General features: G+C 68.2%; 53 protein-coding genes and 6 pseudogenes. 34 read left to right on the top strand and 25 right to left on the bottom strand.

Annotated features, from left to right (window positions below; all coding sequences use genetic code 11):
- Positions 1-8: 8 nt before the first annotated feature.
- The 5 genes from ACZ4VK_RS28890 to ACZ4VK_RS28870 form a co-directional block, all read right to left on the bottom strand.
- On the bottom strand, positions 9-1049 hold the full coding sequence (locus ACZ4VK_RS28890; RefSeq protein WP_468358188.1) for a vWA domain-containing protein: 1041 nt from the start codon (positions 1047-1049) through the stop codon (positions 9-11).
- 172 nt (positions 1050-1221) lie between these two features.
- Positions 1222-2121: an NAD-dependent protein deacetylase gene (locus tag ACZ4VK_RS28885; protein WP_468358185.1), complete on the bottom strand. Its 900-nt coding sequence runs from the start codon at positions 2119-2121 to the stop codon at positions 1222-1224.
- 191 nt (positions 2122-2312) lie between these two features.
- Positions 2313-4430 carry a xanthine dehydrogenase family protein molybdopterin-binding subunit gene (locus ACZ4VK_RS28880; protein WP_468358182.1) on the bottom strand — a complete coding sequence of 706 codons (2118 nt, stop codon included), beginning with the start codon at positions 4428-4430 and terminating at the stop codon, positions 2313-2315.
- 10 nt (positions 4431-4440) lie between these two features.
- Positions 4441-5424 (bottom strand): FAD binding domain-containing protein, encoded by a 984-nt coding sequence (locus ACZ4VK_RS28875; RefSeq protein WP_468358179.1) that lies wholly within the window; start codon positions 5422-5424, stop codon positions 4441-4443.
- Entirely contained in the window at positions 5421-6002 is a 582-nt protein-coding gene (locus ACZ4VK_RS28870) for a 2Fe-2S iron-sulfur cluster-binding protein (RefSeq protein ID WP_468358176.1), read from the bottom strand. The genes ACZ4VK_RS28875 and ACZ4VK_RS28870 overlap by 4 nt, the downstream gene beginning before the upstream one ends.
- 198 nt (positions 6003-6200) lie before the next feature.
- On the opposite strand from ACZ4VK_RS28870, the gene gvpO reads away from it, so the two are divergent.
- From gvpO to ACZ4VK_RS28820, 10 genes are all read left to right on the top strand, one after another.
- Positions 6201-6515: a gas vesicle protein GvpO gene (gene gvpO, locus ACZ4VK_RS28865; protein WP_468358173.1), complete on the top strand. Its 315-nt coding sequence runs from the start codon at positions 6201-6203 to the stop codon at positions 6513-6515.
- Between the two features lie 61 nt (positions 6516-6576).
- The gene (locus ACZ4VK_RS28860; RefSeq protein ID WP_468358170.1) at positions 6577-7011 is read left to right on the top strand and encodes a gas vesicle structural protein GvpA; all 435 of its coding nucleotides are present in this window, start codon (positions 6577-6579) and stop codon (positions 7009-7011) included.
- On the top strand, positions 7008-7727 hold the full coding sequence (locus ACZ4VK_RS28855) for a GvpL/GvpF family gas vesicle protein (RefSeq protein WP_468358167.1): 720 nt from the start codon (positions 7008-7010) through the stop codon (positions 7725-7727). Before ACZ4VK_RS28860 ends, ACZ4VK_RS28855 begins: the two co-directional genes overlap by 4 nt.
- Before the next feature lie 4 nt (positions 7728-7731).
- Positions 7732-7971, top strand: a complete 240-nt coding sequence (locus ACZ4VK_RS28850; protein WP_468358164.1) for a gas vesicle protein GvpG — start codon at positions 7732-7734, stop codon at positions 7969-7971.
- Positions 7972-8005: 34 nt separating this feature from the next.
- Complete coding sequence (locus ACZ4VK_RS28845; RefSeq protein ID WP_389681570.1) at positions 8006-8317, top strand: gas vesicle protein; 312 nt, start codon at positions 8006-8008, stop codon at positions 8315-8317.
- On the top strand, positions 8314-9168 hold the full coding sequence (locus tag ACZ4VK_RS28840) for a GvpL/GvpF family gas vesicle protein (protein WP_468358160.1): 855 nt from the start codon (positions 8314-8316) through the stop codon (positions 9166-9168). Before ACZ4VK_RS28845 ends, ACZ4VK_RS28840 begins: the two co-directional genes overlap by 4 nt.
- Positions 9165-9350 carry a gas vesicle protein gene (locus tag ACZ4VK_RS28835; RefSeq protein WP_468358157.1) on the top strand — a complete coding sequence of 62 codons (186 nt, stop codon included), beginning with the start codon at positions 9165-9167 and terminating at the stop codon, positions 9348-9350. Before ACZ4VK_RS28840 ends, ACZ4VK_RS28835 begins: the two co-directional genes overlap by 4 nt.
- A complete protein-coding gene (locus tag ACZ4VK_RS28830) occupies positions 9347-9622 on the top strand; it encodes a gas vesicle protein K (protein WP_468358154.1) in 276 nt (91 codons plus the stop codon). Before ACZ4VK_RS28835 ends, ACZ4VK_RS28830 begins: the two co-directional genes overlap by 4 nt.
- Before the next feature lie 175 nt (positions 9623-9797).
- Positions 9798-10055: a hypothetical protein gene (locus ACZ4VK_RS28825; protein ID WP_468358151.1), complete on the top strand. Its 258-nt coding sequence runs from the start codon at positions 9798-9800 to the stop codon at positions 10053-10055.
- A 127-nt stretch (positions 10056-10182) separates the two neighbouring features.
- Positions 10183-10344 carry a DUF5670 family protein gene (locus ACZ4VK_RS28820; protein ID WP_158984609.1) on the top strand — a complete coding sequence of 54 codons (162 nt, stop codon included), beginning with the start codon at positions 10183-10185 and terminating at the stop codon, positions 10342-10344.
- 79 nt (positions 10345-10423) lie between these two features.
- Here ACZ4VK_RS28820 and ACZ4VK_RS28815 read toward each other — a convergent pair whose 3' ends face one another.
- Positions 10424-10651, bottom strand: coding sequence for a DUF5133 domain-containing protein (locus ACZ4VK_RS28815; protein WP_468358146.1), 228 nt, complete (start codon positions 10649-10651; stop codon positions 10424-10426).
- 198 nt (positions 10652-10849) lie between these two features.
- On the opposite strand from ACZ4VK_RS28815, the gene ACZ4VK_RS28810 reads away from it, so the two are divergent.
- Positions 10850-11302 carry an ATP-binding protein gene (locus tag ACZ4VK_RS28810; protein WP_468358144.1) on the top strand — a complete coding sequence of 151 codons (453 nt, stop codon included), beginning with the start codon at positions 10850-10852 and terminating at the stop codon, positions 11300-11302.
- A gap of 201 nt (positions 11303-11503) precedes the next feature.
- Positions 11504-12319, top strand: a complete 816-nt coding sequence (locus tag ACZ4VK_RS28805) for an RNA polymerase sigma factor SigF (RefSeq protein ID WP_468358805.1) — start codon at positions 11504-11506, stop codon at positions 12317-12319.
- Positions 12320-12402: 83 nt separating this feature from the next.
- Here ACZ4VK_RS28805 and ACZ4VK_RS28800 read toward each other — a convergent pair whose 3' ends face one another.
- Both ACZ4VK_RS28800 and ACZ4VK_RS28795 read right to left on the bottom strand, forming a co-directional pair.
- Positions 12403-12672, bottom strand: coding sequence for a WhiB family transcriptional regulator (locus tag ACZ4VK_RS28800; RefSeq protein WP_468358141.1), 270 nt, complete (start codon positions 12670-12672; stop codon positions 12403-12405).
- 101 nt (positions 12673-12773) lie between these two features.
- A pseudogene (locus tag ACZ4VK_RS28795) lies at positions 12774-14044 on the bottom strand (MFS transporter).
- Positions 14045-14177: 133 nt separating this feature from the next.
- On the opposite strand from ACZ4VK_RS28795, the gene ACZ4VK_RS28790 reads away from it, so the two are divergent.
- The 5 genes from ACZ4VK_RS28790 to ACZ4VK_RS28770 all read left to right on the top strand — a co-directional run bounded on the left by ACZ4VK_RS28790 (position 14178) and on the right by ACZ4VK_RS28770 (position 18257).
- Positions 14178-15113, top strand: coding sequence for a LysR family transcriptional regulator (locus ACZ4VK_RS28790; protein ID WP_468358138.1), 936 nt, complete (start codon positions 14178-14180; stop codon positions 15111-15113).
- Between the two features lie 194 nt (positions 15114-15307).
- The gene (locus ACZ4VK_RS28785; protein WP_468358135.1) at positions 15308-15991 is read left to right on the top strand and encodes an esterase/lipase family protein; all 684 of its coding nucleotides are present in this window, start codon (positions 15308-15310) and stop codon (positions 15989-15991) included.
- Positions 15992-16182: 191 nt separating this feature from the next.
- Complete coding sequence (locus ACZ4VK_RS28780; protein WP_468358132.1) at positions 16183-16725, top strand: GNAT family N-acetyltransferase; 543 nt, start codon at positions 16183-16185, stop codon at positions 16723-16725.
- 171 nt (positions 16726-16896) lie between these two features.
- Positions 16897-17343 carry a hypothetical protein gene (locus ACZ4VK_RS28775; RefSeq protein ID WP_468358129.1) on the top strand — a complete coding sequence of 149 codons (447 nt, stop codon included), beginning with the start codon at positions 16897-16899 and terminating at the stop codon, positions 17341-17343.
- Positions 17344-17681: 338 nt separating this feature from the next.
- Positions 17682-18257, top strand: a complete 576-nt coding sequence (locus tag ACZ4VK_RS28770) for a hypothetical protein (RefSeq protein WP_468358126.1) — start codon at positions 17682-17684, stop codon at positions 18255-18257.
- Between the two features lie 375 nt (positions 18258-18632).
- Here ACZ4VK_RS28770 and ACZ4VK_RS28765 read toward each other — a convergent pair.
- Positions 18633-19580 (bottom strand): annotated as a pseudogene (locus tag ACZ4VK_RS28765) (phytoene/squalene synthase family protein); the annotation flags it as partial.
- 504 nt (positions 19581-20084) lie between these two features.
- Between ACZ4VK_RS28765 and ACZ4VK_RS28760 the strand changes: the two are divergent.
- Positions 20085-20346, top strand: a pseudogene (locus ACZ4VK_RS28760) (IS5/IS1182 family transposase); the annotation flags it as partial.
- A gap of 16 nt (positions 20347-20362) precedes the next feature.
- Here the strand turns inward: ACZ4VK_RS28760 and ACZ4VK_RS28755 are convergent.
- Both ACZ4VK_RS28755 and ACZ4VK_RS28750 read right to left on the bottom strand, forming a co-directional pair.
- Positions 20363-20926: a hypothetical protein gene (locus tag ACZ4VK_RS28755; RefSeq protein WP_468358123.1), complete on the bottom strand. Its 564-nt coding sequence runs from the start codon at positions 20924-20926 to the stop codon at positions 20363-20365.
- Positions 20923-21186, bottom strand: a complete 264-nt coding sequence (locus ACZ4VK_RS28750) for a hypothetical protein (protein WP_468358120.1) — start codon at positions 21184-21186, stop codon at positions 20923-20925. The genes ACZ4VK_RS28755 and ACZ4VK_RS28750 overlap by 4 nt, the downstream gene beginning before the upstream one ends.
- Before the next feature lie 349 nt (positions 21187-21535).
- Here ACZ4VK_RS28750 and ACZ4VK_RS28745 point away from each other — a divergent pair.
- Positions 21536-21793, top strand: a pseudogene (locus tag ACZ4VK_RS28745) (IS5 family transposase); the annotation flags it as partial.
- On the opposite strand, the gene ACZ4VK_RS28740 reads toward ACZ4VK_RS28745, so the two are convergent.
- Together ACZ4VK_RS28740 and ACZ4VK_RS28735 are read right to left on the bottom strand one after the other, a co-directional pair.
- The gene (locus tag ACZ4VK_RS28740) at positions 21788-22120 is read right to left on the bottom strand and encodes a hypothetical protein (RefSeq protein ID WP_468358117.1); all 333 of its coding nucleotides are present in this window, start codon (positions 22118-22120) and stop codon (positions 21788-21790) included. The pseudogene ACZ4VK_RS28745 and the gene ACZ4VK_RS28740 overlap by 6 nt on opposite strands.
- A 201-nt stretch (positions 22121-22321) precedes the next feature.
- A protein-coding gene (locus ACZ4VK_RS28735) for an IS5 family transposase (RefSeq protein WP_468358114.1) occupies positions 22322-23139 on the bottom strand; the annotation gives its coding sequence in 2 pieces (ribosomal slippage) (positions 22322-22797 and positions 22797-23139; 819 coding nt in all).
- A gap of 115 nt (positions 23140-23254) precedes the next feature.
- On the opposite strand from ACZ4VK_RS28735, the gene ACZ4VK_RS28730 reads away from it, so the two are divergent.
- The 3 genes and pseudogenes from ACZ4VK_RS28730 to ACZ4VK_RS28720 all read left to right on the top strand — a co-directional run.
- A complete protein-coding gene (locus tag ACZ4VK_RS28730) occupies positions 23255-24157 on the top strand; it encodes a UvrD-helicase domain-containing protein (RefSeq protein ID WP_468358111.1) in 903 nt (300 codons plus the stop codon).
- Positions 24158-24171: 14 nt separating this feature from the next.
- Complete coding sequence (locus ACZ4VK_RS28725; RefSeq protein WP_468358108.1) at positions 24172-24774, top strand: 3'-5' exonuclease; 603 nt, start codon at positions 24172-24174, stop codon at positions 24772-24774.
- Between the two features lie 48 nt (positions 24775-24822).
- Positions 24823-25008 (top strand): annotated as a pseudogene (locus ACZ4VK_RS28720) (ISL3 family transposase); the annotation flags it as partial.
- Between the two features lie 228 nt (positions 25009-25236).
- Here the strand turns inward: ACZ4VK_RS28720 and ACZ4VK_RS28715 are convergent.
- Positions 25237-25827, bottom strand: coding sequence for a hypothetical protein (locus tag ACZ4VK_RS28715; protein ID WP_468358105.1), 591 nt, complete (start codon positions 25825-25827; stop codon positions 25237-25239).
- Between the two features lie 92 nt (positions 25828-25919).
- Here ACZ4VK_RS28715 and ACZ4VK_RS28710 point away from each other — a divergent pair, with 92 nt between their 5' ends.
- Positions 25920-26690, top strand: a complete 771-nt coding sequence (locus ACZ4VK_RS28710) for a transposase (protein WP_468358102.1) — start codon at positions 25920-25922, stop codon at positions 26688-26690.
- 63 nt (positions 26691-26753) lie between these two features.
- On the opposite strand, the gene ACZ4VK_RS28705 is transcribed toward ACZ4VK_RS28710, so the two are convergent.
- Entirely contained in the window at positions 26754-29999 is a 3246-nt protein-coding gene (locus tag ACZ4VK_RS28705; protein WP_468358099.1) for a DNRLRE domain-containing protein, read from the bottom strand.
- A 371-nt stretch (positions 30000-30370) separates the two neighbouring features.
- Here ACZ4VK_RS28705 and ACZ4VK_RS28700 point away from each other — a divergent pair, with 371 nt between their 5' ends.
- The gene (locus ACZ4VK_RS28700; RefSeq protein WP_468358096.1) at positions 30371-37645 is read left to right on the top strand and encodes a polymorphic toxin-type HINT domain-containing protein; all 7275 of its coding nucleotides are present in this window, start codon (positions 30371-30373) and stop codon (positions 37643-37645) included.
- Positions 37642-38013 (top strand): hypothetical protein, encoded by a 372-nt coding sequence (locus ACZ4VK_RS28695; protein ID WP_468358093.1) that lies wholly within the window; start codon positions 37642-37644, stop codon positions 38011-38013. The genes ACZ4VK_RS28700 and ACZ4VK_RS28695 overlap by 4 nt, the downstream gene beginning before the upstream one ends.
- 146 nt (positions 38014-38159) lie before the next feature.
- Here ACZ4VK_RS28695 and ACZ4VK_RS28690 read toward each other — a convergent pair whose 3' ends face one another.
- Positions 38160-38378 carry an SUKH-4 family immunity protein gene (locus ACZ4VK_RS28690; RefSeq protein ID WP_468358090.1) on the bottom strand — a complete coding sequence of 73 codons (219 nt, stop codon included), beginning with the start codon at positions 38376-38378 and terminating at the stop codon, positions 38160-38162.
- Here ACZ4VK_RS28690 and ACZ4VK_RS28685 point away from each other — a divergent pair.
- The gene (locus ACZ4VK_RS28685; RefSeq protein WP_468358087.1) at positions 38373-38669 is read left to right on the top strand and encodes a hypothetical protein; all 297 of its coding nucleotides are present in this window, start codon (positions 38373-38375) and stop codon (positions 38667-38669) included. The genes ACZ4VK_RS28690 and ACZ4VK_RS28685 overlap by 6 nt on opposite strands.
- Before the next feature lie 230 nt (positions 38670-38899).
- On the opposite strand, the gene ACZ4VK_RS28680 is transcribed toward ACZ4VK_RS28685, so the two are convergent.
- Positions 38900-39154 (bottom strand): hypothetical protein, encoded by a 255-nt coding sequence (locus ACZ4VK_RS28680; protein ID WP_468358084.1) that lies wholly within the window; start codon positions 39152-39154, stop codon positions 38900-38902.
- A 115-nt stretch (positions 39155-39269) separates the two neighbouring features.
- On the opposite strand from ACZ4VK_RS28680, the gene ACZ4VK_RS28675 reads away from it, so the two are divergent.
- From ACZ4VK_RS28675 to ACZ4VK_RS28665, 3 genes are all read left to right on the top strand, one after another.
- Positions 39270-39785 carry a hypothetical protein gene (locus tag ACZ4VK_RS28675; protein ID WP_468358081.1) on the top strand — a complete coding sequence of 172 codons (516 nt, stop codon included), beginning with the start codon at positions 39270-39272 and terminating at the stop codon, positions 39783-39785.
- A gap of 296 nt (positions 39786-40081) precedes the next feature.
- The gene (locus tag ACZ4VK_RS28670; RefSeq protein ID WP_468358078.1) at positions 40082-40510 is read left to right on the top strand and encodes a hypothetical protein; all 429 of its coding nucleotides are present in this window, start codon (positions 40082-40084) and stop codon (positions 40508-40510) included.
- Positions 40511-40598: 88 nt separating this feature from the next.
- Positions 40599-40796 carry a hypothetical protein gene (locus tag ACZ4VK_RS28665; protein ID WP_468358075.1) on the top strand — a complete coding sequence of 66 codons (198 nt, stop codon included), beginning with the start codon at positions 40599-40601 and terminating at the stop codon, positions 40794-40796.
- Between the two features lie 30 nt (positions 40797-40826).
- Here ACZ4VK_RS28665 and ACZ4VK_RS28660 read toward each other — a convergent pair whose 3' ends face one another.
- Both ACZ4VK_RS28660 and ACZ4VK_RS28655 read right to left on the bottom strand, forming a co-directional pair.
- Positions 40827-41123: a hypothetical protein gene (locus ACZ4VK_RS28660; RefSeq protein WP_468358072.1), complete on the bottom strand. Its 297-nt coding sequence runs from the start codon at positions 41121-41123 to the stop codon at positions 40827-40829.
- A 209-nt stretch (positions 41124-41332) separates the two neighbouring features.
- Positions 41333-41530: a hypothetical protein gene (locus tag ACZ4VK_RS28655; protein ID WP_468358069.1), complete on the bottom strand. Its 198-nt coding sequence runs from the start codon at positions 41528-41530 to the stop codon at positions 41333-41335.
- Positions 41531-41698: 168 nt separating this feature from the next.
- Between ACZ4VK_RS28655 and mobF the strand changes: the two genes are divergently transcribed.
- The 3 genes from mobF to ACZ4VK_RS28640 all read left to right on the top strand — a co-directional run bounded on the left by mobF (position 41699) and on the right by ACZ4VK_RS28640 (position 45467).
- Entirely contained in the window at positions 41699-44041 is a 2343-nt protein-coding gene (mobF, locus tag ACZ4VK_RS28650) for a MobF family relaxase (protein ID WP_468358066.1), read from the top strand.
- A 93-nt stretch (positions 44042-44134) separates the two neighbouring features.
- On the top strand, positions 44135-44590 hold the full coding sequence (locus ACZ4VK_RS28645; RefSeq protein WP_468358063.1) for a hypothetical protein: 456 nt from the start codon (positions 44135-44137) through the stop codon (positions 44588-44590).
- Between the two features lie 280 nt (positions 44591-44870).
- A complete protein-coding gene (locus ACZ4VK_RS28640) occupies positions 44871-45467 on the top strand; it encodes a transposase family protein (RefSeq protein ID WP_468358802.1) in 597 nt (198 codons plus the stop codon).
- Here the strand turns inward: ACZ4VK_RS28640 and ACZ4VK_RS28635 are convergent.
- Positions 45425-46285 (bottom strand): ETEC_3214 domain-containing protein, encoded by an 861-nt coding sequence (locus ACZ4VK_RS28635; RefSeq protein ID WP_468358060.1) that lies wholly within the window; start codon positions 46283-46285, stop codon positions 45425-45427. The two genes, ACZ4VK_RS28640 and ACZ4VK_RS28635, sit on opposite strands and share 43 nt — an antisense overlap.
- Before the next feature lie 212 nt (positions 46286-46497).
- A pseudogene (locus tag ACZ4VK_RS28630) lies at positions 46498-46806 on the bottom strand (2-phosphosulfolactate phosphatase); the annotation flags it as partial.
- Between the two features lie 837 nt (positions 46807-47643).
- Here ACZ4VK_RS28630 and ACZ4VK_RS28625 point away from each other — a divergent pair.
- Positions 47644-48384: a nucleotidyltransferase family protein gene (locus tag ACZ4VK_RS28625; protein WP_468358057.1), complete on the top strand. Its 741-nt coding sequence runs from the start codon at positions 47644-47646 to the stop codon at positions 48382-48384.
- 986 nt (positions 48385-49370) lie between these two features.
- Here ACZ4VK_RS28625 and ACZ4VK_RS28620 read toward each other — a convergent pair.
- Positions 49371-50018: a hypothetical protein gene (locus ACZ4VK_RS28620; RefSeq protein WP_468358054.1), complete on the bottom strand. Its 648-nt coding sequence runs from the start codon at positions 50016-50018 to the stop codon at positions 49371-49373.
- 26 nt (positions 50019-50044) lie between these two features.
- Complete coding sequence (locus ACZ4VK_RS28615) at positions 50045-50803, bottom strand: TnsA-like heteromeric transposase endonuclease subunit (RefSeq protein WP_468358051.1); 759 nt, start codon at positions 50801-50803, stop codon at positions 50045-50047.
- Positions 50804-51032: 229 nt separating this feature from the next.
- Between ACZ4VK_RS28615 and tap the strand changes: the two genes are divergently transcribed.
- Positions 51033-53105: a telomere-associated protein Tap gene (tap, locus tag ACZ4VK_RS28610; protein WP_468358048.1), complete on the top strand. Its 2073-nt coding sequence runs from the start codon at positions 51033-51035 to the stop codon at positions 53103-53105.
- Here tap and ACZ4VK_RS28605 read toward each other — a convergent pair.
- Entirely contained in the window at positions 53087-54190 is a 1104-nt protein-coding gene (locus ACZ4VK_RS28605; RefSeq protein ID WP_468358045.1) for a TniQ family protein, read from the bottom strand. The genes tap and ACZ4VK_RS28605 overlap by 19 nt on opposite strands.
- 848 nt (positions 54191-55038) lie before the next feature.
- Positions 55039-56331 carry a hypothetical protein gene (locus tag ACZ4VK_RS28600; protein WP_468358042.1) on the bottom strand — a complete coding sequence of 431 codons (1293 nt, stop codon included), beginning with the start codon at positions 56329-56331 and terminating at the stop codon, positions 55039-55041.
- Positions 56332-56614: the final 283 nt, after the last annotated feature.

The raw sequence follows: 56614 nt of genomic DNA, 5'->3' as shown, positions 1-56614 counted from the left end.
CCAGGGCGTCAGAGCATCAGCAGCAGTCGCGTGTTCGGTACGAGCTTGCGGTTCACGCTGGTGCTCTGCACGAAGATCGTGAAGTCGTCGTTGTGGTCCGGCTTGACCCGGACCTCCACGTCCGGCAGTCCGAGCAGGGCCCGGGCCTGGGGACCCGTGTACACCCGGTCCGTCTTCTTCTCCAGCACCGCGATCTGCTTCCGCGCCTGGATCTTCTCCGACTTGCTCAACTGATAGAACGCACCACCGGTGCGGTACGTGTGGCCGGATTCGACGATCCATTCCCGTATCGCGGCATCACGGGCCACCGGAATCAGCTGGTATTCGGACTGATTCACCGGCGTGAGCCCGGCGGCTTCGATGGTCTTCTTGTTGACCGCCTCGGCCCCCGCCGAGAACACCGAACGCGATCCACGGATTCCCTTGGTGCGACCCACCATGAATTTCTCGGTGGCCTCCTGGATGACCTGCCCGGCCTCTTCCAGACCCTGCGTGCTCGTGGCGTCCCAGATGGCGATGTTGTCCTTCGGGAAGCCGTACTGCATGGCCTCGCGCTTGCCCATCTGGTCCGGCACCAGAACGGCCAGCGTCCAGTTGTCCTCCTGCGTCTCGATCATCTTGGCGACGGCCTCGACCAGTTGACGCGGATCGCGGGCGGGGGCGTCCGAGCAGCGGTGACTCACGTTCTCCTGCCCGTCGGTCAGCACGAACGTCAGGAAGCTGTGGTCGCCGTACAGTTGCGCCGTCTGCGCCAGCTCGCGCTGCGACTTCAGCGCGGCCGCGAGCAGAGCCGTCATTCCCCCGACCCGGTACAGCTGCTTGAGGGACGGCATGCGCAGCACGTCCTTGTCGTAGATGACGCACTCCACCTTGTCGGCGAAGACGTACACCGTGACACGCGTTTCCTGATCCAGTTCCCGCGAGCGGCGGGCGAGATAGGCGATCTGCTGGTCGGCGACTTCGACGACCTTGCCGCTCAGCCGCGACATGGAAGAACTGGCATCCAGGACAAGAGCAACATGGTTGATGTAGTTCTGCGTTCGGGTCATGGTGACTCCCCCTCTTTCCGACTGGATGCTCCTACCTTCTCACCCACCACTGACAATCGGCCCTGGCTCCCGAACCCCTGCAGGGCACTCGCGAAGCGTGACACCGCGGAGGGTCCGGCCGGACCGCCCCCGACGTTCCGGCCGGCCCGAAACCCTTCGCCCAGGACGTCGATCAGGACGGTTCCTGACCGTCGACGGAGACGCCCAGGCGGGCCGCCACGGTGGTGAGCGCCGCTCCCAGGGGGAGCGCGACCCGGGCGAGGGCATGCCGGTCCCCGCGCGTGGGGTCCTGGTTGACGATGAGGACGGGCGTTCCGGCCTCGGCTGCCTGGCGGACGAACCGGAGCCCCGACATCACCGTGAGGGAGGAGCCCAGGACAAGCAGCGAGGTCGCGCCCCGGACCAGCTCCCGGCAGTGCTCGACCCTCCGCGGAGGGACGGCCTCGCCGAAGAACACCACGTCCGGCTTGAGGACGCCGCCGCAGACTCCGCACGGCACCACATGGAAGTCGCCGACCTGCTCGTCGGTGAGGTCGGCGTCGCCGTCTGGGTTGATTCCGGCCGCCACCGGCTCGAAGCCCGCGTTCGCCTCGTCGAGGCGCCGGGCGACCTCGCCGCGCGCGGTGACGGCGCCGCAGGAGAGGCAGACGACCCGGGCCAGGCTTCCGTGCAGCTCCACGGCGTCCTCGCTGCCGGCGGCCTGGTGCAGCCCGTCGACGTTCTGGGTGATCACCCCCGAGAGCAGGCCGTGGCGCCCGAGGGCTGCCACGGCCCGGTGCCCCGCGTTGGGGCGGGCACGCCCGAAGGTGCGCCAGCCGAGGTGGCTGCGCGCCCAGTACCGGCGCCGCGCCTGAGCATCGGCGGTGAACTCCTGGTACGTCATCGGGGTGTGCCGGCTGAGGCTCCCGCCCTCGCCCCGGTAGTCGGGGATGCCCGACTCCGTGGAGAGGCCGGCCCCGCTGAGGACCAGCACACCGCCGGCGCCCAGCGCGTCGGCGACCGGTCCCAGGTCCGTGGTGCCCGGCGGCAGGTCCTCGGCAGGTGTCCAGCTCAGAGTGGGACGCATACGCATGCCGCCAGGGTACGAAACGAGATCGCCGCCGGCCCTTCGACCGGTCCGCGCGCGGCGGAGGCCCGTACCGGCGAGGGCGTCGCCCACCGCTCACCCCGCAGATCGCGGCTCGGCCCCCGCGGCCGCAGCCCACCCCCGCGCGCCGCGCCTCAGCCCCTGCGCGCCGCGCCCCAGGACCCGAAGGCCGCGCCTCAGCCCCCTAGATGCGGCAGGAGCCGGTCCGGGGTCAGCGGCAGGTCCCGCAGCCGTACGCCCACCGCGTGATGCACGGCGTTCGCGATCGCGGCCGCCGTCCCCACGATGCCGATCTCCCCGATCCCCTTGCTGCCCATCGGATTGAGATGAGGATCCTCCTCGTCCAGCCAGCGCGCCTCCACCGCGGGCACGTCGGCGCAGACGGGCACGTGGTACGAGGCCAGATCGCGTTCCGCGAAGTCACCGAACGCGGGATCCAGGGTGCTGCCCTCGGTGAGCGCCATGCCGAGACCCATCGTCATGCCGCCGATGAACTGGGAGCGGGCGGTACGAGGGCTGAGCACCCGGCCCGCGGCGAACACGCCGAGCAGCCGGCGGACCCGTACCTCACCCGTCACGGTGTCCACCTCGACCTCCGCGAACTGGGCGCCGAACGCGTGACGCGCGTACGGGGATTCCCGCCCGGCCTCCTCCGTGGTGTCCGCCCACGCGGTGAGGCCCTCGGGCGGGAGCGGACCGGCGTGCGCGCGCAGCATGCCGGCCAGGGACGTGCAGGCCTTGTGGACCGCCCACCCCCACGAGGAGGTTCCCGAGGAACCGCCCGCGAGCGGGGCGGTCGGCAGCGCGCTGCTGCCGACCTCCACGCGCACCGAGGCCGGCGGGGCGCCGAGCGCTTCGGCGGCGATCCGCGCGAGGACGGTCCGCGCCCCGGTGCCGATGTCGGTGGCGTTGAGCCGTACGACGTGGCTGCCGTCCGGCGCCGCGTGCGCGGACGCCGTGGAGGGCTCGATGAGATACGGGTACGTGGACGAGGCCACTCCGGTGCCGGTCAGCCGGTCGCCGCTCCGCCGCACCCCTGGCCGGGGGTCGCGGTCCGCCCAGCCGAAGAGCCGGGCGCCCTGCCGCAGGCATTCCGCGACGTTCCTGCTGCTGAACGGTCTGCCGGTGTCGGGTTCCGTGGCGGGTTCGTTGCGCAGCCGGAGCTCGACCGGGTCGACGCCGGTGGCGAAGGCGAGCTCGTCCATGGCCGCTTCGAGGGCGTACATGCCGGATGCCTCGCCCGGTGCCCGCATCCACGAGGGGCTGGGCACGTCGAGGGCCACCACGTGGTGACTCGTGCGACTGTGCGGCGAGGTGTACATGACGCGGGCGGGGACGGCCGCCTGCTCGACGAACTCCCTGACCGTCGACGTCTGGGTGACGACCTCGTGGGCGAGGGCGCCGATCACGCCGTCGGCGTCCGCGCCGATGCGGACGCGCTGGACGGTGGGGGCGCGATGGCCGACGACGGCGGCCAGCTCACGGCGGGGGAGGACCACTCTGACGGGCCGCCCGACGTGCCGTGAGGCCATCGCGGCGAGGACGACCTGCGGCCGCGGGGTGCCCTTGGAACCGAAGCCGCCGCCGACGTACGCGGAGACGACCGTGACACGGTCCTCGGGCACCTTGAGCAGCTGCGCGAGGACGTCCCGTACGGTCGTCGACCCCTGGCTTGAGTCGTACACGGTCAGCTCACCGTCCTCCCACCACGCGGTGGAGGCGTGCGGCTCCATCGGGTGGTTGTGCTGGGCGGTCATGGTGAACGTCGCGTCGACGCGCACCGCCGACCCGGCGAAGGCCGCGTCGAAGTCGCCGCGTTCCCGCAGGCCCGGCTGGCCGCCGTTGGCCTCCTCCGGGACGCGGAGACCGGGATGACCGACGGGTGGACCCGGGTCGTGGTCCTCTTCGGCGTACTCGATCCGCAGGTCGTCGGCGGCCGCGCGCGCGTTCTCCGGGGTGTCGGCGACCACGAGCGCGACGTACCAGCCCCGGTGCGGGACGCGGTCGTCCTGGAGCAGGGCGAGGGTCCCGTCCTCGGCCTCGCCGAGCCGGGGCGCGTTCTCGTGGCTGAGGACCGCGAGGACGCCCGGCCGCCGAAGGATCTCCTCGGCGTGGACGGCGGTGACCCTGCCGCGCGCGACGGTGGCGGGCACGGCGACGGCGTGGACGCGGCCCGGCGGAGCGTGCTCGGCGGCGTAGCGCGCCGTGCCGGTCACCTTCTGACGGGCGTCACGGCGGACGGCGTCGGCGTCGGCGACATCGGACGGGGCGAGGGGCGGGGGAGCCGGGTTCATGACGGCCTCCTCAGGCGCGGGACGCGAGATCGGTGAGCACGCGGACGGCGAGATTGCGGGCGAGCGGCACCTTGAAGCCGTTGTCGCGGAGCGGCTCGGCCGCGGCCAGTTCGGCGTCGGCGGCCCGCGCGTACGTCTCCTCCGTGGCGGGCGCTCCGCGCAGCACCTCCTCGGCCGCGTGGGCACGCCACGGCTTGTGGGCGAGCCCGCCGAAGGCGAGGGCGGCATGGCGGACGACACCGTCCTCCACGGTGAGCACGGCGGCGACGGAGGCGAGCGCGAAGGCGTACGAGGCACGGTCACGGGCCTTGCGGTAGGCGCTGGCGGCCCCGGCGGGCGGGGGGAGCGTCACACCGGTGACGAGCTCGCCGGGACGGACGACGGTGTCCTGCTCCGGCCGGTCACCGGGCAGCCGGTGGAAGTCGGTGACCGGCACGACGCGTTCCCCGTCGGGACCGAGCAGATGCACCCGCGCGTCGAGGGCGGCGAGCGCGACCGCCATGTCCGACGGGTGCGTGGCGACGCACCGCGCGGAATGGCCGAGCACCGCGAGATCGCGGTGGACTCCTTCGCGGGCGGGGCAGCCCGTACCCGGTTCGCGCTTGTTGCACGGCTTGGAGGTGTCCTGGAAGTACAGGCAGCGGGTGCGCTGGAGGAGGTTGCCGCCCGTGGTGGCGGCGTTGCGCAGCTGCGCGGACGCGCCGGAGAGGAGCGCCTGCGACAGCGCGGTGTACCGGGTCCGTACGAGCGGATGGACGGCCAGGTCGCTGTTGCGGACGGTCGCCCCGACACGCAGGCCACCGTCCGGCGTCTCCTCGACGCCGTCCAGCGGCAGCCGGCTGATGTCGACGAGGAACGGAGGATCGGCCACCCCGAGCTTCATCAGGTCGACGAGGTTCGTGCCCCCGGCGAGGTACTGGGCACGGGGGTGGGCCGCGTACGCGGCGAGTGCCTGGTCCGTGCGGTCGGCGCGCAGGTATCCGAAGGGCTTCACGAGGCGACCTCCCCGATGGCGTCCACGATGTTCGGGTAGGCGCCGCAGCGGCAGAGGTTGCCGCTCATCCGCTCCCGGATCTCCTCCGGGCCGAGGTCCACCGGCCCTTCGCCGTCCGGCCGGTCCGGTGGCGTCACGTACGAGGGGTGACCAGCGGCGGCCTCGTCCAGCATGGCCACGGCCGAGCAGATCTGGCCGGGCGTGCAGTAGCCGCACTGGAGGGCGTCCCGGGAGACGAACGCCTCCTGGAGCGGATGCAGACGGTCCGCTTCGGCGAGGCCCTCGACCGTGGCGACGGGCTCGTCGCACGCCACCGCGAGCAGCAGGCAGCTGTTCACGCGCCGCCCGCCCACGAGCACCGTGCAGGCCCCGCACTGCCCGTGGTCGCAGCCCTTCTTCGCCCCGATGAGGTCCAGGTGCTCGCGGAGGGCGTCCAGGAGGGTGGTGCGATGGTCGAGGCGCAGCGCGTGCGTCGTCCCGTTGACCTGGAGCGACACGGCCGACGCGAGGTCGTGGCGCCCTTCGGTACCCCCTTCCCGTACGGCGGCGGTCCCGCCGGTCCCTTCGGTACGGTCCACGGTGCCTGCTCCTCCGACGATGGATGGGGGGTGACCCTCTGCCCGACACCCCTTCCCCGCCTCCCTCGCCGTATGTCCCCTCTGTCCGCCGAACGGCGTAGAGCGCCGAATGCGCCCCCTTGTCGGCCATGCGTGGACTCACGAGAGCCGGGAAGGCGGGCCGAAGGCACCCGTCCGAAAGGCTGAGAGGAGAAAGCCATGCCCCGTGCATCGGACAGCAGGGCGGACAGCGAGACGGCGGAGGCGGAACGGCCTCCGCCGGTGACCGCGGTGATCAGGACGGCGATGGACCAGCTCGCGCTCCTGCTCGACCGGCCGACGGAGGCCGTCAGCTCCTGCGGACGCGGCGAGGACGGCAACTGGCGCCTGACGGTCGAAGTCCTCGAACTGCCACGCGTGCCGGACACGATGAGCCTGCTCGCCTCGTACGAGGTCGACGTCGACCACCACGGGCACCTCATCGGCTACCGGCGCACCCGCCGCTACGAGAGGGGACGGGCGGACCGCCGCTGAACGAGACGGCACCGCCGCACCCCGGCCCGCCCCACCCCACCAGAAAGGGAGAGCGAGAAGCATGACTGTCATCCCCACCCAGAGCGCTCCGGCACCCTCCGGGGGTGGTTCCAGCGGTCTGTACGACGTACTCGAACTGGTTCTGGACCGTGGCCTGGTGATCGACGCCTTCGTGCGCGTCTCCCTGGTCGGCATCGAGATCCTGAAGATCGACGTACGCGTCGTCGTGGCGAGCGTCGACACCTATCTGCGCTTCGCCGAAGCCTGCAACCGGCTGGACCTGGAAGCCGGCCCGCGAAAGAACCCCGGCCTGCCCGAACTGGTCGGCGACATCACCGAATCGGGCACCCGCTCCAAGACCAAAGGAGCCCTGAGCGGCGCCGCGCAGACCATCTCCGACGTCTTCCACCCGGCACGGGACGAGGCGACGGAGGAGAAGAGCGGCAGCGGCGGATCGCGCCGGCGCACCTCGACCCGACGGGAGGAGAAGGAATGAGCACCTACGTCTACGGCATCGCCCCCGCCGACCGGAAGCTGCCCGACGCCATCGAGGGCATCGGCGACCCCCCGCGGCCCGTCCGCACCGTCCGCAGCGGCGACCTGGTGGCCCTGTGCAGCGACGCGCCGCCCGAACTGAAGGCGAAGCGACGCGACCTGCTCGCGCACCAGCACGTCGTGATCCTGGCCGGCAAGGACGGACCGGTGCTGCCCCTGCGGTTCGGCGGGGTCGCGCCCGACGACGAGACCGTCGCCGCGATCCTCGGCGAGCACCACGACCGCTACGTGGAGCGGCTGGAGAAGCTCGACGGCAAGGAGGAGTTCAACGTCAAGGTGTACCACGACGAGGAGGCCGTGCTGCGCGTGGTGCTCGCCGCCGATCCCGGCCTGCTCGCCCGGCACGCCGCCCAGCGCGAGGCGGGCGGTGGCAGCCACGAGGAGAGGATCGCCTTCGGCGAGCTGATCGCGCGGGCCGTCGCCGAGCGGGAGAAGGCCGACGCGGCACTCGTCGAGCAGACCCTGGCGCCGCACGCGGCGGCGGTGGCGCGCGGGCCTGCGGGCAGCGGCCGGCTGGCCGATCTGTCGTTCCTCGTCGCGCGCGAACGGCAGGAGGAGTTCCTGGCGGCCGTGCGCGCCCTCCCTCAGGAGCACGAGCACCTCAGGGAGCAGGTGACGGGACCCCTGCCCGCGTACAGCTTCGCCGATACGGAGTGACCCCATGGGACTGCTCAAGGAAGTCCTCCTGCTGCCGGCCGCACCGGTGCGGGGCACCGCCTGGGTGCTGCGGCAGGTCGTCGAGGTCGCGGAGCGCGAGTACTACGACCCGGACGTCGTCCACCGCGAACTGGCCGGTCTGGTAGCGGCGTTCGAGGCCGGCGACATCGACGAGGCGGAGTTCGACCGCAGGGAGGACGCCCTCCTCGCCCGACTGGACGCGGGGCGGAGGAACGGCCGATGACCCACCCCCACCGGGCCCGCAAGGAGGACGGCGCATGACGATGCCGTCCGGACTTCCGCGTCCGTACGACGACCAGTCGGCCAATCTGGCCGACATCCTGGAGCGCGTCCTCGACAAGGGCGTGGTGATCGCCGGAGACATCCGCATCAACCTCCTCGACATCGAACTCCTCACCATCAAGCTGCGCCTCGTCGTGGCGTCGGTCGACCGCGCCAAGGAGATGGGCATCGACTGGTGGGAGCAGGATCCGGCCCTGTCGTCCGGAGCCCGGCGGGGCGAACTCGGCCGGGAGAACGAGGAGCTGCGCCGCCGTATAGCCGAGCTGGAGGCGAGGCAGGAGCCATGAGAGACGAACCACTGAAGGACGAACGTCCGAGGGAGAATCCGCTGAACGGCGAACCTCCGTACAGCGGACCCCTGTTGTACGTGTACGCCGTCATCCGTTCAGGCGCCACCGGGCCGCCCCCCGGCCCCCCGCCGGGCGAGACGCTCGGCACGGGCCTCATCACCGTCACGCACCGGGGACTGACCGCCCTCGTCGAACCGGTCCCGGCGGCCGACTTCGACGAAGCGCCCCTGCGCGACCGGCTGGAGGACCTGGACTGGCTCGCGCGAGTGGCCAGGGCCCACCACGGCGTGGTGGCAGCGGCGGGCCGGCACGTCACCACCGTGCCGCTGCGCCTTGCGACCGTCTGCCGCGGTGAGCCGGGCGTGCGCCGCCTTCTCTCCGAGGGGGAGCACCGCCTCGCGGAGACCCTCGACCGCCTGACCGGCGCCCATGAGTGGGGAGTCAAGCTGTACGCCGAGGAGACCCCCGCGACGACCGCGAGCGCCGGCGGAGCCCCGACACGGGCGGCGTCCGGCCGCGACTACCTGCGGCGCCGCCTGGGCGACCGGCATGCCCGTCAGAACGTCGACGACTCGGCGGCCCGCGCCGCACGGCAGCTCCACGAGGTGCTCGTACGCACCGCGGCGGAGACGGTGCTCCACCCGCCCCAGCAGGCGCGCCTGACCCAGGGGCCAGGCAGGAACGTGTTCAACGCCGCCTATCTCGTCCCCGACGAGAAGCGGAGCGCGTTCCTCGACGGGGTTCCCGCGCCCGAGGACGTGCCCACCGGCCTGCGCGTGGAGATCACGGGCCCCTGGGTGCCCTACTCCTTCACGCGGACCGATACCGACGAGGGGGCGGAGCGATGACGGACCAGCGGGAGATCGCGCTCGTCGACCTGCTGGACCGGCTGCTGGCCGGCGGCGTGGTGCTCGCCGGCGACATCACCCTGAGGATCGCCGACGTCGACCTCGTACGCGTCGACCTCAAGGCGCTCATCAGCTCCGTCGGCGACGCCGTGCCCTCCCCGTGGGAGCGGGTGACACCGTGACGACACGACCGCGACGGGTGGAACTCGACCCCGACACCGTCGAACGCGACCTGGCCTGCCTGGTCCTGACCGTCGTGGAGCTGCTGCGCCAACTGATGGAACGACAGGCCGTACGCCGTTTCGAGGCGGGTGACCTCACCGAGGAGCAGGAGGAACGGCTTGGTCTGACCCTCATGCTCCTGGAGGACCGGATGGAATCGCTGCGCGAGCGTTTCGGAATGGAACCGGAGGACCTCAACATCGATCTCGGCCCGCTCGGCAAACTCCTGTGAACAAGGGTTTGTCGCGGCGAGGTCCGGTCAGACGATGGATATGAGTGCATCGGAGAAGAGCAACGAGAATCCGTCCAGCCGGAACAGTTCGCGCAATTCCTCGGACAGCTCCGGCACCGGCACACGAAACCGAACGAGCCGCGCTTCGGAGGAGGCGAAGAAGACCGTCCACGCGGTGGAGGAGACCGAGGAGAAGGCCACCGGGGCTCTGACCGCGCTTCCCGCCCCTCTCGCCGAGAAGACTCTGGCGGCCGTCGAAGCCGTCCGGGGCACCGGTGGGACGCTGGTGACCGCCGTACGGGCCCGCAAGGCGGCCACCGGCAGCGCCGCCGTGAGCGCCGCCGCCGCGCTCACCGGCGCCTACGCGCTCGGACGCCGGGCGGGACTGCGCTCCCGCGGCCCGCTCTCCCGGCTCACCGGCGGCCGTATCTGATCTCCAGGCCGCCACAAAGGAAAAAGAAAAGAAGAGAAAAGCAAACTGGCCCTTCCCTGGGAATCCCCTCCATGCGGAGCGGGGAGGGGGCGACATGCGAACAGGGAATTCCGGAGGTTTTCGACACATGGTTCCCCTGCTGTTGGTTCTGCTGCTGGCACTGATTCTCTTCGGCGCCGGATTCGCCGTGAAGGCCCTCTGGTGGATCGCCGTGATCGTGCTCGTCCTCTGGCTGCTGGGCTTCGTGGCCCGGCCGAAGGGCGGCACGGGCCGCTGGTACCGCTGGTAGGCCGTCCCCTCCCGTAGCACGACGAGCCCGGCACGGTCCTCGAAGGAGGACCGTGCCGGGCTCGCGTGTCATCGGGGGTTCAGGCCATCAGGACCGAGTCGTCGCCGGGCCGTGCGCCGGGCAGCCGATGACGGGCGGCGACCAGTGCCGTGTCCACGTCCCGCGTGCCCGTGGAGACACAGAGCGTGTACGCGATGTCGTCCATGCGCCGCCGTACCTCCGCGCTGCCGTTCTCCGCGTGCAGCACCCTCAGCGTCTCGTACTGCTCGATCAGATTGCTCAACACCGCGGGATGGGCCATCAACACAGTGCTTCTCCCTTCGCCGTCAGGGCGCCGACCGCCCGGTTCGATGCGCCGGGTACCCCCGCTCCCGGGTTGTATGCGGGGGCCGGGCCGGCGCCCGGGTTCCGGGATGTGGCGAATGGAAAGCGAAAAGGGGGGAAAGGCGCAGTACGAAGTGTGTGCGAAGCACGGTAGGAAGCCGTGTGAGAGAGGGGGAGGCTGATGACGGACGCGATCGCCACCGAGCGTGCGACACAGGAGCCCGTGCTGTCCGTGAGCGTCGACTACGACGCTGCGGACGCCGGCGACGGCATGATCGCGTCCGCCCGTGCCTTCACCGCGGACTTCCTCGCCGCCGCACCGGCCGTGGGACGTGAGCCGGTGGCCCAGGAGCGGGTCGACATGGCGCGGCTGGTGGTCAGCGAGCTGGTGACCAACGCCGTGCGGCACGCCCCCGGACCCTGCAGGCTTCTCCTGGAGCTGTTCGAGGACGTACTCGACATCTCGGTGTACGACCGTGCGGAAGCCTCCCCCGTCCCGCGAGGTCACGACCCCGGCCGCGTCGGCCAGCACGGGGTGGAGATAGTCGTCGCGGTCTGCGAGAGCGTGCGCGTGGAGCCGCACCCGACGGGGAAGCGGGTCAGGGCACGTCTCTCCCTCGTCGGAACCGGATGACCCGGGACCGACGGCGGCGGCGCGGTCTCGAGAATTCCCGCGCATGCTCCCGGAGCGCCGGGGTATACGAGCCGCCCGGGGGAGAACGCGTTGCCGACGATCGAAGGGGTCAGTGGAGTGTCGACCGCAGTGCCGACGGAGACGAAGGACCGCACCGAGACGAAGGACCGCACGGAGACGAAGGGCCGCACCGAAGGGGCCGTGGGGGGTCTTCCCGTTCTCGACGCCCCCCGCGAGATCGCGCCGAAGGACGCCCGCGAGCTGTCGAAGCTGTTCTTCGGCCGGATGGCCGTACTGGAAGAGGGGACTCCCGAGCACCAGTACGCACGCAACACGCTGATCGAGATGAACATGTCACTCGTCCGCTACGCGGCGGGTCGCTTCAGGGCCCGGGGCGACGAGATGGAGGACATTGTCCAGGTCGGCGTCATCGGGCTGATCAAGGCCATCGACCGGTTCGACATCTCCCGTGAGGTGGAGTTCACCACCTTCGCCGTGCCGTGCATCGTGGGGGAGATCAAGCGCTTCTTCCGCGACACCTCATGGGCGGTCCATGTGCCGCGTCGGCTGCAGGAGGCCCGCGTGGAGCTGGCGAAGGCGACGGAGGAGCTGAGCTCACGCCTCGGGCGGGCGCCGACCGTGTCGGAACTCGCGGCCCTGATGGACCTCTCGGAGGACGAGGTGATCGAGGCGCGGCTCGCCTCGAACGCGTACAGGTCCACCTCGCTCGACGCGGCCGTCGGCGGCGACGAGGAGGACGGCGGCGCCATGCTGTCCGACCTCTTGGGGGAGGAGGACCCGGCGCTCGAGCTGTTCGAGGACTTCCACGCCCTCGCGCCGCTCCTCGACGAGCTCGGTGAGCGGGACCGCCGGCTGCTCCATCTGAGGTTCGTCGAGGAGCTGACGCAGTCGGAGATCGGCCAGAGGCTCGGCGTCTCCCAGATGCAGGTGTCGCGACTGCTCTCGCGCAATCTGGCCCGCCTGCGCAAGGGCATGCTCGCCCCCCTGGAGGAATGAGCCGAGGCACGAGCCTCTCTCCAGGAGGTGAGCCTCCCTCCAGAAGGTGGCGACAGGAGACCGAACGGCCTCACCGGAAACCCCTACCGGTGGGGCCGTTCCCCCGCGCTCGCCCCACGGCGCAACCTCCGCTTCAGGGAACGCCGTTCGTCGTCGCTCAGGCCACCCCAGACGCCCGTCACCTGATGGGAGTCGTCCATGGCCCAGCGGAGACACGCGTCGCGCACAGGGCAGTGCCGACAGATCGCCTTGGCCTCCTCGGCCTGTACCAGGGCGGGGGCTCCGGTGCCCACGGGGAAGAAGAGATCGGGGTCGACGTTCTGGCAGGCTGCGGACGCGCGCCAGCTGTCCATGGGTCCTCCTGACCGATGGGATGAAGGGAGAAGTTCTTTCTTCTCGGCTGACCGGTCGCCGCCGCTTGAAACGCCGCCGCGACGGGTGAATTCGGAGGGGATCACGAGCGCGGCGAAGGCGGCCCTCCGGGCACGGCGGGGTGCTGCAGCTCAGGATCGGAGCGACGTGGCGCCGGGCGGCGGGGGAGCAGCAGTGGGGTCGCCAGCAGGAGCAGGCCGGCCAGCCCGATGGCGGTGCGGGGCCCGAGCAGAGCGCCGAGCACACCCCAGGCGGCCGTCAGGACGGCGGTCGAGGCCTTGGTCGTCACCGCCCAGGCGGACAGCGTGCGGGCGACCCGGTTGTTCGGGGTGCGTTCGAGACGGCAAGTGGCGCTGACGGGGTTGAAGACCCCGCAGCAGAAGATGAGCCCGAGCTCGACGCCGACGACCAGCAGCAGCCCGCCGGCACCGGGACCGAGGAAGGCGAGACCCACGGGCCAGACCGCGCGCAGCACCCCGGCCGTGAGCAGGATCCGGTGCTGCCCGAACCGGTGGACGAGCGGTCGGGCGAGCCACGCGCCGATGAGGCCGCCGATGGAGGGCAGGGCGAAGGCGAGGCCGTACTGCCACGGGGTGAACCCGAGCCGGCCGAGCATCAGGACGGCAAGCAGCGGCTGGACGGCCATCACCAGGCCGTTGAACAGGACGGTGTTGAAGAACAGAGGGCGCAGCGTCGCGTCGGCGAGGATGTACCGCCAGCCGTCGAGCAGATGCCCGGCCCGCAGAGGTGCGGTCTCCCGGGGTTCGGGCGGCGGCTCGTGGCCGCCGATCGCCCGGATGCCCAGGGCCGAGAGCAGGTGGCTGACCGCGTCGGCCACCACCGTCGCGAAGGGGCCGAGGAGCCCGATCGCGGCGCCGCCCAGCGGCGGCCCGATGATCGTGGTCGTCCAGGTGGTGGACTCGAACCGGGCGTTGGCGACGAGCAGGTCCTCGGCCGCGAGGAACGTCTTCAGATACGCCCCGGAGGCGGCGCGGAAGGTGATGTCGGCCGCGCGACGACGACCGAGACCAGGAGGAGCTGAAGGAAGCCGAGCACGCCGAGCGCGTACGCGGCGGGAATCGTCAGGAGCGCGGCGAACCGCACCACGTCTGTCGCGATCAGCACCGGCCGCTTGCGGCGGAACTCGACCCACGGGCCGAGCGGCACCGCCACGGCGGCGCCCACCGCGGCCCCCACGGAGGAGAGCGCGGCGACCTCGGCGGGCCCGGCGTCCAGCACCTGGAGGGCGATCAGCGGGAACGCGCCGAAGGCGAGCCCTGTGCCGAGCGCGCTCGTTCCGTACGCCCCCCACAGCCACCCGAACCGCCGCCCCAGCCGCCGCCCGCTCCTCATACCCGACGCCCCCACCCTTCACCCGCACAACCAATTCGCGCCCGAAAACATCAAAGCGGTCACCAAACCCGGAGATCAAACAACCGAAAAGCGCCCCAGCCACAACCCACCGTTGTGCCACTACCATGCCGACATGGACCTCCACACCGTCCGGACCTTCGTGGCCGCAGCAGACGCGGGGCAGTTCCAGGAGGCCGCCGCAGAGCTGTCGATCACCCAGCAGGCCGTCTCCAAACGGATCGCCGTCCTGGAACGCGACCTCGGCGTACGGCTGTTCACCCGTACCGCGCGCGGATCCGAGCTCACCATCGACGGGCAGGCGTTCCTGCCCCACGCACGCGAGCTGCTGCGCGTCGCCGAGCGCGCGGTCGCGTCCATCAGCGCGGGCCACCGCCCGCTGCGCGTCGACGTCATCGCCCTGCGCAGCGCGCAGTCAGGCCTGATGCGCGGCTTCCACCGCGCGCATCCGGACATCGACCTCGACGTGATGACGCTGTTCGGCATCGAAACGGCCGTCGCCGCCATCCGCTCGGGTGCGATCGACGCGTCCTTCCGCGCCGTCGCCGCCCCCGGCCGGCCCCTCCCCGAGGACATCGACTCCGTCCGGGTGCTCGATGAACCCCTCCAGCTCCTCACCGGCCCCGACCACGCGCTGGCCGGCGCCCGCTCGGTGACCCTCGCCCAGCTCGCCGGGCACCGGATCTGGATGCCCGGCCTCGTCCCCGGCACCGAGTGGGCCGCCTACTACGACGACCTCGTCGCCGCGTTCGGACTCACCATCGAGGCGACCGGCCCCAACTTCGGCTCCGACGCGCTCCTCGACACCATCGCCGACACCCCGGCCCTCGCGACCTTCATGGGCGGGCAGACCCGCCTCGTCTGGCCCGCCGACCACGGCCTGCGCCGCATCCCGGTGACCGATCCGACGCCCGTCTACCCGCACGCACTCCTCTGGCACCGCGACAACCCCCACCCCGCACTGGCCACCCTCAAGGCCCACCTGACCGCCACGAAGACGGACGACGAGACCACCGACACCTGGACGCCGAGCTGGGTGATTCCCCGCTGAACGACGGGCCGCCCGGAAGCGGGGAGCCCAGCCGCCTCCTCGCGCGCCCCGGCATAGGCCGGTAGAGGGGCCGCTGGCCGGTGCCGCCGGCGCCCGGTGCTGTCACGTTTCTGCGGTGAATCCCTGCCCCCGAGAGGGTGAGAGGACAGGTGACCGCCCGTACTCCGGCGGGCCGGCACGCTACAAAACCGAGCGTGACCAGCAACCTGCTACGGAGCGTGCCGACGCTCCTCCTCGCCGCCGTACCCCTTCTCCCCCTCCCCGCGTCCGCAGCCGTCGCCCCCAAGGCCGAGGCACGCCCCGACCCCGTCGTCTTCGTCCACGGCTGGAACTCGGACGGTTCCACCTGGCAGTCCATGGCCAAGCGATTCCGGGCGGACGGCTGGCCGGCCGACCACCTCGATCAGTGGACCTACGACGCCACACAGTCCAACGCCACGACCGCCGCGCAGCTCGCCGACGAGATCAAGCGCGTCCTGAACCTCACGGGCGCCTCCAAGGTGGACATCGTCACCCACTCGATGGGCGCCTTGTCCTCCCGCTACTACCTCAAGAACCTCGGCGGCGCCTCCAAGGTCGACGCCTGGGTCTCCCTCGGAGGACCCAACCACGGCACCGCCACGGCGCACTGGTGCGGCGGAGCCCCGTGTGTCGAGATGCGACCGGGATCCGACTTCCTGAACACCCTCAACTCCGGCGACGAAACCCCCGGCTCCCCCCGCTACGCCACCTGGCGCTCACCCTGCGACATCGTGATCAGCCCCAAGAACAGCGTCGCCCTCGCCGGCGCACTCAACACCACCACGGCCTGCCTGGGCCACAGCGAACTGCACGCCGACCCGACGGTCTACACAGAGGTCAAGAAGCACGTGAGCTAGCCAAAATCAGGAGCCACTCCGACAGCCGCCCTCCACCCGCCCCAGCACGGAGGCGGGTGGAGAGGGGAAAACGAGGCCCGCACCGGCGGCGCGTCGACCACCGACAGCACGCACGACAGGGAACGACGGGGGGCCGATCCTCCGGACTTATTGGTTTGCCGTCGCCGAGTACGGTCGGATAGAAAGCCTGCATGCTCAAAGGCGAAAAGGTCGGGCTCAGGGCCCGGCACGAGGACGACATCCCGGTCCTACGGGCCGAGCTCTACGACGACGTGGCCAACTCCGCACGAGCCGAAGGCGGTCCGTGGCGGCCGATCACCCCCGGTTCGAAGGACCCGCGGCTGGTGGTGGACGACAAGGAGCAGGGACACGTCCCGTTCTCCGTGGTGGAGCTGGAGGGCGGCACGCTGGTCGGCACCGCGACGCTGTGGGGCATCGACAACCACAACCGCTCCGCGCACATCGGCCTGGGCCTGCTACCCGCCTCGCGCGGCAAGGGCTACGGCACGGACGTGGTCGCGGCGCTGTGCCACTACGGATTCATCGTGCGCGGCCTGCAGCGGCTGCAGATCGAGACGCTCTCGGACAACACCGCGATGCTGCGCTCCGCCGAGCACAACGGCTTCGTCCGTGAGGGCGTACTGCGCTCCTCGGCGTGGGTGATGGGCGAGTTCCTGGACGAGGTCCTGCTAGGACTCCTCGCCCAGGACTGGAAGCCGGACGTGAAGGGCTAGAGAGCACCTCTCCGTCCATCGGAGGTTGGGACGAATACCGGTGCGCCCGCAGGGCGCTGACCCACTGTCAGGTTTTCGTCAGGGTTTGTGTAGGCGTGCGGACCGGTTGGTTTCTCTGGTGCCATTGACGTGGGCAGCGGTGGCCATGTCCCGAGTTTCACCGACTGGTGGGTGTACGACGCAACGGTGCGCAGGCCGACGGCGACGACGATGCGGGGCAGGTGCGCATGCGGATGGCGCGGCGAGCGCACCTTCCCGATCGACTGGCAGCAGGGCGACCGCGACGACCTCGACGCCTACGACACCTCCGGGCCCGAGCGGGACTGGGAGACCCACGTGGACGGGGTCGCCGCAATCGCGGTGCCGCTGCCCGAGGACCTGGCCGGTCTGCTGCGGCAGTTGTACGAGCGCCTGGACCAGCTCGTCGACGACGATCCGCTCACCGTGGTGAAAGCGGCCGGTGAGCTGGAGGCGACCGTCGCGGTCTTCGGCCCCCTCGCCATCAGGATTGTCCCCAGCAGCGGACAGCTCCCTCTCGCTCAGGTCGCCGAAGTCCTCGGCATGACCGAGCAGGCCGCCGCCTCCCGCCTGCGGTACTACGAGTACATGGACCTGTGACCCCGCGCCGCGTGGTGTACGAGCCGTGCGGGCGAGGGCGGCCCAGCGTCCGTCCGACGGCGAAGTCGCGTGAGCGTCAGGATGCGTGACGAAGTTGTCGGCGGCCAGATTCCAGCGGAGCTTGGTGCCGCCCCATTCCGAGATGGAGTGGCAGTGCTCTGGTCAGCTGGATCGGCGCCCCACCAACAGCCAGAGTCCCATCGAGGCGAGGGTGACGGTGCCACCCCGTCATGGTCAGGATTTAATCAGACGCCCATAACACGGTGCTGACCAGCAGCTTTCCGATGGTGGAATGGGCTCAGTGACGTGCTGTCGGTGGCTGCTCCTACTGTTGCCTCATGGGGAACTACTTTCAGACCGTCGTTGACCTCGACGCCACGCATGCGGACGCGCGCACCCTGGCAGACAGCGGACTCAACTGGCTGGTCAGGGAGGGGATAGTTCGGGCCGAGCTCACCGACTGTGTTCTCGGGGCGCCGTCGGGGCATCCGCCTGGTCCCTCCTGGGCCAAGGCGGTCAGTCGGGAGGACTGGGAGCCCAGCGACGGACTCAGGATCGAGACCGGCCGCACCGTATTCGACTGCGGTCAGGGCGAACCCAGGTTCGCGGTGTGCCCCCATTGTGCCGGGCGGGCGGATTTCTACACCGACCGGCTGGAGGAGATCGAGGGGGCGTGGGAATCCTTCGGTGAGGCCATCAACGCCTGGAGCGACACAGGCAGCGCGGCAGTCGCCTGCCCGCACTGTCGGTGCTCTGTTGACCTGACTGCGTGGACCTGGTCGGATGATTACTTCGCCTTCGGGTACCTCGGTTTCGAGTTCTGGGACTGGCCCGACTTCAGTCCCCGGTTCCTCGAAGGTCTCTCCCGCGCGCTCGGGGGGCATCGCACGGTTCTCATGGAAGGCAAACTCTGAGGGAGCCGGAGTTCGTACGTCCTCCCCCGCTCGACCCGGGGATGCCCGGAGCACGGCGAACAGGCCGCGATGCGTTGGCGGGCGAGGCGGAGGAGGGCCTGGGTGTGGGCGCAGCCCCGCCGTGCTGCTAGCCGAATCCCCGCCTTGGGCTGGCGGACCGATCAGGCCACCGTGGTGCACGTGCGCCTGCAGCAGCCGTCCCTGGCTTGCCACCGTTGCGGATGGGGAGGCGGTGGTGGCGACTTCGCAGCGTCTACGACTTTTCGCACGGGCGGCGATGACGCGGGCGACGCACGTGAGGGTGAGCGCAGCACGGCGGTGTCGGGGCACTCGGGTGCGGTGGTGGAGGACGTCGTAGCCGTTCTTGGTGATCTCTTCACGGATGGCCACGTAGTGGGCCAGAGGGGCGCGGAGCGCGGGCCGCACCTGCGGGGCCAGGACTGCGATGCCGGTGGTGGCGTCCCGGTGGGCGGTGTTCGCCAGGCCGGCGAACGACTTCATGGCTGCTGTGATCCGTGGGGCACTGTTGCCGGTGCGACGGCTCCATTCCAGCAGGGAGCGGTCGACGCCGTGCGCCTGGAGGAGATCCTGCCGCAGGTAGAGGCGGCCGCGGTCGAGGTCTTCGCCGACGTCGCGCAGGATGTTGGTCAGCTGCAAGGCCAGGGCGAAGGCGATCGCGTGCGGAGCGGCTTCCTGCTGGGAGACGAGCGTTCCCAGGACCGGCGCGGTCATCAGGCCGGGGGCAGCGGCGCAGCCGTGGCAGTACGTTTGCAAGGCTTCGTAGTCGGGGTACTCAGTCGCAGCCAGATCTGCGCGCATGGCGTTCATGACGTCGTCCATGTGCCGTAGATCCACGCTGTACCGGGCCACCGTATGGGCCAGGGCACGCAGCAGTGGTGTGGCGTAGTCCTTGCCGCGCAGCGCCGAATCGAGTTGCTGCTGGAGTGTGTCCAGGGCTGCCTCACGCTCGACGGTGTCCGGGAGCGGGCCGGGATCGTCAACGATCGCGTCGGCCACGTGTGCGAAGCAGTAGAGGCGTGGACAGCAGGGCGACAGTGAGGCGGGAGGAGACGGGTGGCCAGCAGGAACGAGCTTGCGGTGCGCGAGTTCAGGCGCAGGCAGTCGGTGTAGGCGTCCCGCAGCGCGGGTTCGGTGATTCCGGCTGCGTCCAGGGCGCGGCGGTTCATGTCGCGGGCTCCGACGCCTGGGGGGAGGGGAGGCGGCGCAGGTGCTGGTCGCCGGTCGCGGGCGGCTTCGGGTAGGACCGTGTGCGGAGCCGGTGAAAACGACGGCCAGTACCGTCTGCTCACCGCGTTCCGACATCAGGGGCTGGCGACCGCCTTCCACGTCGAGCGTCGCCAGCCGAGTGTGGTGCCCAGCCCCGCCGGCCACTCCCGCCACACGGCCATAGCGTCCGGGCCGCGGCAGGCGAGAACTTCGGTCATCTCCTTCAACGTAGACGCCGACTGCGCGACCTCATCACCCCAGAGATCGCCCACGAAACCGACCAGACCGCACATCGTCGCGACTCTCCCGCATCGGCCCCCCGGGGGCCGCAGTGCACCATCCAGGCCCCAGCCGCAATGCCGGTTTGACGGGCCCCGATGATCGCCCCCGTTGAACCGATCTCACCATCGAAACGATCAGGCAGAGGCAAAGTCACCGGGTCTACCGCCCCTGCCCGCCCGAGGTCTGGCGGGGCGGGTGGCGAGTGCGGGGTGTCGTGCGGCTCTGGAAGGGGCAGGATCGATCGCGGCTCCGCGACGTCGCGGAGCCGGAAGCATTGACGGAAGGCGGCCGGCATGGCATACAGCAACGGCCGCCGTCCGCAAGTACCTGCGACGGCGGGGCATCCGCCACACCATCCCAGAGAAGAGTGACAGCCAGGCCGCCCCGCCTGCGCAAGGGCTCACGCGGTGGACGGCCACCCGGTTTCGACAAGGACCGCTACAAGAAGCGCAACACCGTTGAGCGGGCGATCAACCGCCTGAAGCAGTTCCGGGCGGTCGCCACTCGCTACGACAAGCGCGGCTACGTCTTCCTCGGCACCGCCACAGCGGCAGCCCTTGCTTTCTGGCTTCGTATGTGATCAGTCGGACAAATTCCTAGTGCTTGTCGAGCCAGCGGCGTGCCGCGATGCTCAGCGGCGGCTCGTCCGGCTCGCCCATGTCGTCCATCGTGCCGTCCGTCAGTGCCTCGGCCCACCGGCGGAGAACCTGCGAACGATGCGGCGCCTTCAGCACGGAGGTGCTGATCGCGTGCTCCCACGTCGTTGCGAAGCACAGCACGTTCCCGTCGAGCGAGAGCATGCGGAACTCGGGGCGGCAGGGTGCGCTGCCGAGCAGTCCGGCAGCACCCTTGCCCATGAGGTCCCACTCGCTCTGCAACTCGACGCAGTGCCACCGTGCGAGGCGGTTCTCGTCGGGCTGGAGCGCGAGCAGGAACCTGCGGTCGGTCTCGGAGAAGAGCCCTCCTTCGACCGACAGCCGGTACCAGTCGGCGTTCGCTTTCTCGTGCAGCTTCGGCTCGAGTGCGTCCAGCATGGCCTCGACGCGCCCTTCCTCGGAAGGACAGCTCGGTGCCTGCCCGGTGACGACGGGGGGAATGAGCCCTTCGGGCTCGGTCCACCCATCCACGATCCGCAGGCCCGCCACAGCGAGAGACTTCATAAACCCATCATGCCGTCTCCGTTGATCAGCACGCGGGGCAGGGCGGTGCTTGGGTTCGCGCCTGGGTCGTTGCCGCCCGTTACGGCAGACGCAGCCATGCGTTCCTCGGCACCGCCATCGCAGCGATTGCGGTCATCCCGCTCCGCACATGATCGGCCGGACAAGACCTGGCGGGCGGCGATGCCCTTGAAGCCGGAGCCGAGCCCGCGCCGCTTGCCGCGTGATGTGGCACCGGTCCGGGCGGTGAGGGCGGCGACCACCGCCTGGGCGGCTGGGGGGTAAGTCCGGCGCTCACCTGCCCGGAGGTAAGGACCCGTGCGTACGCGCCGGTGCCGTGCGCGCGAAGAGCGTCGGCGAGGGCGGCGGCCGCAGTCTCCGCCGGCCCGGCTCCTCAGCCGATATCGTCCCCCTGCTGCGCCTGCCGCGGGAGGGCATCGCGTCGGCTGAGGAGCACAGCCAGGGCCTGCGCCTCGGGAGCGTCCAGCGTCACGGTGACCAGTACGGCCCCGAGCTGGTGAACGCGATTGCGGACCAGGCCATGAGCGGCGAGCGCCTGGCGCAGCGCCGCACGTGTCCCGGCCGTAGCTCTGCCGCCGACGGACTCACTGGAACCGGGCCTATCTGCGCCGCCGGGGGATTCGCTGCACCATTCCGGACAAGGCCGACCAGGCGCGCAACCGCCGGAAGCTCGGTTCCCGCGGCGGCCGGCCACCGTGCTTCGACCCGGTCGACTACGGCGAGCGTCACGCGGTCGAGTGCGGGATCAACCGCCTCAAGAGACACCGCGCCGTCGCCACCCGGTACGACAAACTCGCCGTCCGCTACGACGCGACCGTGCTGGTCGCAGCGATCAACGAATGGCTATGACCCTGTCTCGCGCGTCATCACGTACGTGTTCCCGATGTCGGGATCACCGTAGAAGAAGAACAGCTTCAACTCATCGTGCTGATCACGGTCCACGTAGAAGTACCACGAGTACGTCGATGGGGGCTCCGGAGCCGAGGCATCAGTCGCCGTTACGGGAAAACGCCTCTCGACTCGTGTCCGGGCTGTCAGCACAAGCTGGACGACCTGTCCGCCATCGTCGTCGGTCAGTTGCCAGGTTCCCGTACCGGAGAGACGCCAGCCGTCCTCGAAGTCAAAGTCCTTCCCGTCCAGCTTCTCGAGAAGGGCTGTTCCGTCTCCACGAAGCACTACGCGGGTTCCCTCGACGTTTCCCAGCCCCCAGCGACTTCGGCCGCCGTGGCGTCGTGGAGCCCCGTTCCCTCGTAGTACTGATAGGGACCCGCGCACGCAGTCAGAACGGTCAACATCACCATCAAGCCGCCAAGGACTGCCACCCGCGCACGCAGCCTGCTTCCACCCGCCATCAGGCCCTCCCGCCGAGACCGTGTCCTATGTGGTGAGGCGGAGAAGCCGTTTATAGCAGCAGATGGCTGCGGCGAGGCCGAGGAAGGCCAGGTAGTTGCGTGGATGGCGCTCGTAGCGGTGGTTGAGGCGGCGGTAGCCGGTCAGCCAGGACATGGTCCGCTCGATGACCCATCTGCGGCGTCCGAGACGTTCTGATGACTCGATGCCCTTGCGGGCGATACGCACGCCAATGCGCTTGCCGCGGAGCCATTTCCGCAGTTCAGGCATCTCGTCGGCCTTGTCGGCGTGCAGGCGCTGGGGCTTGAAGTGACGGCCGCGGTGGGGGTCGTGTCTCGTTGGGTGACCGAGCACCATGGGCTTCAGGGCCTGGCTGTCATGGACGTTGGCCGCGGTGACACCGACGACGAGTGGCAGTCCGTTCGCGTCCGACAGGATGTGCATCTTGGAACCCGGCTTGCCCCGGTCCACAGGGCTCGGACCGGTGAGTTCGCCCCCTTTTTCGCCCTCACGTGGGCGGAGTCGAGGACCGCTCGGGACAGGTCGAGCAGGCCGGCGTCGTCGAGGCGGTGCAGGATCTCCTCATGCAGCCGGCCCCACACCCCGGCACGGGACCAGATCAGGAACCGGCGATGGGCTGTCGACTTCGATATCCCGAAGCACGGCGGCAGGGCTCGCCAGGCGCACCCGGAGACCAGTACGTAGATGATCGCGGTGAACAGTGTCTCATCAGGCGTGTCCGGCGTCCCGCCGCCCTGCGGCCGCACCCGTGAGGGTGGGATCAGCGGCTTCGCGATCTCCCACAGCCCGTCCGGAACAATCCAACTCCACGTACCCCGCCCCATGACGACCTCAACGACCGCCTCACCACATAGGACACGGTCTAAGCCCGCCACGGCCAGCCACTGGCACCGAGCTCCAGCCCAACCGTTTCCATCGTCCGATCCGGAGCAGACCCCGTTGTTCACCCCCACCGACGAACAGACCCGAGCGGCCGACCGCTTCCACGCCGGCGACCACATGGTCCTCCAAGCCGGCGCCGGCACAGGCAAGACCTCAACCCTGGCCCTGCTCGCCCAAAGCACCAGCCGCCGCGGCCGCTACATCGCCTACAACCGCGCCATCGCCCGCGACGCCGCCACCCGATTCCCCAGCACAGTCACCTGCAAGACCGCCCACGCCCTCGCCTACGCGGCCATCGGCCACCGCTACGCACGCCGCATCGACGCACCTCGCCGCCCCGCATGGAGAACCGGGCAGGACCTCGGGATCACCAAGCCCGTCCGCATCGAAGGCCACACCCTCATGCCGACCACCTTGTCCAACACGGTGCTGAAGGCTGTGACCCGCTTCTGCCACTCCGCCGACCCAGAGATCACCGAACATCACGTCCTGCCCCTGCGCGGCCTCGACAGCCCCAACGCCTGCAGTCAGCTTGCCGCCTTCGCCCTGCCGTATGCCCGCAAGGCGTGGGAGGACCTCCAGCGCAAGGACGACGGCGTCGTCCGCTTCGACCCCGACCACTTCCTCAAGATCTGGTCCCTCACCAACCCCAGAATCCCCGCCGACTTCCTCCTCCTCGACGAAGCACAGGACACCAACCCCGTCGTCGAGCACATCTTCAACAGCCAGCGCGACCACGCCCAGCTCGTCCTCGTCGGAGACTCAGCACAGGCCATCTATCACTGGCGCGGCGCCAAAGACGTTATGGCCGGCTTCGACGGCATCCACCTCACCCTCTCCCGCTCCTTCCGCTTCGGCCCCCTGCTGGCCAGGGAAGCAAACCGCTGGCTCACCAGGCGCCCAGGCGCCCAGGCGCCCAGGCGCCCAGGCGCCCAGGCGCCCAGGCGCCCATCCGCCTGACCGGCACCGACGCCATGCCTACCGAACTCGGCCCGCTCAGCCACCCCGACGCCATCCTGTGCCGGACCAGCGTCGGCGCCATGAAGCACGTCATGAGCCTTCTCGCAGCCGGTATTCAAGTCGCCCTCGTCGGCGGCGGAGACAGTCTGCGGGCCCTCGCCCTGGCCGCCCGCGACCTCAAAGACGGACGCCGCACCAGCCACCCCGAACTTGTCCTCTTCCCCACCTGGGAAACCGTCCAGGATTACGCCGCCCATGACCCCTCCGGACGCGACCTCCAGCCCCTGGTCGACCTCGTCGACCCCCACGGAACCGACGCCATCCTTGCTGCGGTCAGCCGTCTCACCAGGGAAGAGCATGCCCAGGTCGTCATCTCCACTGCCCATAAGGCCAAAGGCCGCGAATGGGCACGCGTACAAGTCGCCGACGACTTCACCCCGCCCAAGGACACCGACCAACAGGACAGCCAAGGACAACCCATCCCAGGACCCATCGACGACGCCGAAGCCCGCCTTGCCTACGTCGCCGTCACCCGCGCCCGCACTCACCTCGACATCGGCGGACTTGCCTGGATCGACACACACCCCGACGGGCAAGCCCTCCCGCAAGATGCGTGACCGCGAGCGTGCCGCCACCACCGATGCCGGGGTGCCCCGAGCCCGGGTCTGCCACGCCTGCACGTCTTCATCTGTGGCCTCGAGCGAGACCGCAACGCTGTGATCGCCGCAGTCATACTCCCGTACTGCAACGGCCCAACTGGGGGCATCTACACCAAGACCGAGCGGCTCGCCCGCCAGATGCACGGACGAGCAGGCTTCACCCTCCTCCGCCACCGCATCCTCTTCGGATAACGCCGCCTTCCGTCACATCGGATGTGAGACAGAGCCGGACGATGGACAGTCCCGGACGTCGCTGCCGAGCTCCACAGCCGCCCATGCAAAGCGCTCGGCTGGGAAACCCCAGCCGAGCGCCTGTCTAAACTCCGTGCGGCTTGATCAACTCACCAGGTGTTGCAGTGATCTCTCGAATTAACTGAGTGCCCTAAAGCCCTTTTGCACTGCGTATTTATGGTGGTGTAGCTAAGGGCTGTCCCGCAAAGATCTTGGCTTCGAGTGCGGAGCAGCCTGAAGAGCTGGTGAGGTGTTCAGGGACCGGGCGTAATCGGCGAGTGCGCGGAAGTCGTTCTCCCGTAGGCCGATCCGCGGGTTGACGTGGTGGAGGAGCCCGGCACCTTGGTGATGGGTGGTCACGTACGTCTGGTCCAGCTCGCTCTGCTCGTCGTCCACCCAGGCGAACGGACGGCCGCCTGCGTAGTCCACCAGCGGTCGGGTCCTCCAGTGGACCCCATCAGGGCGTTCCCGGAGTAGGACGTCGCCGAAGTCCACGAAGGGGAGTTCTGGAAGGCCGAGGACTGGTGCGATCCACCGGTTGGCGTCGTCCATCCATGTGGTGGCCCAGCACAGCTCGAAGCCGAGATGGAGCAGGATTCGTCCGTGCTCTGGGTTGAGCCAGACTCGCAGGGGTCGTCGGGACGAGAGGCCTCTGTCGTCCTGATGGGCGCCGTTCCGGGGAACTCTGAGTGTGGTGTAGCCGTCGGGACGTCTCTCCGGCTTGGCCGCGTAAGGGTTGAGTGGCCCGTCCACGTCGAGGAACAGTAGTGGTCGGTTCATGATTTCCCCGGTCTTGCGCACTGTGGACTGCCCCGATCAGCGTAGTTGTGGGATTGTCTCGGCATTGGGCCGGCCTGAGTGATGATCACGATGTGGCGAGTGTGATCACGGCATCGGAGCCGTCCTGGATAACCCCGTTCGCGGGGCTGAGCCCGCGCTGCTTCCGCAAACTGCTGACCGCGCTGCGGCGCGAAGGGGCAGATATGGTCCACCGAGGCCGGCCGTGGAGTCTGCCGCTGGAGGACCGGGTGTTGCTGGTCACGGCCTACTGGCGCACCAATCTGACGTTGCGGCAACTTGCTCCGCTGTTCGGCGTCTCGAAGTCCACGGCCGGTCGGGTCATCAACCACCTCGGCCCCCTGCTCGCACTCCAGCCCCGTGAGCGGTTCGCCAAGGACACCGTGCTCATCGTGGACGGCACCCTGGTCCCCACCCGTGACCACACCGTCGCCGAGCGGTCGAAGAATTATCGGTACTCCACCAACCACCAAGTCGTCATCGACGCCGACACCCGCCTGGTCGTCGTGGTCGGCCGGCCGCTCGCCGGGAACCGCAACGACTGCAAGGCGTGGGAGGAGTCAGGCGCCAAGTCCGCCGTCGGCAAAACCACGACCATCGCCGACGGCGGCTACCCAGGCACCGGACTCGTCATCCCACACCGCCGCGAGCGCTTCCAGTCCGAACTGCCGGCCTGGAAAGAGGAACACAACAAGTCCCACAAGCAGGTCCGGGCCCGGGTCGAGCACGTCTTCGCCCGTATGAAGACCTGGAAGATCCTCCGCGACTGCCGCCTCAAGGGCGACGGTGTCCACCACGCAATGCTCGGCATCGCCCGGATGCACAACCTCGCCCTCGCCGGATAGGCAAGCGGGCTGCAAAGTGGCCGCCATGCCCGAGGCGGCTTCAAGATCTTTGCGGGACAGCCCTTAGCCGAGGGTGAGGAGGGTGGTCCATCCGGCTTCGCCGACGAGGCTAGAAGTGCCGTGGGTGCTGGGGCCTCCACGGTAGAAGCGGAGGGTGCCGTCGGCGAAGACGGCCCACAGGTCGGGGATAGCGTCGCCGTTGGCGCTGGGGGTCCCCTTGATCATGGGGATGCTGGCCTTGTTCCAGCCTCCGGTGCCGTAGACCTCGTCCTTCCCTGTGCCCGAGTTCACGGCGGCAGCGAGGCTGTTCAGGTCGACGCCCGAGCCGGCGGCCTTGCCATGACGCAGAAGGAGACCGCGTCCGGTTTCTTCGGTGCGGAAGAGGAGGTCGGCGACTTTGTCGCCGGTGATGTCGGCGACGCTGACGATGTCACGTGTGGTCCACGCACTGGCGGAGAGGAGACGCGCGCTTGTGAAACTGGCGCCGGTGTATCCGGTGAAGGCCCACAGCTGGTCGCCGGCGACAGCAAACATGTCGGGCAGGCCGTCTCCGGTGATGTCGTTGGTCATCGCGAGTTCGGTCATGGCCGCGGTGCTGGGTGAGCCGGGGGGCAGGAGGATGTCGAGACGCTCGTCGATGTTGAAGCTTCCGTACCCGTCACCGGGATAGAGATAGAGCTTGCCGTCAGGCATGCGAGCGATGATGTCATTGATGCCGTCGCCGGGGTACCAGTCGCCTGAATGGCTGATCAGCGCATGGCTGGTGGCTTCACCCCAGTAGCCGTCGTCGAGAGCTCCTGCGGCGTTGTAGCCGCCGGGCAGGTGAGTGCCGATGTCGCCGTCCGGCTCGGCGGGGTAGTTGCGCAGGTTCCCGGTGCCGTCGATGGCGAGGAGATCGGGCGTGCTGTCACCAGTGAGGTCTCCTGCGGGATCGAGAACCTTCCGAGGCGTGACGAAGAAGACGTACTTGGCCGGTTGGGACCGGTTTCCTGCCGCATCGACGGCCCAGGCGTAGAGAACGTTGACGCCTGCCGTCGGCGGGTTGAGAACCTTGCTCTTCGTGGAGCCATAGGTGGTGGTAATGGGCGGATTGATGGTGTGGTTATTGGTGTTGAGGCTGTACTCGTATCGAACCACGCTGGGGTCGACGACAGTCTTGGTCCCGCTCTCCAACTGTGTCCCGAAGGTGAAGGTACCGCCGGTTCCGAATTCGACAGTGCTCCACTGGTTCTTGTTGTCCCCCGGCGGGGGGAACTGCGTTGAGGAGATTACAGGGCTGCTCGGAGCGGACTGGTCGACAACGAACTGGCAGTAGGCCGTGGTTCCAGCGGGCCCCCAGAATGATACGGCGTTTTCCGTGTCGATGGTCTGTGCACTCCACGAGTACGTCTTGCCGTGGGCCAAGGAACCCCAGGGGACGGTTACGGAGATGGTTCCGTCACTGGCGGGCGGGTAGTTGGCGTCGACCACCGGGTCATCAAGGTAGCCCGTGGGCCACACCTTGAGGTGCACGTACTTGAGGTTGTTGTCGTAGTCGCGGCCCTTGACGCTGAAGCGGATGTCGGACTTTCCGACGGAGAAGAAGGGAGCGCTGGTGTCGCAGGTGCCACCCGGCGACATCGTCATCTCAGACTGCCTGGGCTCGTCTGGATTGTGGTTGTAGACCGTGTCGATGTAAGGAGAAGATTCCCCATTGGCCATGAACTTTTTCCACGCGGCTGTGTCCGACTCGTTCGCGGCGCGGATGCCGATCCCGATGCCAGACCATCCCTTGGTGGCAGCTTCCTGGGCAAGGGACTTGATGTCGACGCCGACCCACTTGTCGGGGCAGGTTACGGCCTTGTAGCCATGGCCGTTGGTCTGGTTTCCCACGAGCCGGCCCCAGCCAGGCTGCTTGTTCCAAGTACTGGTACTGGACACCAGACCGGAGACGTACAGGTTGTATTGACGAGCGGAACAACCCCAGGAGTACGTCTGAAGGATCCTGAGATAGGAGGTTTTGACGACAGCGTTACGCAACTTTACGGCGTCGTGCTCGAAGTTGAACACAGACCGTGACAGGCCACCGGTGGTGGACTCATAGCCTACGCGTGCTTCGTTGGTTCCGTCGTTGAAGTTCTGCCCATTGAGGAAGTTGGAAGACGGCGCCTTCTCGTACAGCAGAGTCCAGCTCCGCTTGCGCCCCTTGAAGGAGGGGTCGATGAAGACTGGATAGACGGTGTCGGGATCCTGCAGGAAGCGTGCCTGCACGGCCAGGTTGAGCACTCCAGCGCCGTCGAGCGACGCGCTGAGGGCGGACTCATGGCTGCCGGGCTGCGGTCCCGCGAGTCCAGGGAGCGCGAAAGCCGTCTTGGGGATCTCGGTGGAGGGGCTGTGTGAGGGCTCACCGACTGTGGCCATGACCGTGCCCGCGGAGTCCCACAGATAGGGGGTGGGGGCCACCGCCATCTCCCCGCCTTCCGCGTTCAGCGCGCTGACGACGTGAGAATCGGCATCGAGCTTGAAACTCAGGGTGGGCGAGGTCAGACGGTAGTCGAGCTCGGCCAGCAGGGGATCCTGGGCGGCCTGCGGAGTGTGCACGATCAGGACGTGCGAGTAGCCGCTGTCGCGTGCGGTCAGCAGCAAGTCGATCCCGGGGCGCACGTTTTCGTACAGGGCTCGGGGCCCGTCGACGACAGGGGCGGGCAGCGGGCCGGGCCAGCTGACGACGAGCTCGTGGCCCTCTACCGTAAGACGCACCAGCTCGTTCCATGCCGGGCCGTCATCTGACGCAGTACCGTCCGGGCCCAAGGGCGGGCGCTGCACCGTCCGTGAGGCACGCTGCTTGCCCGGGTCTGTGGTTCCGGGACTGAACAGCAACGGGTCGTTGACCGCCGCAGGAGCGTAGCCGCCCTTCACACGCTTGAGCCGGGTATCGATCTTTTTCCACTCACCGTCGACCTTGGCCCGGATGGTGTCACTGTGAGTACGCGTACGCATCAAGCCGTCAGGCTGCGCCCAGGTGGTGGAGTTGGCTGTGCGATCCGCCGTGACCTCGACGTCCTTGCCGGTCCGCCTGGCCTCTCGAGCTGCTTCCGCGGCAGTAAGCGGGCTCGGGCGTGACTCCTTCTTTGCTACGGGGGGAGTGTGCTCCACCTGGTCCTGGGTGGAGTGCACGGCGAGCGGCAGAACGACCGCCGCTGCCAAGACGGCAGCCAGCCCGGCCAAGCGACGCCGACGACGGGTCCAAACGGTTCGAGCGGTGATCCCCGTGGTCAATCCCGGAACAGGTGCCGGGCCGGACTTTTCCGGTGGCATCGAGGCGTCCATGAGTTTCCTTCCCCCGTGGGCGCCTGGAGGCTTGAGCTGCCCTCGGAAATTCCTGTGTGCGCACACGCGTGCCAGCAGAGCATGACGCATCTTCACGTCTTCGTCACGGGGAGAAAGCCGCGACGGGAATGAAATCAAACAGGCGGGGAAGGTATCTCGCTACTTGGCAGAGCTCTCATCAGTATGCGCAAAACCCCAGGTCAATGCCCCTACATTGGAATAATTGGGGCAATTTGGTGCATGTTTGTGCCCGAGATGGGGTGCCAAGATCTGATACATCCATTCATGCTGAAATGGTTGCATGATGTCGGCTGGTTGGTGATTGGCCTGTATTTAATCCAACTGGTTACGATGAAGGTCTAGTTGACTGCGTGACAGGAATCACCAAGCTCAATGTTGTGTGGATTTTTGGTGTCGACTTCCTGCACAATCTGCTGGCAATTAATCGTTTTCCCCGTGCGGCGGTTGAGTGTCTGGCCGGCGGTGGGAGTGGGGGTCTCATGTCCTCGTCCGATCAGGGACGTCCGTTCCACCCGCCTGCGCACCGGCAGCCGGTGCGTGCGCTCAGAAGCGCCCGACGCGGCCGCACCGCGCGTGGTGCCCGCACGGCCGGAATAGTGCTGTCGGCACTGCTTACGGTCTCCCTCCTGCCTACGCAGACCTGGGCCCTGCCTCCGGTCAACCCGCAGCCGCAGAGCGTCGATCTCCCCGAGGTCCAGAAGACCGCGGAAGCCCCGGCGGACGAGCCCAAGATGGAGGAGCTGACCAGCTGGTCCGGTGCCCCCGTCGAACCCCCTGCGGAGTACGTCCCGGTCAACGATGTTCCTCTCGTGGAAGACGCCGGCACGAAGGCGCTCACGCCGGAGACGACCGGACTGGTCCAGGTAGAGGACCTGCCGGTGAAGATCGGCAGGGCGAGCGCCACCGCTGACGAACCGGCTCCCCCCGCCCCCAACGGAACCTGGGGCGTCGAGGTCGAGGCCCGTACTACTACCGAGGCATCCGATGTCGACGGCGCGATCATCACCGTGACACCCCCGGCTACAGGCTCCACTCCCATCGATGTGGAACTCGACTACAGCAAGTTCGAGGACCTCTTCGGCAACGAATGGGCTACCCGTCTTCGGCTCCAGCAGCTCCCGGCCTGTTTCCTCGAGACCCCCGAACTCGACGAGTGCAGCACCGCAGTCGACATCCCCAGCACCAACGACCCGGCTCAGAACACCATCCGGGCCACAGTCGATCCCGCTGACGGCTCGGTACAGGGCATGTCCACACAGGCCGGCGGCAGCCCCGCCGTCCTGGCGGCCTCCGACTCCGGCGCCGGCGCCGGAGGCACATACAAGGCGACTTCGCTCTCCCCGTCAGGCACCTGGAGCGCCGGTGGCAGCAGCGGTGGCTTCACTTGGACCTACCCCCTTACCGTCCCCGCACCCCCGGCTGGACCCGCCCCCAAGGTCGCCTTCACCTACTCCTCCCAGTCCGTCGACGGCAAGACCTCCGTCGCCAACAGCCAGGCCTCGTGGATAGGCGACGGCTGGGACTACCACCCCGGCTTCGTCGAACGCCGTTACCGCAGCTGCTCCGATGACCGCAAGAACAGCCCGAACAACGACAACGAGGACGACAAGAAGAAGCCGGACCTGTGCTGGGCCAGCGACAACCTCGTCATGTCCCTCGGCGGAACCACTACCGAACTCGTTCACGACGCCAACGGCAAGTGGGTTCCTGCCAACGACGACGGCGCGAAGATCGACTACCTCATCATCGGGGAAGACGGCAAGGAGAAGGTTAAAACAGAGCAGGACGCCAAGTACGGCGGCGAGTACTGGCGGGTCACCACCCGCGATGGCACCCGCTACTACTTCGGCCGCAACGACCTCGACGGAGCCGGCACCCGAGCCGTCACCAACTCCGTCTTCACCGTCCCCGTCGTCGGCAACCACACCGGCGAGCCCTGCCACCAGGCCACCTACGCCACCTCCTTCTGCAGCCAGGCATGGCGCTGGAACCTCGACTACGTCGAAGACGTCCACGGCAACGTCATGACCATCGACTGGAAGAAGGAAACCAACCGCTACGCCCAGAACGGCAAGTACAAGCAGACCGTCGAGTATGTCCGCGGCGGCTACCCCACCCAGATTCTCTACGGACTGCGCGCAGGCAACCTCACCGGGCCTCCCGCAGGCAGGGTCGAGTTCAAGATTGACGAACGCTGCATCAAGGAGGGTGCCACCTCCTGCTCTCTGGCCGAGTTCGAGTCCAAGAACTACGCCGACAAGCAGCCCTGGTGGGACACCCCCGCCACGCTTCACTGCAAGGTCGGCATGACCAACTGCCTGGTCACCACGCCTACCTTCTGGAACCGCGTCCGCCTCACCGCCGTCAACACCTACGGCCAGCGCACCCCCGGTTCCACTGCCCTCTCGAAGGTCGATACCTGGACCCTGCAGCAGTCCTTCCCCAAGCAGCGCACGGACACCCACCCCCCGCTCTGGCTGGAGTCGATAACCCGAACGGGATACGGCACCACCAAGGACGAAGAGGGCAACCAGACCTCCACACAGCTGCCCGCAGTCACCTTCGTGGCGAACGTCGTCGACATGCCCAACCGCGTCTCTACCAGCGCGGAAGACAAAACCCCAGACTTCGATCGTCTGCGCGTGGAGACCATCCGCACCGAGTCCGGCGGCGACATCTACGTCGACTACTCCGCACCCTGCCCCGTCGGAACCACCCACCCGAAGCCCGAGGACAACACCACCCGCTGCTTCCCGGTCCACTGGTCACCCGACCCTGACCTGGAAACCCCCAACCTCGAGTGGTTCAACAAGTACGTCGTCGACCGCGTTATCGAGAAAGACCGCGCCACCCGCGAACCCGACGTCACCACCACCTACACCTACGGCGACGTGAACACCCCTGGCGCCGCTTGGGCCAAGGACGCCGATGAATTCTCCAAGCCCGAACTGCGCACCTACAGTCAGTGGCGTGGCTACGCGACCGTGACCGTCACGCGCGGCGAAAACTACGCCGGCACCACTGGCGGCTACGACCGTGCCGAGCAGTCAAAGACGACCACCCGCTACTTCCGCGGAATGTCCCGCGACGCCGGACGCGCCCTCATCACCGTGAAGGACTCCGCAGGCAGGGAGACCCTCGGCGAGGACCTCCCTGCCTACCAGGGCGACGCCGCCGAAACCATCACCTACACCTCCAGCTCCGGCAGCGCCACTGTTCAGGCCCGCGAGCTGTCCTGGCCGTATGCGAAGGAGACCGCGAAGCGCGGCCGCGGCGACGGCCTTCCCGACCTCAAGGCCTACCGCACCGGGACCGTTCGCACAGACAAGATCGAAACGATCAGCGCCGGTATTCGCACCGTTCGCACTGACACCGCATACGACGACACCCTTGAGCAGACGCCCGCCTATGGTCTGCCGCTGACCGTCCACACCACCGCACGCACCGCCGACGGCACCGTTACCGACGAGCAGTGCACCACCACTGAATACGTCCACAACACCAGCGGCGACAACAATCTCGTCGGCCTGCCCTGGCACACCCGCACCATCACCGGCGCCTGCCCCACCTCTGGAACCGCCCCCGCCGAGCGGACCATCACCGAATCCCGTACCTCCTACGACAGCCTCAATGCCTTCGGGACTGCCCCGATGAAGGGTCTGTCCTACCAGGTCGACACGGTTGACGGTGACGCCATTGGATGGATCACCACCACCCGTACCTCCTACGACAGCCTCGGTCGCGCGATCAAGGTCACCGACGCAGCCGGCAATGACACCACCACTACATATGACCCGCTAACTGGTCCCGCCTTCAGCATCACCGCCACCAAGGACGTAACCCTCACCTCCGTCCACAGCTCCACAACCACCTACGACCCCGGCCGCGGCACAGCACTGACGGTTACCGACACCAACAACCGCACAACCACCAGCAAGTACGACGACCTCGGACGCGTCACCGACGCCTGGAGCGCTTCACGCAAGCCCGCCACCGACAAGGCCTCCGTCCACTTCGCCTACCAGTTCGACGACAACAAAGTGCCCGCTGTCACCACCAGCACCCTCCGCGACAACGGCACGTACGACGACGCCATCACCCTTTACGACGGCATGCTCCGCCCCCGCCAGATCCAGACCGAGGCCCTTGGCGGCGGCCGCATCGTCACCGACACGCTCTACAACCCCAGCGGCACCGTCCGCGAGTCCAAGAACGGCTATCTCGCCCCCGGCGAGCCGACCGCCGAAATCTTCGTTCCCAAGACCGTCTTCGACGTCCCCAACTCCACCAAGACGTCCTACGACGGACTCGGCCGCCCCACCCGCGTCACTACCCTCAAGAACGACATCGCCCAGCACACCGCCACCACGCAGTACGGCGGCGACTGGACTCTGGCCCGCACCGGCATGAACCCCGCTGGCACCGCACCCCTGCAGGGAAGCCGCGCGGTCAAGAGCTGGACGGACCCCCTCGGACGTACCTCCAAGATCCAGCACTACACCACCGTCAGCGTCACCGAGCCCGCCACCACCCTCGACACCACCTACACCTACGACGCGCGGGGCCAGCTCACCAAGATCACCGATCCCAAGGGCAACAACTGGACATACAGCTACGACACCCGCGGCCGCCTGACGGCCTCCACTGACCCCGACGTCGGCGCCTCGAGCTTCGGCTACAACAACCTCGACCAGCGCATTTGGTCCAAGGACACCCTCGACCGAGTCCAGTACACCTTCTACGACATGCTCGGCCGCACAACCGAAGTCCGCGACGACTCCGCCGCCGGCCCCTTGGCCGCCCAGTACACCTACGACACCCTGACGGCAGCTAAGGGCCAGCCCGTCGCTTCCACCCGCTACAACAACGGCAAGGCGTACACAAGCGAAGTCACTGGCTACGACGCTGAGTACCGCCCCACCGGCACCAAGATCACCATCCCCACGGACACGCTCACCAAGGGCCTCGATCGCAGCTACGCATACAGCTACGACTACACCGCAACCGGCAAGCCGCAAACCGTCACTCTCCCCGCCGTCGCCAGCGTCGGTCTCGCCGCCGAAAAGGTCATCACCCGCTACAGCGGCGAAGGAGCACCCCTCACCACCTCCGGCCTCGTCTGGTACACCACCGGCACCACCTACAGCCCCCACGGCCAAGTCCTGCGCACCGTCACCGGACAGGCACCACGCCGGATCTGGACCACCAACGACTACGACCAGCACACCGGCCGTCTCAGCGAAACCGAATCCATCCGAGAGACGGCCAACCCTCACTGGATCACGACCCTCACCTACGGCTACGACACCGTCGGCAACATCACCTCCATCAAGGACCAACAGTCGGCCACCCAGACCGACCAGCAGTGCTTCTCCTACGACCCCATGGGCCGCCTCGTCAACGCCTGGACCGGCAGCGCTGGTTGCCCCACCAGCACCACCGAGCAGAGCGCCCCGGCGCCCTCCAGTACCCAGGTGACGCCCGGCATTAGCGGCACCGGCTACTGGCAGTCCTACGCCTTCGACAGCATCGGCAACCGCACCAGCCTCACCGTCCGCGACCCTGCCGGCATCAAGGCAACCGAGACATACAAGTACGACTACGGCAAGACGGTCTCGAACAACGGCACCCAAAGCACCCTCGTACAACCCCACACCCTCGCCGCAGTCAGCTCCACTCAGGACATCAACGGCTCGACCTACACCCTGCGCCAGAGCTACAACAGCGACGTCACCGGCAATACCACCGAACGCATCACCGCAGGCGGTACCACCACCGGTTTCACATGGGATCGCCGCAACAAGCTCACCTCAGCCGACAGCGACAATAACGGCACTGCAGACGTCAGCTACCTCTACGACGCCAACGGCAACCGCCTCATCGAAGCCACCAGCACCACCCGAACCCTCTACCTCGGTGACACCGAAATCACCGTCAACACCGCCGGCGAAGCCGTCGACGCCCAGCGCTACTACACCCACCCCGGCGCCCCCACCACACTTCGCACCACCGGCGGCAAGAGCACAGACCACAAACTGACCGCCCTCCTCACCGACCACCACAACACCTCCACCGCCGCCGTCGAGCAGACCAACAACCAGAACATCACCCGCCGCGCCTACGACCCCTACGGCAACCCCCGCGGCACCCGGCCCACCGACTGGCCCAGCCGGCACACCTTCCTCGGTGTCGGAATCGACGACGCCACCACAGGTCTCACACACATTGGCGCCCGCGAATACGACCCCACCACAGGCCGTTTCATCTCTGCCGACCCCCTCATCGACATCACCGATCCGCTTCAGATGAACGGATACACCTACGCCAACGGCAACCCCGTCACCAACTCCGACCCCACCGGTCTCAAACTCGACGACGGATCCGGCGGCAAGGGCGAAACGTTCTATGAGGACGCCGAATGGGGCACGTGGGACGGCGGCGCCCTCGCTGAGGCAACACATGCAGTATTCGAGGAGACCGTTCTCCTGGACACCGGACCACTTCAAAAGTGGCCTCGCAACCGGGACACCGTGGGCGGCAAGAAGATGGCACAGATGACAAGGAAGTTTGATCCGACCAACGGAAGCGTTATCGATCAGATTTCCTTCAAAATGTGGGCTGCCGGCGCCACGGACCAGCAAATCGAGTACTTCCGATCAAACTATTGCGAGTTTGTCACCTGCTACTCCTGGAAGGAATCTCTTCTCACAGGCACGAGCATCGACTCAGAAATTTACGACAAGAGCGCCGCGCAGATAGCTGGAGAATCCTTTGCGGGAGGTCTAGGAGCACGCACGCTAAGCGGAAAGGGAAATTCCTCCAAGGGAGGGTGCGGTAACAGCTTCGCTCCAGGCACCGAGGTCCTCCTCGCGGATGGCACCACCAAGCCCATCGAAGACATTAAGGTCGGCGAAAATGTACTAGCCACCGACCCTGAAACTAGTGAGACCGCGTCCAAGCAGGTAACCTCCACCATCTACACCCAGGCCGATAAGGCATTCGTCGATCTCACCATCACGACTGCCGATGGGCCTCGCATCATCACCACAACGGACCACCATCCTTTCTGGTCTGAATCCGAACAAAAATGGCTAGACGCCGGCGAAATCAAGCCCGGCGTGACTCTCCGCACCAACCACGGAGCCGCCGCCACTGTCCAGGCCACTAGCAGCTACACGGCGAAGCAGGACACCCACAACCTCACGATCGCTGACCTCCACACGTACTATGTACTGGCGGGTGAGACTCCAGTACTCGTTCACAATAGTAATTGTCCTACGAGCGCTGCGAACGGAGAGAAGCTTCGTAAACAGCTCGCTGAGAAGGCTGGTCAGCTTCCCGGTATTCGCTCAGCAGATGACATCTTCGATACCCCGTCCGTCCTCAGGGGTGGCGTAACCCCCGACCAGGTCAAGCCGTTCTTTGCAGGTAGGTCGGGATGGCGTGAAGAAGGACTGGGGCGCGGCAAGAATGCTGGAGGTGGATGGGTGATTCGCGAATACACGGATCGAGGAAATCCGACCGGTCGGATGCTCAGGTGGAATCCTGGCGGTGGCCATCATGGCGATGGTGCCTACTGGAGAGTTGTGGGTCCTGAAGGAGATCTGGGAGGAATCATTCGATGACCGGAGAGCGAGAGCTGGCCGACTTTCGGCGGTGGACTCTCACCGTGTTGGACCTGCTCAATGCAGAACCCGATCGTCAAGCTGCATATTTGCAGGCGGCAGGAGTGGGAGCAGATGAAATCTTGCTTCAGCTCGACGACGTGCTGAATGTGGCTCGCGCCAGAGTGAGCGATCATTCGCTGAGTCATGAGGAATATCTCCTACTCCAGTCGGTCAATGAACACGCGGATTCTATAAATTTGGGGCCCGAGTCGATTTGGACTGAAGTTGCGCTCGAAGAAGCAGCCGAATGGCGAGCACTTCGGGCTGCGGCGAGGGCGGCGAAGTCGAGTCTGGAGAGTAATTGGAGTCAGGGTTTTGATAATTAGTCAAATTCGCTAAGAGGTCCTATAATAGTCGCACTCTGGGGAGTTAACGGTGAAGTCCATTTTGCTGCAGCTTCTGATCCGACCTGTGCCCTGTGCAATTTTTGGAACCGATCACACCGGAAACAGCGGTCTGTAGGGTAAGCGCGTCAGCCCCACATGCCGAGGGCGAACTCTTCGAAGAATCTGCTCCATTCGCCGTCCTCGCTGGCGAACGGTGTCTGGTCGACCTGGGTGATGCGTTCGCGGAGAGCCTCCACGGCTTCAGTGCGTGCTCGGTCGTCGTTGTGGGGGAGCTCCTTGAACTCAGTGAGACCGGTCTCGGCCACGGCGAGGGTGTGAACGAGGGAGGAGACGTCCTGGTGCATGGGGACGTAGAACTCCTCGCCTTCGGCGAACGATTAGATCTGGCCGGTCTGGGGATCGAGGGCGACGGTGGCGTACTGAAACTCCCCGAGGATCTCCCACTGCTCGGTCCCTTCGGGAGAGTGGCGCCGTCGGCGTCGAAGGCTGTTTTGAGGGACGGCCGGCACTCGAGGCGGTCGGTGGAGTCGAAGTCGATCTTGGTGGAGAACAGCTTGCTCGAGGGCAGCCCCACGGTGGCCAGGAACCTGGCTGTGCCGGGGTGCATGCGGCTGCCGACGGGGTGGGGGAAGTAGGTGACGCCGTTCAGTCCGTAGACGTCGGTCACGTTCTGAGGGGTTACGGTGAAGTTCATTTTTCAGCTCGGCAGGGTCCCGGTCGGTCTTGGACCGGTTGGTGCGGGCGACGACGACCAGAGAGATGGCTGTGCTTCGGCGGGCGGGAGACCTTCACCTCGGTAATCGCGACATGCCCGGTACGACGAGCTGCGGGTCTTGGGCCGTGTGGCCCTCTGGAGGGACGGTCCTCAGGCGGTCCAGCTTGACTCGAGGATGTCGTCGGTGATGCGGGTCCAGGGAGAGTCCTCGTCGGAGAACGGGACGGGGTCGAACGATTCGATCTTGTCTTTGAAGCGGGACTCGAGCTCGTCGAGGTCGTTGCCGGATCCGCAGGCGGCGACGAACTCCTTGTAGGCAAGGAGCGTGTAGACCAGGGACTCCACGTCTTGGTGCAGGTGCTGGCATTCGTCCAGGGGGGTGCCTTCGGGGAAGGCCCGCGACACGGTGCCCGCGCCGGGTGCGCTGCCCGGTGAGCTGCGCTTTCAGCCGAAGTTCGACGGTTCTCCAGACACTTGAAGTTGTCTCATCCGAGTGACACCGCGGCACATCCCGGCCACCATGGCGCGCGGCGAACTCCCACCCGGCGGCCGATGCGACATCAAGACCCTCGCCCGCGAAGCCGGCGTCGACCGCACCGCTTTCTACGGCTCCCGCCCCTACGCTCACCTTCGCAAAAAGTTCGAACGCCGCCTGCAGATCCTCCAGCGGGCCGGGGAGATCCCTGACCCGCGCGAGGCCCAGATCGTCCGCCTCAAGACCGAGGTGGCCGCGCTCAGGACACGGCTGGCCGCAGCGGAGGAGACCACCGAAGCGCTGAGCGACTTCCGCGCCCAGGTGTACCCTCCCGGCCACCCCACCACCGCGCCCACTGCCGGTACGGCGGCCGACCCTGCAGGGCCGGTAAAGACCCGCGAGACTGCATCAGACGGCTTCCGGCGCACACTCGCCGCCCACCACGAGGTGTGGACGCCGTTCCAGCAGAACCCGGCCCTGGCCGACGCTGTCGGGTGCCAGGAGCAGGGCCCGCCACGACATCGGCTCCCGCACCTTCGCCGACCCCGAGGACTCAAATAGTAAGGGGCCATCGGCAAATGTGCCGGGGGCTGGCCGTCGGTCGTCTTCCAGTGAATCGCATGTGTGTCAGATGCCGCGCGTCCCCCACCAGATCGCTCACACCCCACCAACGACCCAGAACCCAAACCGCTTCGGATCAATGTAGGCGGGTTCTTGCCAATTGCGCCGCGCGCCTTGTCCCGTGCGGACGCCGCCTGCATCGTCGGAACCTGCGCCCAGCATGAGGGCAGGGCGAGAAAAATCGGGGGTACGAGATGAAGATTCTGAAAGGGACGACGTCTAGACCAAGGACGCTCGTGCTGGGAATTCTCGTGGTGATCGCGAGCCTGCTGCAGGCTCCGACTGCGTCGGCGACCGATCCGGCAGACGCTCCACCCGGCTACGGCGGACCGTTCAGCTCTTGCGCGGGTCAAACGTGGAAAACCGTGGCCCTGCGCAACGGCACCAGGGAACTCGGGTACATGCAGATCTGGTACTCCGGCAGCTATAAGGGGGGTACCTACTGTGCGAGGGCCGGCGAGGGGATCTCCGGTGCGCATTACATGAAGATCGTCGTCCGCCGCGGGGACTGGCAGACTGCCTGGTACGACTCGGGCACCTACAACCAGTATGCCGGTTATATCGACGTGTACGGCGCGGCGACGAAGTGTGTCCACTTCTCTGGCCAGGTCACGGTGAATGGGGTGAAGTACGAGCGGACTTGGCTGACCCCCGAGTGCCTTTGACGCCGACCTCCTCCTGGGCTGTTCTCTTCGGCCGCCCGACGGGAAGACGGAGCTGCACGAGTGCGGGCCCCGGTGCCTGGTCGACGAGGTGGGCGCCGCCTGGGAGGAATGGATCAACCATGGGCGTGGGCGACGGTCCGGCCTCCTGGTCGCCGAGATCATGGTGGACACGGCGCAGGAGCGCGGATCGTGGCGGCATCCAGTGCGCTTCGCCCGGCTCCGGCGGTGCGTCGCGGTCACGGACGTCCAGCCCTTCGGCGCGGGCATCGAGCCCACCAGCGGCTGACCGCCCTCCCGCCGCTCCCGGCGGGGTGCGTTACGGGCCCGTGAGGATGTTGTGGGTGCCGATGCGGCGCCAGATGACGTGCTGTACGCCGGGGCGTATCGCTGGCCCGTACTGCCAGGTCGCCCGTCCGTTGCCGTCCCAGGCCAGCTCGAAGACGCCGGGCGAGCTGCGGACGCCCTTCACGCGCAGGCCGGCGCGGAAGCGCCCGCGTCCGGTGCGCAGGTCGTCGACGAAGGCGGCCACGGCCTGGCGGAAGCGGCGGCGCTGGGCGGGGGTGAGGCGGTGAAGGTCGGCGGTGAAGCGCGGCAGGGTCTCGTAGGTGGGCACGGCGAACTCCTCCAGGAAGCACGAAGCCCCCGGCCGGTCGGCCGGGGGCGGTGGTGGCTGTTCGTGTTGAAGGGCGTCGGTGACGCGGTGCGCTCAGCGGTGGTGGGCGGTCGGGGAAGTGGTGCGTTGGTGCGCGTTGGATGGCGTTGGAGTCGGCTCGGGTCGGGTGGTGCTGGTGTGGTCGTGGCGCAGTATTTGCACGGCCCGGGTCAGAGGCCGTAGCGGTCGTTCATCAGGTCGTTCCACCTCTGCATGTTGGGCAGGTCGTTGGCGCAGGCGGTGCAGTAGGGCTGGTAGTCGGTCCGGGTGGGGTGCGGCACGTTCGAGTGGATGACGACGGTCGGGCGCAGCGTGAGGGGTCGGCCGCACAGCGGGCAGAGGTCTCCGTGGAGCAGTTCTGTAGTCATGCGGCGGACTGTGCACAGGTCGGCGGCTTACCGTCTCGGGCTGGCCCGGCGGCCCGCCTGACGGGCGCTCCGGTAAAAATCTGGTGATGCCCTCCCGCCCGGCGGGACCGACCCCGGATCACGCTTCTGCGCAGGTCAGCGCCGGGGTTCCATGGGTTGATGATCAGCATGTCGCCAGTTCGCCCGGGGGCTGGGGTGCGCTACCTCTTCCGTGGCGTGATGGTCGGCGACGGCCACCGCCCGGCGGGTACGCCGTTGCGCGCCGCCCAGGACGAAGCCGGTGTCCCGCCCGGGATCTGGAAGGGCCGGGGCCTGGCCGCGCTCGGCCTGGCGGCTGGGGACGTGGTGACCGAGCGGCAGGCCGAACTCCTCCTGGGCGAGGGCCGGCACCCGGACGCCGACCGGATCGAGCGCGAGCTCCTGGCGCAGGGCAAGAGCCCGGCGCAGGCGAGGCGGGCGACCGTGCTGGGCAGGCCCATCGAGCACAACCGCTCACCCAAGACCGACAAGGCCAAGGAGCGCACCCCCTGGCTCGCCTTCGACCTGGTGTTCCGGCCCCCGCCGACCGCCCACATCGCGTGGGCACTGATGGACGACGAGCATCGCCGGGTGCTGGAGCTGTGCGACGACATCGCCCGCGACAAGACCCTGGCGTGGCTGGAGGCGTCGGTCGCGGAGATCCGCTCGAAGGCCGGTGGCAAGCAGCGGGCCCGGGTCAAGGACGGGCTGATCGTCGCGGTCTTGAGGCACTACGAGTCCAGAGCCACGGAATCGAGGCCGCTGCTTCACGGTCACGCGGTTGTGTCGATCCGCGCCCGGCGGCCGCACGACGGGAAGTGGGGCAACCTGTCGGCGGACTCGCTGATGACCCACATCGTCGCCGCCGACACCCTCTACACCCTGCACTTCATGGAAGAGGTGACGGCCCGGCTCGGGTGGGCGTGGGAGCCGCGCGAGGTGACCCCGGGCCGCCGGCCCGTCATGGACATCGCCGGCATCGACCGGCGGCTCATCGGCTGGCAGTCGACCCGCCGCCAACAGATCGAGGACGCGCTGCCCCTCCTCACCGCCCGGTACGAGGAGAAGCAGGGGCACCCGCCGGGGGAGCGGGCCGCCTACGCGCTGGCCTGCCAGGCCGCCGACCAGACCCGCCCGCCCAAGCGCACCGAGCTGCTGTCGCTGACCGAGCTCCGCGAGCGATGGCGGGACTCCGCGATCCGGGCGCTCGGCGCCTGCACCGTCTACCGGCTCGCCGAACGGGCGCGAGCGGCGGCCGCAGCGGTGTTGGCCCGGGTACGGCCGGTGGTCGACGTCGCCCTGGCGGCCGTCGACGCCGTGGTGTACGTGATGCGCGGCGCCTTCGCGCGCCACCACCTGCTCGCCGAAGCCCGCCGCCACCTCTCCTACGTCCTGCGCGGCCGACCCCACGAGCCGGGCCTGGACGAGACGATCGTGCAGACAGCCGTCGACGACTACACCCGCCCGGTCGGGCGCGGCCGGAAGGTGACCGCCGATCTGCGGGCCCTGTACCCGCGTGACACCGACGACCAGGCCGTGCTGCGCCCGCTGACCCGCAAGCGGACCACCCCACCGTACGAGCGGGCCCGCCTCGCCGCCGACGCCCTGGCCGCCCGGGTCCACGCGGTGCGCCGTGCGGAGCGCCTGGGCTCCCGCCCCCGCCCATACACCGTCGCGGTGCCCGCCGCCTCGAGGTCGCACCCGCGGCCGTTCCGCACCGGGCGGAAGGACGGCCGTCTCCTGGAGCCGGAGACCGGCGTCGACACGGTGGAGCAGACCCGCCAGACCTTGGAAGCCGCCGCCGCGAAGGTGGCCGCCACGCTCCAGGACAGCCAGCGGGCACGCGAAGCCGCCCACGGCCCCCGCCCCCAGCCCACGCCGACGACGGCTCCGCAGCCGGACACCCAGCAGCAGGCCCGGCACGCAGCACACGCCGGGCCGAACCACAGGGGGAGTCACGTGAACACCCCGGAAGAACCCCCAACCCCGACGACGCCCTCGCCAGCGCCCGTGCCGCCCGCAAGCAGATGGCCGCCGCCCTCGACGAGGACCAGGAGCCCGAAGTCGACGAGCCTCTGGGGTGGCAGCCGATCTGGAAGCGCCCTCGGAAGCCGAAGTCGAAGGCAGCGAAGAAGGCGGAACTGCGCAAGCCTGGACCGGGAGACTTGGAACCGACTGATCGCCACCCTCACCCAGTACAGCCCCGCACGCCCGGACACCCGCTGCCTTGCCTACTACAACCCGCTGACGCTCGGAGCCACCGACTTCGACAACCTCCACGTACGCGCGGGCCGGCTCGGCGACGCCGAGATCCTGTACGACCAGTCCGAAACAGACTTCAGCCCCTCCAATCTCTGGGCCGATGACCGCTCCTGGGTCCTGTGCACCGACTACGACCTGTGGGCCACCAAGGTCGTGGGTTCACCAGCCCTCATCAACGCATTGCTGAACGACTCCGAAATCGAGGCAGTTCGCCTACCTTGGGCACACTGATGACGAGCTGCCCTGGCTCCTTTCCCAGCCCTGGAGCGGTGAGCACTCCAGTTCCTGCCTGCTGGGGCCGGACGGCCCTCTACGATCCGGTGCTTGCTGGATCCTGAGCTGCTGGAACGGATCACCGCGCGGCGTGCGGAACTGGATGACCTCGAAGCACAGCTGGCCACCCAGCTGGCGGAAGTGCGGGCCGAACGGGACGAACTCGCTGTCGCCGAACGCGTCCTTGCCCGGATAACCGGGCAGCTCGCCGAGGAACGCGCCTCCGCCAGGCCGATGCCGGGGCAGGTGGGCGGCCGGGCGGTGATGCTGATCCCGCACCGCGAGCCGGGCCAGGAGGAGGACGCGCTGCCGTGGGACTACCAGCGCCTCATCGCCGCCGTGCGACAGGCCGCCGGGCCGGTCATGGCGCGTGAGGTGGGCGAGGTGGTGGGGGTGGACTTCAGCGTGAAGGCCAAGCTGGAACCGCTACGCAGCAAGCTAGGCAGACTTGTCGATCGCGGCTGGCTGCGCAAACTACCCGACTGTCGGTTCACCACCCGCCTATGACCAGCAACACCGCCACTTGGAGCGGCACGGAACGGGCGTGACCCGGTTGCCCACCGGCGGCCGTTGAGATTGTGTGACGAATACCAACGTGCGCGCCGAGGACACCTGCTTGCTTGTCTACCGGTGCCGACTGCCGCTGTCCACGCGCACCGTCAGCCACCTCGCCGATCTGCTCAGGCGCCATCTGAAGACGATTCGGTCCAGGTGGCGGATCCTGCCGCCGGGGAAGATCGCGGTGATCGTTCTGGCCGTACTGCGCCATGACCAGCGCCTGGCCGACATGGCCGGCGGCAACGACGTGTCCGAGCCCACCGTCCGCCGCTGGCGCGACGAGCTGATCGGACTGCTCGCCGACCAGGCGCCGCGCCTTGACCGCGCCCTGCGGAAGGTCGCCAAGCAGGGCGGGGAGGCAGTCCTGATCGACGGCGCCCTCATCCGCACCAGGCGCCGCACCGGCAAGGCCGACCGACGGAACTACTCCGGCAAGCACCGCAGCCATGGCCTTCACTGCCTCGCCCTGACCGACGAGAACGGACGCCTGATCTGGATATCCGCGGCCCGGCCCGGCCGCGCCCACGACAACACCGCCGCCCGCCACGACCACATCCTGGGCCCACCTGCGCGCCGCCGGCCTCGGGGCACTGGCCGACCTTGGCTTCCGCGGCCTGGACAACGACATCCTCGACCCCGAGATCGTCACCGGCGCCCGGGCCGTCGGCATCACCGCCGTCCACTTCACCGACGCCGGCACCCTGCGCACTGCGCTGGAGGACCTTCCGGACCGGTGAGGATCCGGTCGAGCCCCCCACACCCTTGGCGGGGCGTGAGTCGGCGCTACTGGACGGTCAGCACGTCCACGCCGATGCCGATGGGGTAGTAGCGGAGCATGTCTTGAAAGGTCGCTGTCTCCGCGTACGTGTTGACGACCGACTCGGCCATGACCCCTCGGGCGCCCTTGTTCAGCTTCTCGGGGAGGAAGAAGGTCCCCAGCGGCTCTTCGTATCCCTTCTGGGCCTCGAACCAGCGCTTCCAAGACGCTCGCACGTCGTACCCGGGCGTCTTGGAACGCCACACCGAGCAGACGTCGTTGAGCCCCCAGGCGAACTGGCGGTAGTGATTCGGGCCTCCGCCGCCGAACACGTGGAAGGCGAGTTGCGGGGTGCTTCTGGTGCCGCCGAAGGACAACTGGAGCGACTGGTCGCGCTCCCATTCCGCAGGCAGCACATCCGACAGCGTGTTCCCGTTCAGGACGATCCTGGTCTTGTCGTCACCACCGAAGAAGAACTCCGGCTTGAAGGCCGGATCGCAGGTCGTCACCGCATACGTCATGGCGGCGTTGCTCTTGTCGGAGATCGCCTCCACCCAGTACTCCTCCCGTGGGTGGTACACGTTCCGCACGAACGGGCCGCCGCTCTCCAGCGGCGTACGGAAGACGGGCGGCCCGAGCTCCTGCCGGAACTTCTCCAGCGTGTAGCCCGCTCGGAGCTGCCGGAGCTTGCGGTACTCCGCGGCGCGCCAATCCGTCCCCGTCTCCCTGAGGACGGTCACGGCCGTGACGAGGGTGCTGACCGCCGTCAGGAGATTGGACAGGAAGAAGACGGCCACCAGCACGACGTTGCGCTTGGTGAACGAGCTGAACCGCTCACCCGCCGTTGCGCTCGTCTCCGGGGATCCGGGTGCTTCCGAGTCGTCCATGGCCGCTCCATCGTGTCGGCCGCGCCCCGGCGTCCACACCTTCGGACCATAGGTCGGGAGCCGAGGGAGCGCACGCTCCCGACGGCCGGTCGGTGGACCAGGGAATCCGAGGGCACCCGAGCAGGCCGAGGACAGCCGACGGCTCCCTCGGATTCCCTGGTCAGCCGACCGGATGCGGCCCTCCCACGGTGAGAGTCGGAACTCACCCGTGATCAGATCGAAGCCTTGTCGGGCAGCGACGGCACGGCGCGCGGACGGAGGACCATGAGCGAGTCCTCCGAGGTCGCCACCATGGCGAAGGGGAACCGGTCGAGCTCGAGGCAGAGGGCGACGTCATCAGGGTGGGCGCCTTGACGCACGCCTTCCGTCAGTTCGGCGGCGGCGCGCGACTCTCCGGCGCGGCGCAGGTAGTCGGCCGCGTCCGTCACGGCCTCGGCGGCCCTCCGAGCGATGTACTCGGCGCATGCCAGATCCTCATCGGCACGACCGTCCTCGCCGGTGACCACGAACGTGACCCCCTCGCACTCGTGTCTCCGTGGTCGTCGGGGTCGGGGATAACGTTCTCGACGAAGCGGATGATGCTGCGGGCGATGCCGGGCACCGCCGTGGTGGGGGAGTCGCGCGCCCAGTCCCGCAGCGCGGACAGCAGCACGCACCCGACCTCGTCCAGGACGAAGGAGTCCGCGCACGGATCGGCGGCCTCCCCCGTCGACGGCCGTGACGCGCCAGACGATGTCCTCGGCCAGCCGCAGCAGGACGAACACCAGCTCCAGGTCCGGCTTCCGCCCGCCCGGCGACAGCGCCGCCGCCACCCATCTGCAGCGCCAGGAGGTAGTCGAAGCCCCGCTCCACCTGCTCGGGCGTCAGCGGCGCACGGGACGGGATCAGGTACGGCATGAAGCTCTCCTCACGATGACCGCCGTGCGACTCACGGCGTCGTCTTCGTATGGTCGGCGCGCTGCCCTGTGGACAGAGGACGGAGAACTCTCCCTCTCAACTCGAACCGGACGAATCGGGGCTGCAAGGGCCAAATCCGACCCCTTGTCCGCCAGGGTCGGCCCGACCGCGAACCCGCCCCAACCCCTTGTCCACCTCTGCTACCGCCCTGGCCGCTGCCGTTTTTCTCCTTGACCACGGCCGCTGCCGCCCACGGTCAGACCGCGGACAAGGGGGTCGGTTGCACGCTGCTCCCTCGAGTCACCGCCCCCTCTGGGGTGGTCCGAAGAGAAGGAGCCACCGCGATGACCACGCACCGACCACCAGCCGGCGCCCGGCGCGCCCACCTTGGGGGACTGGCCTTCTCCACGGCCATGCTCAGCATCGGCAGGTCGACAAGTGCCGTTGTACGATGCGTAGTTGTGCGATTACTTGCAGGCAATGGCAGTGGTGAACCCGCTGGCCTCGGTGTGGTGCGGCAGGCGGTGATCCTGGCCGGTGGCGCCGGGAGCCGGCTGCAGCCACTGACGTCGACCAGACCGAAGGCGATGGTCGAGGTGCACGGCACGCCGATCCTGCGGCATCAACTTGACTGGTTCGCCGAGTCGGGAGTGGAGCAGGTCGTCATCTCTGCGGGCCCCCGGGCGCAGGTGATCACTGACTACCTTCTCGCCCGCCCGTTGCCCGTGCGCACCGATGTGGTGGTCGAGGCGCGGCCGCTGGGCCGGGGCGGGGGGCTAAAGCTGGCCGCCGCTACCCTGGAGCGGTCCGACGAACCGTGGCTGGCGGTGTACGGGGACATCTGGACGCGGTTCCCCCTCAACGTGATGTTCGCTCACCACCAGCGTCACGCGGGGCTCGCTACGGTTGCTCTGCCCCGTCCTTGGCTGCCCAGGGGCAGCGCCGAGTGTGACGATCTGGGCCGGGTGACCGCACTTGCTTCGCGGACACCTGCGCCGTTGCGGGTGAACGGCGGCGTCTTCGTCTTCGAATCGCAGGTGCGGGAGATGCTGCCGGACGAGGGCGACCACGAGGAGACCACGCTCCCCCTGCTGATCCGGATGCAGCAGCTCATGGGTTTCTCGGTCAATGATCCGTGGCGGGCCATCAACACACCACGCGATCTGCGCGACATCGAACGCGAGATCGCCGCCCATAGCTGACACTACGTGCAGCCTCCAGCCCGGCCGCCGTCCACTCCAGCCATCGCCGTGCGATGGGGCTGGAGCGGACGGCGGGCACAGCATCAGCGGCGCCTCCAGTTGGCGCTCGGCGACAGGGCCTCCAGTGCCGCGCGGCGCCGCTCGTAGGGCCAGGCGGCCATGTCGGTGCCGTCCGCGTGGACCAGGTTGAAGATCACGTAGTGCGCCGGGCCGCTGGCCCGCGCCCTCGATCGCTGCCGCGCCGGGCGGGGCGCTGCTGGAGCCGCTCGAACGCGAGCCGGCGTTGTTCCCACACGACCTGTTCGCCGTCCAGGCCGCCGTGGTCGGCCCGGCCGCGAGCCCGGCCCCATCCCCTTGTCCACCTCTGCTACCGCCCTGGCCGCTGCCGTTTTTCTCCTTGACCGCGGCCGCTGCCGCCCACGGTCAGACCGCGGACAAGGGGGTCGGTTGCCGCTGCTCCCTCGAGTCCCCGCCCACCAGGGCGGCCTGAAGCGAAGGAGCCACTGCGATGACCACGCACCGACCACCGGCAGGCGCCCGGCATGCCCGCCCCGGCCACGGGCCCGACCAGCGCCGGGCAAGCTGGCCCGGCCTCCTGTGGTGCGCACTTGGGACGCCACTGTGGAACCCACTTTGGTGCCCGTCACCAAGCCGGACGGAGAAAGCCCAGGTCACCACGCGGATACGGCCGCGCGCCGCGTTGTGACAACCCTCTTCTCTCCTCCTGAACTTCGCTGTGATGTCCGTGGAGGAGGAGATCATCGGGTCCGGGGGCCGGATGCCCTTGGCGGCCGGGCGCGGCCGGCGCTCGGCAGGTGGCCGCGCTCGGCAGTCGGCGGGGAGGGAGCGCAGCTGATGGGGGTCAAGCGTGAGGAGAACCCGGCGGGGTCGTCGAACAACCTGCGCGGCGACGTGCTGCGCGTGCTCGGAGTGCTGAAGGTTGCGACGGTCGAACAGATCCAGCAGATCTCAGCCCCGCACCTGAGCTACCGGCGCACCGTGCGGCGCACCAGCGTGAACAGCGCCGACCCGGTGATCGCAACCTTGCCCTCCCGCTCTCTGATCAGCTGCAGCAGGACATCGACCACACGCGAATCGCACCGCCCGTGCAGCGATGGCATCCGTGTCCGCCGCTTGTCGACCAGCCCCCACACACCGCTCTTCTCGTACTGCAGCCGCTTGCGCTGAACGGTGTGCCACGACACGTCGAAGTCCAGCACCGCGTTGAGCTCGGCCGCCTTCGCCTTGTACCGCTCGATCAGCGTGAACTCACCCGGTGCGTACCCCGGCCGAGGCGTGGCATCCTCGGCCTGTCCGGGCAGCAGACCGGTCGCCACCTCGATGACGTGCCGCTCCCAGATACGGGCCTCCCGATCGGCATCAGGACTGATCCCGTCCATGAGACCGATATCGGGGATCGGCGTGTGCTCCACAGGCCGACCATCGGCGTCCTGAACGGCGAAGTCACGGGCCGAAGCCAAAAGGCCGATCGGAAGGGCCACCAGAGGCAGGCCACTTCCCGGCCGCGGCGCCAGATGCACCATCACGCCGTCCAGCAACACCACCGAGTACCGCTCGCCTCGCCAGCGCACCATATCCCCGCACGACAGCAGGCCATGATGCGCACGCGACACCCGCTCGGACGTAGCCGCCCTCGCCATCACGACGGCTCTCCGACCCGGAACGGCCGCATCGACGGCATGGCACCCCCGCCGCGGCGGACCACCGACGCCGGCCTCAAGGAGATGCCCCAGTCCATCGTCAGCTTGCGGCGCCACATCAGGTGGTATAGACGCGGCAGAGCCTGGAGACGAGGAAGACCTGCCGCCTCTATCCCCTCCAAGAGACCTGCCGGCGCCTCGAACGCCTCAAGCAGAGCCCGCTCCATCGCCTCGTCGGCGCACCGGGGATGCCGGTAGCGGGAGACCCAGCGCAGATTGGCCAGCGCCACGGGACGAGGCAGCTGAGGAGAACCCAGCCGCCACCTCGCCTCGGAACCGGCCTCCCTGAGCACGTCCTGTTGCCGCTGCCACCTGCTGCTGGAGCCCGACGCGGGCGGACAGGCCACGACCACCCTCTCACCTGCCGCCGTACGGACGAAGAAGTCCGGCACAAAGCGGCGGATCCGGCCCCGCTCACGCCACTCCAGACGGGCCGTCCACGCCGAGAACTCGGCAACGTTCGGATGGAAGTCCAGAGGCATCGCCACCGACAACCGCTGAAGCGACCGGCAGCCTACAACCTTGCCCGTCGTCGCCGACCGCCAAAACGTCACAATGCTGCGCTCGGAGGGGTGCCGCAGCGGAACCCAGACCGGATCCCCGTCGGTCAACCTGATCCCTGCCGCCTGTGCGGCGGGCCGACTGATCTCCCGTCCCCGGTCGTCGCGATGGACAATCTGCAGGCTCCGTGACGCCATCCATGCTCTCCTGCATCTGCGCATGCGCTGTTCCACGCCCGCACTTGCCGCGAATCCCCGTACCGCAGCCCGGCCGTCCGGGAGACGGACCTCAGCGCGATACTCGAACGATGAGGCAGGAGTAAATGCGCGGCGTACAATTCCCGTCAATTCCAGAAGAGTTGGAGAAGCCCACGCCGGGAGGGAATGTCCCTGTCTGGATACTCCCGCCTACCGCTCCACCCTCCTTGTGCAGCATTCGGACGATGACGCGAACTCGCGTACCAAGTGGACAGACCTGGAAGATTCCGGTCCTGTGCGAGACGACCACCAAGACGCACTGTTCGCCCGCGTCGATGCCCTGCTGGAATCCCTTCAGACCCCGCTCCCTCCCCCCGAAGAGCGCGCCAGCCTCAGGCAGCGCGCTCACCTCACACCGGAACAGCTGGCACAGGCACTGCAATGCGAGCCCCGGGACGTCGATGAGTGGGAAACCGGCGCCCGAGAACCACAGGGCATGCAGCGAGCCGGCTACGCCCGCCTTCTCAACGGCCTTCGGGACATCGACGCGCAAGCCCACCAGGAACCAGCGGCGACCGGCACTATCACACCCCCGCCGAACCCTCCCCGGACCCAGTCTCGGACCAGGCCCTGGGCCCGTGGTGTTCTGGCCCAGCACAGAGCGGCGCCACAGGCGCGTTTCCCGCGAGGGCCACTGGCCGTCATCGACCAGGCCGGCGAGGGCCTCATCGCCTACTTCGCCGACCAGACCCGCACCGACGTCGAGGCCGATCATCTCACCGGCCTGGTGCAGTGGGCGCTCAGCGCAGATATCGGACGCGAACGCCTGCACAAGCACGGAAGGAAGGACGCGGACCCCCTCCTCGTCCTGACCCCGCCAGCCATGCAGTACCTCGGCCTCCCCCCTACCCTCGAGGGCCGCACCACACTGAGGCTGCCTGACAACCACCCGCAGATCAGCCAGCTGCGCGCCGCCGGATTCCAGCTCACCAGGAGCGGATTCGGACCGTGGACACGCGCCTATCTGCCGGTCAGAGACGGCAAGCGATCCTGCGTACAGCTCGCCCTGACCGGATGGGGAGCCCTGTCCGACCGCGACGGATGGAACCTGCCCACTCTCCAGCCCGGCCCGCTGGCCAGACTTCTCGGCACCTACTCCGACCGCGTCATCACCCCCACCGGCTCCACGGCAGTATGCGGCCAGGAACTCATGACCGCTCTGCGCCCCCCGACACGCGCAGAGCGCTCGGACACCAGCGGACAATGGGTCTCCGCCCAGAACTCCAACGCACTGTGGCAGCCGATCGAGCCGGCCCCACCAGAGGCGCACGACGCACACCCCCTCGCCCAGGGACGCCTGCCCGAGGACGCCATGAACGAGGAAGCCTGGGACTGGAGCCGGCCGCCCGCCGATGGTGAGACCAACGAGTTCGCTCATGTCGTCGGCATCGACATCAATCTCGCCTTTGTCTCGGTCGCTTCCAGCCTCGTCGTGGGGCTGAATTCACCGCCTCGCCATGTGACCGACCCCCATTTCGACCCCAAGGTCCCCGGCGCCTGGCGGTGCGACTTCTCCCACGTCCCGCACGACCCGCGCCTGCCCTCTCCCTTCACCACCACCGGCCAGCCGCCCACCGGGCCCGCCTGGTACGCCACTCCCACGGTGAAGTACGCGAAAGAGGAATTAGGCATCCCCGTCCAGCCGCTCGAGGCATACCTGAGGGACGATCACGGCCGATACCTCGATCCCTGGTACGAGCGGCTGCGCAATGCATACCTGGACACCATGGCCGAGGCCGGTATTCACCGAGGCACGACGCAGGAAGAGTTCCTCCGCGCCATGAAGACCCTGCCTGACGCCGACCCCGAACTCCTCGGGCTGCTCGCGGCCATCAAGGCCACAGGCAAGGGCGGCATCGGCAAACTGAGGGAAGGCCCCCGTGGCACCATCGCCCCCTATCAGCGCTGGGCCGCGCTGGAAACACCCACCTGGCGCCCCGACATCCGCGCCGCCGTCATCTCCACGGCCCGAACCCGTATGCACGGCAAAATGCTCAAACTCGCCGAACGCACCGGCCGCTACCCCCTCGCCGTGCTCTCCGACTGCGTCGTCTACCCAGCCCACAAGCCCACGGCACTCGACGTCGTCCCATCAGCCCCCGACGGTGGGCGACTCCCCGGCATGTTCCGACTCGGAGTCAACCCCGGCTACGCCAAGCAAGAAGGCACCCGGCCCATGAGCTGGTACCTCCACCAGCACGGCCAGGGCCTCAACCCCGCCCGCTACATCAAGAACGACTGACCTGCGCACGCGGGGGCTGGGGCCACGGGCCTCAGCCTCCGAAACCCACGCTCGTCATCGGCGAACCCAGCCGCCACGGAAGACACGACACCTTCTCTAACGGCCCGCCCGAAGATCACGCGATGCGGCTCCAGCAGCTCCAACGACACACTCCGAGCCGCCGGCCGCACATCCTGCCCCAGGCGCTGCACCACCGGCACCGTGTTGCGATGCGCCACCAGCCACGCCTCCAGAGCACGATGGCCACCCTCGGCCATCTCCCCGCCCATGCCCAGACGCTCACCCACCCACTGGACCCACCTGCCCGTCGTCCAACCGGCCGGCCCCCCGGCGAAACTCCGCCCCACAGCCCGCTGACGCTCCCGCACCGCCATGGACTCCGCCACCACCACAGTCTCCGGATACACCACCAGCGGAACCGCCCACAGCGCCGAACGGTCCACCCCCAAAGCTTCCTGCCGCCGACGCCACACCCCCCGCGAACCCATCTGACGGCACTGCCACCAATACACCGCCACCTGCTGCGCATCAGCCATCAAAGCCCGGCCGTACGGGCCTACCCTGCGCTCCAGCCGAGCCCTGCGCTCATGCGCCTCCACAACCTCGGAAAGCCCCGACAGGCCCACCTGAAATCGCCCCCCAGCCCGTCCCATCCAGCGTCCGTGCCGCACGCAGACAGCCCACTGCTCCCCATGCACCCGCCACACCGGACGCTCACTGCGCCCCGCCACACACAACGCACACGCCTGCACCGGACGCGCATCCACCGGCCACGCCTCAACCTGCACCTGATGACGCGCCCGCGCACTGATCCGACTCCCCAGCCACGACGGCAAAGCCCGCGCCAGATCCGCCGGCGAACGCCCACACGTCACGGACAGAAGCCGTTGAGCCACCGGTCCTAACCGCACCTCCTGCAGTTCGGCATCCACCTGCCCAAGCGTCCGCGGCCCGCCGATCCGCCAGACCAACACCTCGAGCGCCATCCCATTGCGCTCCGCCAGCCGCCACAGGAACGACGCGACGGTCTCGCCACGAATCAACTGCACCCGCCGCGGCAAAGGCTCTGCCGGAACCACAACCACCCTTTGCTCCCTGCTCTCTCTCATCACGCACGGATCCCGACAAAGAGACGCCATGCCACCTATGAGGCTGAACGCCGACACCGTCCAGGAAGCCCTCGACAGGGCAGACGCCCGACACTGGACACGCAACCGCCTCGCTCGCCACGAGCAAGGCTGAAATACCTCCTGCGCCACTACAACGGCGACCTGGCGGCCCTCGCCACACACCTCAAGACCACACCTCAGGCGCTCGACGGGCCGCTCGATCCACAACGACCAGCGGACAGCACCCTTTTGCAGCAGACAGTGGAACGAGAGGTCATCCGCCTGTGGCAACCCCGGATCCGACGGCGCGCTCACGACACCATCCTGCACAACAACGGGCAGATGATGGTCAGTTTCCGGGCTTGGCTTGGCTTCACCGCTGCAGCCGGATCATCGGACGACCCGCGGCTGCGGACACTCACCCTCAGCCTTTCCGCTCCCTACCCCGAGCACCTCTTCCCGCCACCGCAACGCGCCGGAAGAGGAACTCCTCAGACTCCTCAGCGATGCCCTCGGCGCCTGCTACTTCCACCGCAACCGACCACACGTGTCCGGCGAAAGCGTCAGCATCGAAAGAGTCGACTACCTGGAGTTCTACTACTGACCTGCATCCGCCGTGGCGACCTTCCCAACCGCCCAGCCCCTCTACGGAGATGGCCTCCACGAGACCCGTCGGGGAACATCCCGAGACCAGGTCTGTGGCCGGCAGCCGTGTCCGATCACGTCGACACGACACCTCATGACGTGCCGCAATTGCTCCGGATGCCAGACACCACGAGGGCCACATGCTCAGAGGCTTGCATCAGCGCGATTGAAGGCCAAGGTCACAGGTCCAGCAGTGCTCTCAGCGCGACGATGCCGTGCCACAGCGATTCGACGGAGACCTCGGATGAGAGGGGTGTCGTCTCGGTCCACCCGTCGTAGTCGCGGCCCGCGTCAAGGACCGGACCCCATCCCTGAGACCTCCACTCCGCGATGACCTCACGTTCCAGCCTCTCGGCATCACGACCGGCTGTGAAGGCCAGCCTGTCGTGCAGCCTCCAGCCCCGGCGCTCATGCTTCTCGACACGTCCGGTGCCGAGGTTGCAGATCCCGACCTTGGCCGCCTTCAAGCGGTCGTGGCGAAGGAGGTACACCAGCGCCGGCTGGTCTCGCTTGAAGCCGGACTCCGCGCACTCGACGCACCCGCTGCCGCGGCTGTTCACGCTACCCAAAGTCGTGTGGACGACTGCTCGGCAGTCCAGGTTCAGGCACTGGCATCTCCAGCGTTCCCGCACCCCCGGATACGGCTCCATGGGCTGCAGCCCGGCTGAGATCATGATGCCCTCTGCCACGTGCGGCGCGATCACCACGCCAGCGCACCACTTGCAGGCCTGCGCGCCCCGGCGGACCCACCCGAGCCGGGGATAGATGATCCGGTCCCGCGGACCGGGGCATGCCGGAGCCAGGCACTTGCAGCGCCAGCGCTCATTGACTCCCTTGTACGCGTCGAGCGGCTGGGCTCCGACCGCGAGCATCTCGCTGACGGCCTGCTGGTCGGGCACGCGCATCCGACCGCCGCAGTGCTTGCACCCTCCCTGCCCGTTGAGGACCACATTGGCGTAGGAAGGCGTGATGTCGTTGGCGCCGCACGCCAGGCAGACGCACAGCCACGGCTCGTCAGCTGCGCGGTATGTCTGCTGCGGTTCGACGCCTCGCTGGACCATCTCGTACGTCGCCCGCTCAGGGCGGATCGCGACGCGGGCGCAGAACTTGCACGCCGAGATCTTGCTGAGGCGGGCATCCGACAGACGTGGACTGATCTCGGCGGGACTGCCTTCCCACAAGCCAGGGCACAGAGCGCTGAGGCAGCGACTGCGCCAAGGTATGTCCACGCCGGGGTAGGGGTCCAAGGGCTCCACGCCGGCGGCACGCATCTCCGCGACTGCGACCTCTGCCGGAACCTTCCGCTTTACCGCAGCCCGGGCACGACCGCACGGGTCGCAGCCGCCCCGTTCCGGCCGCATCACGTTGCGGTAGATCGGCGTGCGGAACTGGCCGCAGTCCATACACACGCTCAACCACGGCTTGCTGCTGGAGGGCCACGCCGAGACAGGCCAGACCAGTTTGGCGATCATGTTTGTCTTGGCGACTTCGGGATCAAGGTGACGAGGCACTTCACTCCAAGGGATATACAGGGGCCGAACCCGCACCGATCGCCGAACACCGGTGTCCTGCCACTAGTGTCCGGCAGCGCCAAGAAACCGGTGCAGAGTCCGCGGTGGCCAAGCTCGCCGGCCAGACGCACCGTCACGTCGCCGAAGTCCCCCACCGCGGACCCGCCTGCAGGCAACTTCGAACCTACCGGGAGCACCGCCAGCGCCTGTCTGGCAAAGCCAACGGGGAAGCCTCCCGGGCAGT

The sequence above is a fragment of the Streptomyces sp. NPDC028711 genome, assembly GCF_055565415.1.
The sequence above is the reverse complement of the archived record's forward strand: the minus strand, read 5'-3'. Positions and strand labels throughout refer to the sequence as shown.

Coding starts and splice junctions, on each gene's coding strand:
- ACZ4VK_RS28890 (WP_468358188.1), bottom strand. CDS start 1,049: ATGACCCGAACGCAGAACTACATCAACCATGTTGCTCTTGTCCTGGAT.
- ACZ4VK_RS28690 (WP_468358090.1), bottom strand. CDS start 38,378: ATGCACCAGGACGTCTCCTCCCTCGTTCACACCCTCGCCGTGGCCGAG.
- ACZ4VK_RS28705 (WP_468358099.1), bottom strand. CDS start 29,999: ATGGACGCCTCGATGCCACCGGAAAAGTCCGGCCCGGCACCTGTTCCG.
- ACZ4VK_RS28790 (WP_468358138.1), top strand. CDS start 14,178: ATGGACCTCCACACCGTCCGGACCTTCGTGGCCGCAGCAGACGCGGGG.
- ACZ4VK_RS28640 (WP_468358802.1), top strand. CDS start 44,871: ATGGCCGGCGGCAACGACGTGTCCGAGCCCACCGTCCGCCGCTGGCGC.
- ACZ4VK_RS28855 (WP_468358167.1), top strand. CDS start 7,008: ATGAGCACCTACGTCTACGGCATCGCCCCCGCCGACCGGAAGCTGCCC.
- ACZ4VK_RS28845 (WP_389681570.1), top strand. CDS start 8,006: ATGACGATGCCGTCCGGACTTCCGCGTCCGTACGACGACCAGTCGGCC.
- ACZ4VK_RS28635 (WP_468358060.1), bottom strand. CDS start 46,285: ATGGACGACTCGGAAGCACCCGGATCCCCGGAGACGAGCGCAACGGCG.
- ACZ4VK_RS28860 (WP_468358170.1), top strand. CDS start 6,577: ATGACTGTCATCCCCACCCAGAGCGCTCCGGCACCCTCCGGGGGTGGT.
- ACZ4VK_RS28715 (WP_468358105.1), bottom strand. CDS start 25,827: ATGAACCGACCACTACTGTTCCTCGACGTGGACGGGCCACTCAACCCT.
- ACZ4VK_RS28880 (WP_468358182.1), bottom strand. CDS start 4,430: ATGAACCCGGCTCCCCCGCCCCTCGCCCCGTCCGATGTCGCCGACGCC.
- ACZ4VK_RS28850 (WP_468358164.1), top strand. CDS start 7,732: ATGGGACTGCTCAAGGAAGTCCTCCTGCTGCCGGCCGCACCGGTGCGG.
- gvpO (WP_468358173.1), top strand. CDS start 6,201: ATGCCCCGTGCATCGGACAGCAGGGCGGACAGCGAGACGGCGGAGGCG.
- ACZ4VK_RS28820 (WP_158984609.1), top strand. CDS start 10,183: ATGGTTCCCCTGCTGTTGGTTCTGCTGCTGGCACTGATTCTCTTCGGC.
- ACZ4VK_RS28725 (WP_468358108.1), top strand. CDS start 24,172: ATGCCTACCGAACTCGGCCCGCTCAGCCACCCCGACGCCATCCTGTGC.
- ACZ4VK_RS28800 (WP_468358141.1), bottom strand. CDS start 12,672: ATGGACAGCTGGCGCGCGTCCGCAGCCTGCCAGAACGTCGACCCCGAT.
- ACZ4VK_RS28770 (WP_468358126.1), top strand. CDS start 17,682: ATGGGGAACTACTTTCAGACCGTCGTTGACCTCGACGCCACGCATGCG.
- mobF (WP_468358066.1), top strand. CDS start 41,699: ATGTCGCCAGTTCGCCCGGGGGCTGGGGTGCGCTACCTCTTCCGTGGC.
- ACZ4VK_RS28840 (WP_468358160.1), top strand. CDS start 8,314: ATGAGAGACGAACCACTGAAGGACGAACGTCCGAGGGAGAATCCGCTG.
- ACZ4VK_RS28615 (WP_468358051.1), bottom strand. CDS start 50,803: ATGGCGTCACGGAGCCTGCAGATTGTCCATCGCGACGACCGGGGACGG.
- ACZ4VK_RS28835 (WP_468358157.1), top strand. CDS start 9,165: ATGACGGACCAGCGGGAGATCGCGCTCGTCGACCTGCTGGACCGGCTG.
- ACZ4VK_RS28655 (WP_468358069.1), bottom strand. CDS start 41,530: ATGACTACAGAACTGCTCCACGGAGACCTCTGCCCGCTGTGCGGCCGA.
- ACZ4VK_RS28780 (WP_468358132.1), top strand. CDS start 16,183: ATGCTCAAAGGCGAAAAGGTCGGGCTCAGGGCCCGGCACGAGGACGAC.
- ACZ4VK_RS28810 (WP_468358144.1), top strand. CDS start 10,850: ATGACGGACGCGATCGCCACCGAGCGTGCGACACAGGAGCCCGTGCTG.
- ACZ4VK_RS28675 (WP_468358081.1), top strand. CDS start 39,270: ATGGCGCGCGGCGAACTCCCACCCGGCGGCCGATGCGACATCAAGACC.
- ACZ4VK_RS28885 (WP_468358185.1), bottom strand. CDS start 2,121: ATGCGTATGCGTCCCACTCTGAGCTGGACACCTGCCGAGGACCTGCCG.
- ACZ4VK_RS28695 (WP_468358093.1), top strand. CDS start 37,642: ATGACCGGAGAGCGAGAGCTGGCCGACTTTCGGCGGTGGACTCTCACC.
- ACZ4VK_RS28600 (WP_468358042.1), bottom strand. CDS start 56,331: ATGATCGCCAAACTGGTCTGGCCTGTCTCGGCGTGGCCCTCCAGCAGC.
- ACZ4VK_RS28755 (WP_468358123.1), bottom strand. CDS start 20,926: ATGAAGTCTCTCGCTGTGGCGGGCCTGCGGATCGTGGATGGGTGGACC.